The sequence below is a fragment of the Arcicella aquatica genome (assembly GCF_034928825.1).
Taxonomy (GTDB): domain Bacteria; phylum Bacteroidota; class Bacteroidia; order Cytophagales; family Spirosomataceae; genus Arcicella; species Arcicella aquatica.
This window is the reverse complement of record NZ_JAYFUL010000016.1, coordinates 1-57,671: the sequence shown is the minus strand read 5'-3', so window position 1 is coordinate 57,671 and position 57,671 is coordinate 1. Positions and strand designations below refer to the sequence as shown.

Below are 57,671 nucleotides of genomic sequence, written 5' to 3'. Positions count from 1 at the left end.
TAAAATAAAATTATGTTAAATTGGGCAATGACTATAATGAGAACATCCAACCGATGGTTGATGTGTTAAAGACTGTAAAAATGAAGAAATGTTACTTTTTATTAATTTTTGTTTTTGTTGCTCACTGGATTCACGGGCAACAGAAAGAATATAAATTTATTAATTTCAGTAGCAGAAATGGGCTTACCTCCAATTCCATTAATGCCATTATAAAAGACAAGAATGGCTTTATGTGGTTTGGGACTGAAGACGGACTCAATAGGTTTGATGGTCAAAATTTTACTGAATATCGCCATAAAGAAAACGATAGTACAAGTATCGGAAGTGGACCAATAACAGCCATGACACAGGATAAAGCTGGTAACATTTGGGTGGCTACTAATCTGACTTTGTCTATTTATAATCTGAATTTGAATTCATTTACTAATTACGATTTTAGTACTCTAGGCTGGATTATATCATTATGTGCTGACCATTCGGGCAAAATTTGGGTTGGAACTTATTCTGGCTTATTTGTGCTAGATCCTGTCTCGAAAAAAACTAATGTTTTCAAAGCAAACCCTTCAAACCCAACAAAATTAAATTCAAATATGATTCGCTCACTATTTGAAGATAGTCATAACAACATTTGGGTTGGTACCGACGAAGGTTTACATGTTTATGACAGAAAGAGCGAACGATTTACAAGGTTTTTACACAACCCAAATAATCCAGCAAGTATTTCATGGAACAATATAAAGAGTATCACGGCTGACAAGTATGGTAAACTTTGGATTGGGACCGAAGAAGGGGGAATAAATGTAATGGACACAAAAAAGGGTACGTTTCGCAATTACAAACATGATTCAAACAACCCTAATTCTCTTTCCAATAATCATATAATTAAGGTAGTATTTGATAAAGACGGGCAGCTTTGGGTAGGTACAGAAATAGGCATCGACATATTTAATCCGCAAACAGAGAAGGCAATCAGTGTCAAAAGTTCGCTTGTAGAACAAGATGGATTTACGCCTAGTACTTCTGGACGATCAATTAGGGATATTTACATTGATAATAATGGTGTATATTGGATAGGTGTTCATCAAGGTGGCGTAAATAAATATGATACGAACCTGACTTTCTTTAACTATAAAAAATTCAATCCATTTGATCCTAACGGATTGACGGGCAGTTCAATAATGGCCTTTTCCGAAAGTACTTCTGGAGATATATTTATTGGAACCGAAGGAGCAGGGCTGAATGTATTTAACAGAAAAACGGGGCTAATAAGGCGTTATGATTTAAAAGATAAAAATGCAAATAGAGCATCTATTATCGCTTTACAATCTGTTGGTAATACGCTTTGGGTAGGAACCTATCAAGTTGGCTTATATACCATTAATATGGCAACGGGTGCTTCTAGGTATTTTCACCTTCCAAAAAGCAACACGGATGATGTAAACATACCTATCAACTGCATAAAAGCAGACAGAAATGGGAAAATTTGGCTAGGTACAAATGGCAATGGGGTTTATTTATACGACCCACAGCGGGATGTAATGGAATCATCTGATAAAGTTTTTCAATTAGCATCTGCTCAGAAATTCCCTTTGAATGGTTTCATCACCACTATTGAGCAAGATAAAATGGGGAATATCTGGATTGGCTCAAACGGTTCAGGAATAGCTGTTTATTATCCAAATGAGAAACGGTTTCAGGTATTAAACCACGATAGGAATGGTCTTCCGATAGACAAAGTCCAAAGTATTTACTGTGACCGTTCTGGCAAAATATGGGTTGGAGCTTGGGGGGGGGGGCTTTGTTTATATAAGCCTCAAACAAAAACATTTGAACGCTTTGATGAAAGAAACTCTTTGTCAAATGATGTTGTTTACAAAATTTTGGAAGATGAAAAAGGTAAAATATGGATAAGTACTAATAAGGGTATCAGTTCATTTGACCCAGACAAGAAGGTATTTAGGAATTTCACACATTATAATGGCGTTCAGCAGAGCAACTTTAATATTGGGGCTGGTTTGAAAACTTCAGACGGACAATTGTTTTTTGGTGGATTGGCAGGTTTTAACTACTTCAATCCTGCTAATATTTTCCAGAAAAAGAATATTCCTACGCTGGTAATTACTAGCTTGAAGATTAATAACAAACAGATAAATCCTGGTGAAAATGCCGAAATAACGGAGCACATCTCGACAGCAAAAGAAATGGTGTTGAGTTATAAACAGAATTTTTCTTTAGATTTTATAGCCCTCAATTACACAGCTCCACATGAAAATAGGTATTCTTATAAATTAGAAGGATTCGACAAAGAATGGAACCAAGTAGGAACAGCGAGTACGGCTGTTTATACTAACCTTGACCCAGGGAAATATATCTTCAGACTAAAAGCATACAGTGAGGATGGCTCATGGCAGACCCCTGAAAAAGTTATTGATATTATTGTAAAGCCTCCGTTTTGGCGGACGTATTATGCTTATTTTTTCTATTGTATCCTGGTTTCAGGAGCCATTTGGGCTATCAGAAAACGTTCTATTGAAAAATTCAAAAATAAGTTTGCCAGAGAACAGGAACGTTTGGAGGTAAAACATATGATTGAAAAGGAACGACACGAAGCAGAGAAAAAAATAGAGTTAGAGCAAATCAAGATTAAATTCCTGACAAACCTGAGCCATGAGTTAAAAACACCTTTGACACTTGTCTTGAATCCGATAGAGAACTTGATGTTTCAAGAGAAAAGTACAGAAAAGCTGGAAATGCTTAATTTGATAGGTCGCAATGCCAAAAGACTTTTGAATTTAGTAAACCAATTGCTTGATTTTAGAAAAATAGAAGCCAATGAATTGACGCTGCATGCAACAGATGGCGATTTGATTACATTTGCACAGGAAATTGTAGATTCGTTCAAATATATAGCCGTAAGGAAAAATATATCTCTACATTTTGTAAGTTCATATAGTAACTACCATACTAGTTTTGATAAGGATAAATTAGAACGAGTGCTAATCAACTTGTTTTCTAATGCTATAAAATTCACCAATGAAGGCGGAAGTGTTAGCCTTCAAATTGCAGGCGATGGCGAAACAGGTATTAGGTTGATTCTACGTGATACTGGCATCGGATTACCTAAAGAAATGACCGACAAGATTTTTGAAAGATTTTTCCAAGTAAATAACAACGCTGACATCTTAAATCAGGGAAGTGGAATCGGTCTTTCAATTGCTCAAGAGTTTATTAAACTTCACGGTGGAACCATTAAAGTAGAAAGTGAGGAAGACATAGGTAGTGCTTTTACTATATCTCTACCACTTTTGCCAATTACTTTTCAGCAATCTACCTCTCCAATCGTTTCAAATGAAACATCTGATTTGATTGGTGGGTTTGCTAAAAATGAGCCTCCTAAAATTGATATGCCTGTTGTATTGATTGTGGATGATGATGACGACTTAAGAGCTTATCTGGTTGAAAGTCTGAAAACAAAATATAAAATAATAGAAGCCGCCGATGGTATAAAGGGTTGGCAAAAGGCCTTGTCATGCCATCCTCAGGTAATAGTCAGCGATGTAAACATGCCAAGAATGGATGGTGTAGAGATGGTACGCAAAATTAAAAGTGATAATCGTACCAAGCATATTCCTGTTATTATGTTGACTGTTTTATCTGATGAAATAGACCAAATGAAAGGATTGGAATCAGGGGCAAGTGATTATTTGTCAAAGCCATTCAATTTTCATTTGCTCAACATTAAAATAGAAAACTTGCTTAGTTTGAATAGTTTATTGAAAAATACATACAGTAAGCATATTCAATTGGAGACTCCAGAAGCTGAGTTTATCTCAGAAGACGAAAAGTTTTTGTTGAAGTTTTCACGTTATGTGGAAGAACATATCGAAAACCCCAATTTATCCGTAGAAGAATTGAGCAAAGCCATGTTTGTTAGTCGAGGAACACTTTACAGCAAAGTTTTAAGCCTCACTGGTGAGACTCCTGTGGAATATGTAAGGTCTCAAAAATTGAAGAAAGCAATTACGCTTTTGCAAAAGAACGATATAAAAATATCACAAATAGCGTACTCTGTGGGCTTTTCAAATCCAAATTATTTTGCTAGAGCTTTTAAAGCAAAATACAACATATCGCCATCTGAATACGTGATGCTCAATAAAAATGTTGCATTAGTTGATTCAGAATAATTAGTTAACATGAGTCATCCCGAATTTTTCTTAAAATAGGGAGTTTGACAAAATAGCCTCATAGAGGCGATATATCGGTAGCCGCATTTGCGGTAAAATGTAAACAAAATTCTCCTCCAAGCCCCATCTGGGCGAAATATTTCGCCCAGATGGGGCTTGGAGGAGTTAATACGATGCTTCTTCTACCGCAACGACGGCCGCCGATATAGTGTTCCTAACGGAACTATAATCTGTATTCATAAATCAAGAAAGCGGTCAAAATTAGTTTTTTGACCGCTTTCTTGTGATTTTAAAATTCGGGATGACTCATGTTTTCTCTGTTTAAATTTCCTCAAAATCTTATATAAACAGCCAATATTTTTGTTTTATAATTATTAAGTTAAATAAAACTTACCATGCTCTCTGTGATACTATTCCTATATAGATAAATTTAAGATTCTAATTATCATTTATGTCATTACTAATGGTTTTATGTGATGATTTTACAGGGAATATGTCTATAAAGTATCCTATTTGAAGAAAATCTCGACCTGTTTCATCATCAATCTTATAATCAAATTGGTGTAAATAGCCGATTTGTAGTGTTGAGGCTTTTGTAGGTTTGTAATTGATAGAAAATAACATCCTATTTCTTTCAAAATAAGGTTCATTATCGGTAAAAAAGATTTCATTACTTAAATTAATCTGTAGAGGGCTGTATTCATCCCTTTGCTTGCCTAGAGGATATGACAATCCGATCCTATATCGAAATCGATTTCGATAACCATTACTTGTAAATCTTAATTCAGTTCTATATCGTTGCTCAATCTTAATTTTATTAATGGATTGATATAGAATAACCTGTGGCCAAATTCTAAATTCATCATTATTTTTAGGTAAAACAAAATCTCCCCCTTCTTTATAGGTTTGATAACTCCCTGTTCCAATGGTTAATACAACATTTTTAGAGAACTTATAATTAGCTCCTCCTTTGTACTCATAGTAGTGAAAATTAGTGAAAAATTTTAATGAACGAATTTGTCCTTCGCCCCAAACACTCCATTTTTCATTGAGATTGTATTTTATATTCAATATACTCCAAGTACCTAAATCAAATGTTTGAGCCAGAGAATTATTTATCAATAAACAAAATATAAGCAATACTAAATATAATGTCCTCATCTATTTATCTTTTAATCATAATTGTTAACTAATGGGTGCAATTATGCTACATTTCTTTCTCAAATGTTCTATATTGATATCAATATGTTGCCTGTGATACTTTACTAATTTCAGTAATATATGATAAAGTGCATTTTTTTCAGCTATACTCAAAATAGACGTAAATTCTATTGAAACCATCTCCATTAGAGAAAAGGTTTTAAAAAGTTTTTTTTTGCCTGTATCTGTTAAATTGATTTGTTTACTTCGTTTATCCGATTGGTTTGACTCTTCAGAAATAAGATTTGCTTTAACAAGTCTTTTTATTATTTCAAGCCCTGTTGACTTCTCATAAACCATTAAATCTATTAACTCAGACTTAGTACAGCTTTTCAAACTTAACAACCTCGCCAAAAAAGAAAACTCCTCAACACTAAGATTTGTAGCGTACCCTAATACTAGTTTAGAATACATCTTGGCATAGCGATGTAATAAACTATTAAGCATTTCAATATTATTTTCAGCGTCGGTTTTATCGTGTAATTTATCAAAAGAAATACTATCACTATTATTATCAATGATAAGCCAAATTAGAAAGGCGTCTAAACTTTTACTCGTTTCTTCGTTATCGTAGTACTTTTCAACTTTTGTTATTAATAACTTTAAAAGTTCAAATTTTTCCATTTTTCTGTGGTATTTAATATAATACTTGATAATTTATGAGTAGTAAGACGCCCTTCAATGATGAAGCTGTTTAAACTTTCCCTTTCGGGTTAAACTAAGCCTTTTAGCATAGCTTGTTCCAACATTTACTCAACGTAGCGATGCTATGCTTCGCAAATTTTGAAAAAATCAATTCAATAATACAATACTTTCACCTCAGAAACTGAAAGTTTAAACAGCTTCGATATATATTTAGAAATACTGAACAATTGCTAGATAAATGGGCATTCCGAAAGTGATATTGAATGGAAAAGTTATTGCCAAAGCCATCGGTAAAAATAAACCTGGATTGGCATTTGGTACTGCTATTTTCATGGCAGCGGGTACGGCAATATAAGATGCACTTGCCGCCAAAATAGCGAAGATGAATCTATTTCCTACTTCGTGCGTAATATACCCACTGGCAATAGCTACCCAACAACCATTAAAAAGAGGTATCAGCACAGCAAACAGTATCGTAAACCAACCCGATTGATAAAAATTATTGATTTTCTTACCGCTAATAATCCCCATATCTAAAAGAAAAATCGCTAAAAACCCTTTGAATATATCCGTGGTAAAAGGCTTGATTCCTTGTGCTTGTTGCTCACTTGCCAACAAACCGATAACTAAACTTCCAATAATCAAGAGTACACTCCCATTGGTTAAAGAGTGTTTTATCACTGTTTTTAAACTTTGTGGTGTATCACTTTTACTGCCGAAAATACGTATCAAAACCACACCGACAATAATAGCAGGTGCTTCCATCACTGACATTACAGCAACCATATAGCCATTCATTGTGAGCTTTTGCATTTCCAAAAACGATACCGCCGTTACAAAAGTTACAGCACTTACCGAGCCGTAGGCCGCACAAATTGCTCCTGCGTTTTCGATACTTAGCTTCTTTTTCAAGATAAAGAAACTATAAAATGGAATAATACATGCCAATAAAACACCAAAAAGTAAAGCCCAAATAATCTCAAGATTAAAAGGGCTATGAGCCAACTCTTGTCCACCCTTAAAACCAATAGAAAACAAGAGATATAGCGAAATGAATTTAGAAGAATTTGGCGGAATTTCTAAATCACTCTTGAGTTGTACGGCAATGATGCCCAACACAAAAAAAAGCAGTGCTGGATTTGTTAAATTTTCGATTAGTAATTGTAAGTTCATATTGTAAGGATTTAAGAATTATGCTTTTATATATTTATTTGAATCTTGCTCTTTCTAAGCGGTCGTTGATACTTCGTCCAATGCCAATATTGGGTAGTTTTTCAATAATAATTGCATCCAATTTTTGTTTATCTAATCGGTGCATTGCTGCATAGAGATTTGCTCCTGCTACTTGTAAATCTCCGTTTCCTGATAATATTTCAGAATAGTATCTTTCAGAATTTTCAAGTTGATCTTTGAATAAAATCAGCCCTACTTTTTTTCTCGAAAAGGATTTTATCATACTCTGAACATCGTCGGTAACAAAAGTGGGTGTTTTTGGAGCGTAGTGTTTCAAGAGCATTCCCGGAGCATCAGGTTGGTCTTTGGCACTGGTTTTAATCGCAATTTTACCGATTACTTCTTCTATTTCTTCTATCGAAATCGCTCCATGTCTGAACAAAACCGCTTGGTTATCTACAAATCCTATAATGGTTGACTCTAAACCTTTTTCTGATGCCCCACCATCCAATACTACTGGTATTTGTTCACTAAAATACTCAGCTACGTGTTCTGCGGTTGTTGGGCTAATCGAACCAAATGGATTGGCACTTGGTGCAGCAAGCGGATAATCTAGCAGGTTTAAAAGCGATTGAGCTATTGGATGCTTAGGAATCCTAATGGCAACAGTTTCTTTGCCTGCGGTAATGATATTGGGAATGGTCGGATGCTTCTTTAACAATAAAGTAAGTGGCCCAGGCCAAAAATGATTACTCAATTTGATGGCTTGTTCTGGTATTTCTACAGCTACTTTTTCAAGGTACTCGACCGACTTTATATGTACAATCAATGGATTGTAGAAAGGTCTTTGTTTTACTTCAAAAATCTTTTTTACTGCTTGTTCACTGTAAATATTTCCTGCCAATCCATAAACTGTTTCGGTTGGCATACCTATTACTTCGTTATTATTTAAAAAAAAGGCTGCTCTGTTTATATCTTTTGTTACTTCAATCATACATTTTATGGATTACAAAAATCACAATACATAGGATCCTCTGTTGGTTCATTTTCTCGGTATATTTGTTCTGTGTTATACGAGCATTTTTGACAACTAAGTATCACCGTTTTTATCGAACGTGTGGGCATTGAACAACTCCTACAAGGAAGCCCCGAATGAAAACTTGTAATTCCGAAACCGGGTGTCTGACAAAGCGGGCAAAGACTTTTGGCCTTTTCTGCCAGTTTTTGCGTCGTTTTCCCAATCATTTTCATTCTTGTCGGATTATACATTGCCCTCATGTCTGTTGCTGCATAAACCCATCCATACTTGCTATGGATGGTATAAAACACATTCTTTAGGGTTTGCCAATCTATAATTCCCTTGGTCATTTCGGTAAAATTGTCTTTGGAAGGTCGAAGAATAAGACCATGACTGGGGAACTGTACTTTCTGAGCGAAGTCGATTAATTCTTGTTCTGAACGAATGCTTGCATCATCAAAGTTTGTTTCTGTAAAAATCTCATTTACAGTTATTTCTATTTGATTTTGATAGTCTTTCAGTAACAACATTTCTTCATTTGCTTTCACAAAAAATAAATATGGATGTGAACCAAAAGAGCCTTCACTTGCCAAAATCAAATCAAACTTGTCCTTTTCTCTTGCCAATTCGCATTTCATTCTTGCCGTTTCTAAAGGACTGTTCGTCCTTTCTACTTCACCCGTAAAAGTTCCCAATACGTCTGTATCTATATTCTCCGACACAATACATTTTACTCCTAATGCTTCCTCTAAAATGGGTGATATTACTTGCTCTTTACGATGTTTCGTTGCAATTAGTAATGTCCGTCCTTTAAACATTTTATAATGAATTAAATCACAATCTTGGCATCTATATTCACAGTTTCGCCTTGTGTTTGCACATACTTGCGAATTTCGGCTAAATTATGCTGAAGCTCTTTGATTCTTGCTTCACGTCTTTTGATGTCCTCTTCGCTACTTTCAGAAGAAATTTTACCTTCATGATCTTTGATTTTAACGTGAATCATCTTTGTGATGAGTTCGAGGGCTTCTTTGGCACTGAAGCGACCAAGAATAAGTTGTATTTCCATTCCTTTGTATTTTATTGTCCTTGACCTAAAGAGAAAGCTGCTTTTCCATCAAATTCATACAAGTTTTCTGTCTTGATTGTATCGATAGATAATTCATGAGCATCATACAATAATTGTATAATATCCTGTTTTTGAATATGGTGACTCATGGTTGGTTTGAATCGACAACGCCAATGGTCTGTACAGAATGTTTCTTTGAAACCGTCTGGCCAAACCTTAATGCCACGGTTGGTAATCATCGAAAGTTTTACATCTTCATTGTCTAATAATTGTATTTTCTCTGCTAATTCGTTGGGGTCTGTACCTGCCCAATGTACAAATATATCTACCCCAACCAGTTCTTTTTTAGCAGGAGATTTCCGTTGATACTTCGGTAAATTCAGGGCTGTTCCCTTTGAATAATTAACAGGTTTAAAGGTTTGAGGCTGTTTGCCCAAATTAGCAATCACAGCCTCAGCAAATTCTTTTGTACCTACTTTCTGAGTACTGATTCCTTCTTTATAAATATCGTAAGTATGAATACCCTCTTCGATAGTTCTTAGCCAAGCATTTTGTACTTTTTCTGCTACGGCTGTTTCGCCGATATGATTCAACATCATAATTGCTCCTTGTAACAATCCCGAAGGGTTCGCAAGGTTTTGTCCTGCTCTTCTTGGAGCCGAGCCATGAATGGCTTCAAACATGGCACATTCTTCGCCAATGTTGGCAGAACCTGCCAGCCCAACCGAACCTGCAATTTGTGCGGCTACGTCCGAGAGTACATCGCCGTACAAATTCGGCATTACAATTACGTCAAAAGCTTCTGGTGTGTCAGCCATTTTTGCCGCACCGATGTCGATAATCCAATGTTCATTTTCGATAGTCGGATATTCTTTGGCTATTTCATCAAACACTTGGTGGAACAAACCATCTGTTTGTTTCATAATATTATCTTTGGTGAAACAAGTCACTTTTTTACGACCATACTGTTTGGCGTATTCAAAAGCATAGCGAACTATTTTCTCACAGCCCGGACGGCTAATTAATTTCAAACATTGTACTACCTCATCGGTTTGTTGATGCTCAATACCAGCGTACAAATCTTCCTCGTTTTCTCGGATAATCACTATATCCATTGCAGGATGCTTCGTTTTTACAAAAGGATGTAAACTTGTACAAGGGCGAACATTTGAGTAAAGCCCTAAAAATTTACGAGTAGTTACATTAAGGCTTTTGTAGCCGCCTCCTTGTGGAGTAGTAATGGGAGCTTTCAAGAATACTTTGTTTCTTCGCACTACATCCCAAGATTCCTTAGCGATACCAGCCGTATTTCCTGCCAAATACACTTTTTCACCTACTTCTATTTCATCTATTTCAATAGCTGCTCCTGCTGCTATGATGATTGCCAAGGTGGCATCCATGATTTCTGGCCCTATGCCATCGCCTTTTGCTACTGTGATTCGTGTCATGTTGATTTGCTTTATTTTTTTGACACTGCAAAATTCTGAAAAGCCAATCATATATTTTTATTTATATTTGTAATGATAATCATTAAATATATTTATGAATACACCTTGCATCAATTACAGGTATTCCTAAAAGTTACCCAAACTAAGCGTATCACAAAGGCTACGGAGGAGCTACATTTAACGCAACCTGTAGCTCAGAAATTTTCAAGATTAGTTTGATATTCCCTTGACAGAAGTAGTTGGCAGAAAGCTATTTATTACAGATTTTGGGAAAGAAATCGCTATTGCTGACGAACGAATTTTGGATGAAGTAAATGCCCACATTACAAAATGATTTTTCAGAATCACAAGTTTTCAGTTGTTCTTACGAGAAAGCATCGAAATGGATAGGAGAGTTCATTATTGATAGTATCTCCATAAAAGGGAAGATTTAAACTAAATTTTAATTAGGAGTAGATGGATAAATTACCACATATCTCTCACTTGAAAAAAATAAAAATATTTATTAATACTAAACAAAAGTTTAATATATTTGCACAATCAATTTCATCACGTTAATAATAATTAATATGATAGGCATTTTTTTAGTTTCATAAAAGTTCAGATATTATGTTAAACCAATTGACAAAAATAATCTTACAAACATTCTTATTTATTGTTTTTTCTCAAACGATTTTTTCTCAAAGTAAAATTGAACACGTTATATTGATAGGTGTAGATGGCTTAGGAGCTTACTCATTTAAAAAAACTCGTGTGCCCAATTTAAGAAAGTTGATGAGCGAAGGTAGCTGGACAATGCAAGCACGCTCTGTTTTACCTTCGTCGAGCGCTCCTAATTGGGCTTCAATGGTAATGGGTGTTGGGCCAGAATTACATGGCTATACTACTTGGGGTAGCGAAAAACCTGATTTACCTGCACGAGTATTAGATGAATACGGGATGTTTCCGAATGTGTACAGTTTATTGCGAAAAGCCAAACCATCAAGCCAAATTGGCGTAATATATGAATGGGATGGAATTGGATTTTTGTTTCCAAAACAAGCAGTTGATAAAGACCAAAATTGTGAAGGAGATAGTGCTACTACATTGTCAGCAGTAGGTTATATCAAAGAGAAAAAACCTAATTTTTTGTTTATCCATTTTGGCGAAGTTGACCACGTGGGACATTCTATAGGTCACGATACGCCCGAATATTACCAATCGGTAGAAAAAACGGATACTTATTTAGGAAAAATTATTCAGAGTATCAAAGATGCAGGTATTGCAGAGAAAACGGTAATAATCTTTACAGCCGACCACGGAGGAATCAACAAAAATCATGGGTCTATTTCGATGCAGGAAATGCAAATACCATGGATTATTGCCGGCCCTGGTATAAAAACGAATCATGAAGTGACCGAAAGCGTAATGACATTCGATACTGCAGCAACCATTGCCAAACTTTTTAAATTAAAGCAACCGCAAGTATGGATTGGCAAACCTGTCATGGATGCCTTTAAATAAATATCCCTAAGCATATTACTTATATTAAACCAAGTTCTTTTCTATCGTGATTTTCGATAGAAAACTAAAAACTATATTAATTCAATAATTATGAGTGCAATTAAACTGGTAGTGTTTGATATGGCTGGCACAACTGTCCAAGACCAACACGAGGTAGAAATTTGTTTTATAAAAGCAGCCTCTCAAACAGGGCTAATAGTAAGTCCTGAAAGAGTATTAGCCTTGCAAGGCTATTCCAAAAGATATGTATTTGAACTTCTTTGGTCGGAACAGTTAACCGATAATATAGAGATACAGAGAAAAGTAGATGAATCATACCAGACATTCTGCGAAATCCTTGAAAATCATTATCTCGATAACCCCGTTTATCCAACAGAAGGATGTTTAGAAATTTTTTCTTTTCTTCGAGAGAAAAAAATCAATATTGCCCTAACAACAGGTTTTTATCGAAAAGTAGCCGATATTATTCTGGGAAAATTAGGTTGGTTAGATGGGTTAAATGAGCAATATATCGCCAATGGGAATAGTCTTATTGATGCCTCTATTACGCCAGAGGTAGTAAAAAATGGTCGCCCAGAACCAGATATGATTCAATATGCGATGCAAATATTTGGCATTACTGACCCCAAGCAGGTTATTAATATTGGTGATACTCCTTCCGATTTATTGTCAGGGCAGAAAGCTGGTGTCAAATATTCATTGGGAGTAACCAATGGTACGCACTCCGAAACACAGTTAAGGCCTTATCAAAATGACGGTTTATTGCCCAATATTGCGTCGATTAAAAAATATTTGAACTAAATCCTCTCAACTTATTTAACTATACATCATGACTAAATATGATTTAATTGTTGTTGGAGCCGGTAATCTTGGTACATTTCATGCTTTTCATGCATTGAAAGCAGGTAAAAAAGTTTTGATGCTCGAAAAAGATACGACTCCCGTAGAAGCTACCGTTCGGAATTTCGGACAAGTAGTTCCTTCGGGTCAAGCCCTTGATACTTGGTTTGAATATGGTCGTACTTCTTTAGAAATTTACGGTAATATTCAACAACAAACAGATATTTCGGCACGACCAAATGGTTCGTATTACCTAGCCTCTGACGATGACGAATTACAATTGTTGGAAGAAGCTAAACAGCTTTTTCAGGAAAGAGATTACCAAGCTAATTTATTAAATTCGAAAAGTTGTATCGAAAAAATTCCATCCTTAAAAAATTCCTATTGTAAAGGAGGTTTGTTTTTTCCTCAAGAATTTTCGGTCGAACCTCGTTTGATGGTAAACCGAGTTCGTAATTTATTGATTCAAGAATATGGATTGGTATATCTCAACAACACAACCGTAATTGATTGTAGCATAAATCAAGGCATTTGTGAGGTTGTTAGTGCCAAAGGAGAAAAGTTTTTTGCGGAAAAGGTAGCCATTTGTAATGGACGAGATTTTAAAGCATTATTCCCAGAACTCTTTGAAAATAGTGATTTGAGTATCTGTAAGCTAAATATGATGTCAACTGTTCCGATGCCCCAAATAGAGCTTCGGGGAAATATTCTTTCGGGATTAAGTATTCGTCGATACGACAGTTTTAAATCTTGTGAGTCCTACCCAACAATTCATTTCCCCGAATTTTTGAAGGAATACCAAAAATGGGGTATTCATATTCTCTTCAAACAGGCTATTGACGGCAGTATTATTATTGGTGATTCGCATGAATATGCTTCTATACAACAAGCTGCTGATTTAGATTTTAGTATTGATATCACTATCAATGACTTAATTTTAAAAGAAGCACAACGAATGATAGATTTACCAACGTGGCAAATACAACAATACTGGGCAGGTTATTATTCCCAAACAAAAGATGGTGGAATTTATGAACATGATATAGAACAAAAAATCTTTATTGCTACAGGTATTGGAGGAAAAGGAATGACGACTTCACCAGGATTTACACAAAAAAGAGTTAAAGAAATATTTAGTTAATTTTTAAAAACGAAGTAAACGATAAGCGAAGTAATGGGTTTTAAAGTCTGGCGTTTTTGTATAAAGACAACTCCTCTTCGCTTTCAATGTACACTTTTCAGTTCTACACTTTTTATATTATACTCTTCTTAATTAGTAGTCATATCGAGGCTGAGGCTTCATAACAATATCACAAATTTACACATCTTAGTTATTTCATTTAGATGACAGTACAAAATTGTTTTTAATTTAACATTAAAATAAACAAAAGTTTAGTATTAATAAACTTTTGAATTACTATATTTGTATCATATTCAATTTTTTATTTACTAATTAGAAATGCGTTTAGGTAAAATTCTAGTGTTTAACGGAGCTAATGAAAAAATGGAGCTTATCGAAAGAGAGCTTCCTCCAATAGGACCTGAGGAGATTCTTGTAAAGAATCTGTATACAACTATTTGTGGGAGCGATCTTCATACCTTTTGTGGACTAAGGCATGAAAAGACACCAAGTGTACTTGGTCATGAAATTGTTGGTGAAGTCATAGAAATAGGGACGGAGCATTCTAATCATGATTATATAGGGAGTCAATTACAAAAAGGAGATAGAGTTACTTGGAGTATTTTTTCGTCAGACCCAAAATCAATAGAGGCACTTAGAGGAATGCCACAGAAATCTTCGGGATTGTTCAAGTATGGTCATGCCCAAGTTACTGATAATGATGCATTTCATGGAGGATTGGCTGATTATTGTATATTAAAGAAAAACACTGCTGTTTTAAAAATTCCTTCGAACATACCTTTGAGCGTAGCTGCGACAATCAATTGCTCTGTGGCAACTGTTGCTGGGGCTTTGCGACTTGCTGGTGATTTAAAATCTAAGCGTGTACTAATTACAGGATTAGGTTTACTTGGCATAGTGTGTGTAGCCATGTGTAAGGATGCAGGAGCAGCTAACATATTTACTGCAGATATAAATGCAGAAAGATTGAAACAATCCTTAGATTTTGGAGCTGATGAAACATACATGTTGCAACAGGGAAATCTTGAAGGAAATTCAGCATTACTCAATAAACATTCAAATAAGATAGATGTTGTGTTTGATATGAGTGGAGCAGCAGAAGCTATGGAGGCTGGTCTTATAGCACTAGGCGTAGGAGGAATAGCAATATGGATTGGTGCCGTTTTCCATTCACGCAACTTGAAGATTAATGCAGAACAAATTGTAAGAAAACTAATTACTATTAAGGGTTTGCATAACTATAATTATGAAGACCTTGTTTATGCAGTTGATTTTATGGAGCGTAATTACACACATTTCCCTTTTGAAAAAATAATTGGTAAAGAGTTTTCCCTAGCTCAAGGACAACAAGCATTTGAATATGCTGTTGATCATAAACCTCTGAGAGTAGGCATTCGTTTAAATAACTAAAAAAACAAAAATATGCCCAATTTATTTCGCAAACAGCAATGGAAAATGTTGATATTAACAATGATTTGCTATTTGTTTTTTTATACTGGTCGACACAACTTTGGTTGGGCTGCGCATGGAATGGCGGAATATTTTAAAGTTCCTTTTACAACAATTGGATGGATTAGTTTTTCGATGTTGTTGGGTTACGCTGTTGGACAGTTTGTAAGTGGTAATCTTGCAGATCGTTATAGTGCAAGAATTATGATGCCACTTGGTGCATATTTATCGATTGCTGCTAATGTGGCCATTAGTTTTGTAAATACAATAGAATTGGTATTTGTATTATGGGCATTAAATGGTTTTTTTCAATCAATGGCTTGGGCGCCAGGAGGAAAACTAATTTCTAATTGGTGGAATAATGAAGAAAAAGGAAAAGCATTTAGCTTTTATACAATGGCAGCAGGAGTTTCGTCTGTAGTTACTTATCTTATTTCTATTTTTATTTTACAAGAAGAGCATGAATGGAGAATACTTTTCCGCTTGCCAGTATTACTTTTATTTGTAACAGCTACCATATTTTTAATTTTTGCTAGAGACAAACCATCAGAGCTAGGTTTCCTTGATTTAGACGAAAACTCACAACAACATGCACAGCAAGATAAATGGCTTGACCGTTATAAAGACATTTTTAGAAATAAGGGCTTTTTAATTGTTACGCTTTCATTTGCTTTTGAGAGTATGGCAAGGTATGGTTTTATTTTTTGGGTGCCTGTACACTATTTAGGAAATAATTGGAAACAGAATCAGCATTCGTTATGGATGACCTTTTTGTTACCTGTCGGAATGTCTATTGGAGCACTTTCATTTGGTGTACTTTCAGACACTATATTCAAAGGTGACAGAATTGCATCTATTCGTTTTGGAATGCTGATGAGTATGATTATAGCATTAGTTATTTATGTCGCTCCAGTAAATAACTTAATGCTACAAGGATTAATGATGTTGTTTGCAGGATTTTTTGTCTATGGCCCTCAGAGTAACTATTGGACTTTATGCCCAGAGATGTTGGGAAATGAACGAACAGGTACTGGAATCGGATTGATGAATATGACTGGCTATCTATTTGCGGCTCTTGGAGAGCCCATTCTTGGAAAACTGATTGACATTACTGGTAATACAGCGCATATTTTTTTACTAATAGCTTTGATGTGTTTACTTTCCTCTTTACTTATTTCTTTAAAATTACACAAACGTATATAGAAAGGGTTAGCTACTTTGCGCAAAGAAATAAATTACAAAAAGCTGACAAGTAGTATCTGAAATATTCCTTGGTAGATGAGGTAATCTTCCATCGAAAAACATTGAATCTCCTTCTTCAAGCAAAAGAGATTGATCATTTATCTTATATTCTGTTTGACCTTTTATCACATAAATAAACTCATAAGCATCCGTAGTGACTTCTTCACGGTAAGAGTCACTGCTCAGATCTAAAAGAACAAAATCTATTGTACTAGAAGGAAGATTACGCATCATAATACGCTTGTAACTAAAACCCTTAGCATCTTCTTTTTCAAATGTAGTATATTCTGATTTACGGTTAACCAAAATTGTTGGCTCAAGAAGACTAAGCCCTTGAAAAAACTCGCTTACTTCAATTTCTAATGATTGAATGATACCAAACATTACCGAGAGTGAGGGAATAGTTCGGCCGTTTTCTATTTGAGAAACTAAGCCTTTACTGACCCCCGACTTGTCGGCCAGTTCCTGTAATGTCATTCTTTTATCAAGCCTTTGTTGTTTTATTCGGCGGCCAACCTCTAATATAAATAATGCTTCCATAGGTACAATATTACCGATTTTTGGTCATTTATCTCAAAATTTAAGTTAAAAATCTTTTATAAGGATACTTACAGTTTTGTTGATTTCCCAATATTTATACTGAATTATATTTTTATTATATATAACATAAATTATTTTATAAAAAGTTTATTTATATTAAACAAAAGTTTATTAAATTTGTACTGATAATTTTAGCAGGCATATTTAGTTTTCTTAAATTAGCTTGTTAAGTTTATCCGCCCTGCAGGTGCAAAGTCTGTCTTATTACTCAATTTATCTCCTTTAACTTTTAAAATATCGGTCTGAGTTATGAACACTTTTACCCGGATTAATAATCGTCGCCCTACAAAATGGCGATTGATTACGCTGTCCCGCTTATTCGCAGTGACGCTTTTTATCCTATGTTATTGCCCGATTGTGGCTATTGGCTCTCCTTTTCGGAACAACATTTCATCTGCTATTTTTAAAGATAAAAATCTTCGAGGGAGAGTCACGGATGAAAATGATAAACCATTAGCAGGAGCAAATATCAAAGTAGATGGAAGCACGGTAGGAACAGTTTCCGATGCTGATGGATACTTTACTTTATCTGTTCAAGAAAACACAAAGCTGATAGTATCTTACATCGGCTACAAATCACAAATCATTGAAATTGGAAAACAGTCGAATATTACAATAAGATTGTTGTCGGAAGATAAAAATATCGATGAAGTTATCGTAGTCGGTTTCGGTGCTCAAAAGAAAATCAATCTAACCGGTTCTGTAGATGCCGTCAGTTCAAAACAACTTGAGGGTCGTCCTATCAATAACGTAGCCTCTGGTTTACAAGGTCTTATCCCCAATTTGAATATCTCAAACCCAAGTGGTCGTCCAAGTGCAGCCCCAAGTTTTAATATTAGAGGTATTACAAGTATCAATGGAGGAGATCCTCTTGTATTGGTTGATAACGTTCCTTTTACAGTAGCTGAAGTTTCAAGAATTAACTTCAATGATATTGAGAGTGTTACAGTTTTGAAAGACGCTTCTTCGGCAGCTATTTATGGTGCAAGAGCTGCATTTGGTGTTGTGCTAATTACAACCAAGACCCCACAAGGCAATAAAATGAATGTTACCGTAAATTCAAATGTAGGATTCAGAACAATTGGAAAAATGCCAGACTTGGTTACTGACCCTTATCAGGTAATGAGCATAAAACATCAAGCTGGAATACCGCTTTACAATTTATATCCAGACGCAGTAAGAGTATATGCAAAACAGCGTTCTGGTGATCTCTCCCTACCAGCGGCAATTATTGACCCAACCACGCCATCCAATTGGGCTTATTATGGTAATACTAACTGGATTCAAGAAGCCTATCAACCAACAGCACCAACTTATAATTCAAATGTTTCTATTTCAAAAAGAGCAGAGAATTTAAGCTATTATTTTTCAGCTGATTATTATCAACAAGACGGACTTTTGAAGTATGGAAATGATATTTATAAAAGATATAATATCCGTGGGAAAGTAGATTTGAATGTAACAAAGTGGCTCTCTTTTAGTAATAATACTCAGATTACTTTTACTAATTATGATTCTCCTGTGTTTATTGATGGCAATTTCTTCTGGAATGTAAATAGAACAAACTCTTTGGATATTCCTCGTAATCCAGATGGTTCTTGGACGAGCTCAGGAGCGGGATTATTAGGGAGATTACAAGATGGTGGACGTTCGGCAGCATCAATCACTGAATTACAAAGTAGTTTTGGGGCTAAAGCAACGGTAATAAAAGGTGTTTTCGATATCAAAGGAGAGGCTACCTTCAGACGTGGAGCCAGCTTAACCAGAGCTTTTGATGTACCTATTCCTTACAAAACAGGTCCCAATAACCCCATTTTGAATACAGGTTCAACCACAAGCTGGGCTCAGAACATCAATGGTAATACTGATTATACAGTATTCAACTTTTATGGTGATTTGCATAAGTTATTTGGCAAACATTCTATCCAAGCATTGGCTGGTTTCAACCAAGAGTATAGAAAAAGTATCTCTTCTAGTATTAGCAGAAACAACATTATATCTACAACGCTGCCATCAATCGGTTTAAGTACGGGAACGATGAGCTCTTCAGAATCAATCGCTGATTGGGCTGTAAGAGGCATATTTTACCGCTTAGGTTATAGTTATAATGATAAATATCTTTTAGAATTAAACGGTCGATATGACGGAACATCCCGTTTCCCAGAAGGTAAAAGATGGGGCTTCTTCCCGTCTGTATCTGCTGGATGGGTTGTTTCTGACGAAGAATTTATTCGTAATATCAATTCCAACAATTTTATTAGTTTGTTGAAACTAAGAGGTTCTTATGGAATACTTGGTAACCAAGCTTCTGTTGGTGAATATGATTATATACCAAGTATGTCTTCTTCGCAAGTTTCTCAGATTTTAGGTACATCTCGCCCTCAGACAGTAAATGCTCCTGGAGCGGTTTCTGGTAATTTTTCTTGGGAAAAAATTGCGACTGTCAACTTTGGTATGGATTTAGCTTTTATGAGTAACCGCCTACAAGTCAACTTCGATAAGTTTACTCGTTATACCAATGATATGCTTATTCCGGGAAAGGCGTTGCCTGCAGTTTTTGGAACAAGTGTACCTAAAGAGAATGCAGGTGATTTAAAAACAACAGGTTGGGAGTTCCGCCTTGGTTGGAGAGACCAATTTAACCTAGGAAAATCACCTTTTCAGTATAATTTGGCGTTTAACTTGGCTGATAGCCGTAGTTATATCACACGTTTTGATAATCCAAGTAAATTGTTGAATCAATATTATGAAGGACAAGAAATTGGCGAGATATGGGGAGCTGATATAATTGGCTATTTCCAAAATCAAGAACAACTCAAAAATAGCCCTGACCAGAAAGCGATGGGAGCAGCTGAGCAATCGTATCAATTCTTTGTGGGAGACCCAATTTTTGCTGACAGAAATGGTGATGGCATTGTAAACAAAGGACAAAAAACCGTAAATGACCCAGGTGATATGTATAAAATCGGTAATAGTCGCCCAAGATATACTTTTGGGATGGATATGAGTGCTTCTTGGAAAGGCTTTGATTTACGTGTGTTTATGCAAGGTGTTGCTAAGCGTGATTGGTATCCAGATGCTTCAAATGTTTATTTCTGGGGAGTATTTGCCCAACCTTGGACTAACGTTACCGTACAAAACTTAGACCACTGGACTCCTGAAAACCCTGACGCATATTTCCCTGCTATTCGTGCTTATACAGCAGAGAACTCTGGAGAACAGTTGTCATTACCCAACAAAAAATATATGCAAAATGCCGCTTATATGAGAGTCAAAAATATCACCCTTGGCTATACGCTACCAGCTTCATTATTGAAAAAAGCTAAGATTGATAAAGTTAGGTTGTTTGTAAGCACAGAAAATATTTTCGAAATAACTTATACCAAAGTGAAATTAGACCCTGAAACATTAGGTAGTGGTAGTAGCGCTAACGCAGTGTATCCTTTTCAGCGTACTTATGCTTTTGGATTAAATCTAAACTTTTAATTTCAGCTCTTTAGATTATGAAAAATATTAAAATTTCTTTACTCATATTATTGTCTTTGTGTGTATCATGTAAAGACGATTTCCTTGACCGTAAACCACAAACGGCTATTACAGAGGATACTTTCTTTGCCAATGTGTCTGACTTAGAGACATATACAAATGGGTTTTATGGCTCGATTGGCCCACGTTGGGAGGATATTTATTCAGATAATCTTTCAGTTTATACAGGAGGGAGTGATACTGAAAACTTAATTCGTGGATCACTAACACCTGCTTCGGTAGGAGGCTGGAACGCTTGGGGTACTGTACGTCGGATTAATTTTTTCCTTACTCGCGCAGGAAAGGCTTCTGGCGATCCGTCACTCATAAAACATTACATCGGCGTTGGTAGATTCTTTAGAGCAATGGTTTACTATGATATGGTAAAAAGATATGGCGATGTGCCTTGGTACTCAGCAGTGCTTGCTTCAAATGATGAACAGATGCTTTATAAAGCCAAAGACCCCCGTACTGTTGTGGTAGATTCAATCATGAACGATTTAGAATATGCTTCTGCTAATATTTTACCCTCAAGAACCAACAATACCATGGTGACAAAATGGGCAGCCCTGACATTATTGGCCCGTACTTCTTTACACGAGGGAACTTTCCGTTTGTATCATGATGAATTAAATTTGAAAAGTACTTCAACAAGATTCCTTACTCGTGCAGCGAGTGCAGCCCAAGAGGTGATGGAACGTGGTGGTTTTTCACTGACTAGCACGGGAAATGGTGCGGTAGATTTTAGAAACCTTTTCTCAAGTAACAACTTATCTGCCAATAAGGAGGTTATTATGCTCAATAAGAACAGCAAAGAAGACGGAATTACCAATAATACGCACGTTGTATTAGACTGGCAATGGGCTTTAAGCCAAGACTTAGCGAATGATTTCTTAAACAGTGATGGAACGACATTTACTTCAAAAAGTAATTATGATAAATTGGGTTTTGTAGAGTCTTTTGCTAATCGTGATCCTAGATTATCTGAAACAATTATGCCTCCAGGTTTTACCACAGTTCCAGGTACAAACCCTTATTTACCGAAGCCAAGTTTCGGTGGATATTTGCAAGTAAAATTCTATCCACGTGATCCATCTTTGCGTGGTGGATATGGACTAAACTATACTGACCTTCCTATTTACCGTTTAGCTGAACCATTATTAGTTTATGCAGAAGCAAAAGCAGAACTAGGGCAATTAACACAAACAGATTTGGACAAAACAGTCAATCTACTTCGTAAAAGAGTTGGAATGCCCGACTTGAATTTGAGCAATGCCAATGCTAATCCCGACTCATATTTATCCAATAAATATCCCAATGTAAGTGGAAGTAACAAAGGGGTTATTTTAGAAATCAGACGTGAAAGAAGAGTTGAATTAGCTTGCGAAGGCTTCCGTTTTGATGATATATATCGTTGGAAAGTAGGAAAGTTATTGGTTAAGGCTTCTAATGGAATGTATGTATCTAAATTAGGAGGAATAGATGTAACTGGCGATGGAAAAGAAGATATTGCTATTTTGGAAGCTCCAGGCAAAGAAGAACCTTTGGCAACTTTACCAGCAGATATTAAAAGTAAAATTGTAAAATATTACCTTTCTGATGGAAGTTTTTATTTGAGCAATGGTACTTCTGGAAATATCGTTTTCACGAAAGACAAAAATCAACCTCGTGATTTTAACGAAAGTAAATATTACTATTTCCCGATACCACAACAGCAAATTATTTTAAACAAAAACCTAACTCAACCAACAGGTTGGTAATTTTATGAAGAGAAGAGACTTTCTTGTCAGTAGCTCTTTGGCAGCCACCGCTATAGGAGCTTCTACCAAAGAGGCACAGGCAAATCAAGATTTGCGTAGCAAAATCAAACCAATATTGACTATTGGTCATATTACAGACGTTCATCTCCGTCGTAGAGATAATGCCCCTGAACGTTTCCAGAAATGTTTGAAGGAAGTAATGACACATAAAGTAGATTTTTTCCTCAATAGCGGCGATTCCATTTTTGCGGCAGATTATAGCGACGTTACTCGTGAAAAAATGCTTGACCAGTGGAGTGCATGGGACGAAAGTATCAAAGTAATAGATAAATACGAGTTGCATAGCTGTGTTGGCAATCATGACCCTTGGTGGCATGCTCCGTCTAAAGAAGATGAAATGTACGGAGTCAATTATGCCGCCAAACGCTTAGGAATGCCACATCGCTATTACAGCTTTTCAAAGAAAAACTGGCATTTCTTTATTTTAGACGGGAATAATAAAGGTGTTTCTTTAGACCCAGAGCAAATGGCATGGCTTGAAAAAGGCTTAGAAGATGTTCCTACTGGGCATTTTGCTTTACTGATGTCGCATTTCCCTATTCTTTCTGTAACAGGAGCATGGGTAGGTGGCACGCATAGCGACAATGTAATTTTGAGAAAGCTTTTCTATAAACATAAAGAAAAAGTAAAGGTTTGTTTATCAGGACATCAGCATTTACTTGATAGCAATGTTTTTAATGGCGTTCAATATTTCTGTAATGGAGCGATGAGTGGATTTTGGTGGGAAAAAGGCGATGAAAATTCTGCTAAACCTTACTATTACCAAGAAACAGCCCCAGGCTATGCAATTCTGAAGCTATATGAAGATGGTACTTTAGAGAACCATTATCACGAGCATCATTATTAAAAACCATGGGAATTGGAGTGATTTTTCCAATGCCTCAACAATTGGGCGAATTAGATAAACACTAATTCGCCCATTAAATCAATCCTTATGTTGAATTTATTCAATAGAAAGCTTTTTCAAGTATTACTACTATTGTTTTTGTACCAATTGAGCTTTGCTCAGAAAAAAGTAGAACACGTAATTCTGATAGGCGTTGATGGCTTGGGAGCTTATGCTTTCAAAAGTGTCAATGCACCTAATTTACGAAAACTCATGCAAGAAGGCTCTTGGACGATGCAAGCGCGCTCAGTATTGCCATCGTCAAGTGCTCCCAATTGGGCTTCAATGGTCATGGGTGCTGGACCAGAGTTACACGGCTATACCACATGGGGAAGTAAAAAGCCCGATTTGCCCGCCAGAATATTAGACGAATACGGCATGTTCCCTACGGTGTATAGTTTGTTACGAAAAGCAAAACCAGCAAGCGAAATAGGTGTAGTTTACGAATGGAGCGGAATAGGGTATTTGTTTCCGAAACAAGCCGTAAATAAAGACCAGAATTGTGATGGCGATGTGGCTACTACCAATGCAGCCGTAAGTTACATCAAAGAGAAGAAACCCAATTTTCTGTTTATTCATTTGCATGATGTTGATAGCGTTGGACACAACGTTGGACACGCTACGCCCGAGTATTACCAGTCTGTAGAGAGAACGGATACCCATATAGGTACGATTCTGAAAAGTATTCAAGATGCTGGTATTGCCGACAAAACTGTAATAATTTTTACGGCCGACCACGGTGGAATCAATAAAGGACACGGTGCTATTTCAATGCAAGAAATGCAAATTCCTTGGATTATTACAGGTGCTGGAATTCGTGCCAATCATGAAATCACCGAAAGTGTAATGACTTTTGATACCGCCGCAACGATTGCTATGCTTTTTAAACTAAAAACACCACAAGTTTGGATTGGTCGACCAGTCAAAACGGCGTTTAAATAGGTTTTGAGTAAAGTAATTATGTCAAAAGTCTAAGATGGCTACTCTGTTTTTAAGTTTGTTGAGATTCAATAAGGGAGAATCTTATTAAAACTGAAAACAGAATAGCCGTTTTTTAAATTTTCATAGAACAACATTAGTTATAATCATTTGCCGACTGACATGAAAAATGTAGATAAGGGAAATGATTTTTTATCATGTCCAATAATCTATTATAATCAATCAAAATAAAAAGAAAGGATTTACTTCTTTCTAAGATTAGCTTATTTTATTACTAACAATCACCATATTTTATATAAGGATGATTGTCGAAACAAAACATTTATGAATCATTTAAAAGTATCAACTCCAGGTAGGATTTGTCTGTTTGGAGAACATCAGGACTATTTAGGTTTGCCAGTAATTGCAGCAGGAATTTCAAAGCGAGTAAGTATTACAGGCACACGAAGAAGGGATAACGTTGTTTATATATCAATGCCCGATATAGACAAAGAAGAGTTTTTTGAAATAAAACCTGAGCTGCCATATATACTTGAGCGTGATTATTTTAGAAGTGTAATGAATGTATTACAACGCTTGGGCTATCAATTTTCGACAGGTTTTGACATCGTTGTTCGTGGCGATATTCCAATTAATTCTGGCACTTCAAGTTCATCTGCATTGATGGTTACTTGGGTGAATTTTTTAATTAGAATGGCCGAAAACCCTATTACTCCAACAGCCACATTAATGGCGAAATTAGCATATCAAGCGGAAGTATTGGAGTTTTCAGAACCAGGAGGCATGATGGATCAATATTCCACAGCATTAGGGGATATTATTTATCTTGAAAGTAAACCCAAGATTCGGATAAAAACTTATGCCCCACAATTGGGAACATTCGTATTAGGAGATTCTCAAGAACCAAAAGATACTATCAATATACTTAAACACGTAAAATATGGTATGTTGGGAATCATCAATAAAATCAAAAGTATTGAACCAAATTTTGATTTATCAAAAGCAACACAATTCAGTGCTAATAAGTTTAAGGATTTACTTTCTTCAGAGGAAATGTTATTGCTGAAAGGAAATCTTTCGGATAGAGATATTTTATTAGAAGCTAAAGAAATACTGGAGAAAAATCAAGTTAATGATATTCGTTTTGGTGAATTGCTAACATTACATCAGGCTAATTTACGAGATGCAAAAAAGATTTCAACAGCAAAAATTAATCGAATGATTGATGCTTCTTTGAAAGCAGGAGCATTGGGGGCTAAAATCAATGGATCAGGAGGTGGTGGCTGTATGTTTGCATACGCTCCGAACAATCCAGAAGCCGTAGCAGAAGCCATCGAAAAAGAAGGAGGAAAAGCCTATATTATAGAAATAGGTGAGGGAACTCGTGTTGAAAAATAAAGTAACCCTAAGTCGTAAGTTTCTGTTAAACAATATTTTAAGATTATAAATAATTATCCAATAATGAAAAAGAGAATATTAATACTGGCAGGGGGCGTGGCTTCTCGCATGAAAAAAGTTGCTGAAAATGTTGAAGTAGCACAAGAATTAATAGAGCAAGCTGATACTTTAACCAAAGGAATGATAGGGCTTGGAAGAGCTGGAAAATCATTGATTGATTATCAGCTTTTTAATGCCCATTTAGCAGGATTTGAGGAGATTTTATTACTGCTACACCCGAATGATGATTTTACCCAAGCATATTACGAAAACCAAATGCTTAATGACGATACTTGGGGACTAAAGATTTCTTTTGCAAGACAATACATCGACTCTGACAGAGAAAAACCTGCTGGAACAGCCGATGCGGTATATCAAGCATTAAGCCAACATACAGACTGGCAAAAAGGACAAATATTGATATTGAACAGTGATAATTTGTATTCTCAAAAAGCAATGGAAGCACTCTGGAGTTGTCCTGCCAATAATGCTCTCATTAGTTACAATAGAGATTTTCTTGAATTTCCTCCCGAAAGAATTAAAGCATTTGCAGTTATCCGAACAAGTGAAGGAAACTATTTAGAGTCAATTATCGAAAAACCAAGTGAAGGAATCATTGAACATCTTTTAAAAGAGACAGGGAGAGTAGGGGTAAGTATGAATGCTTTTATGGTAACCACAGAACAGATATTACCATTCCTGAAAGAAACACCTTTTCATCCAATACGTAATGAAAAAGAATTACCTACTTCTATAAGTATGATGGTTTTTCAACATCCAAATGCTGTTTGTTGTATTCCGATGGACGAAAATGTACCAGACTTAACCAGTAAACATGATTTAGCTACAGTTCAGGAATATTTAAGAAAAAATTACCAATTCTAATGACACTTATTAAATCTATTTCAGGAATTAGAGGAACAATTGGCGGAAAAGTAGGGGAGGGGCTTACTCCTAATGATATTGTTCAATTTGTAGCTTCTTTTGGTTTTTGGTTGAAGCAAAAAAACAATCAAAGCCGTAAAATTATAATTGGTCGAGATGCTCGTTTTTCTGGAGACATCATTAGCCAAATAGTAAGCGGAACGCTTCGGTCGATGGGTTTAGATGTGGTAGATGTTGGACTTTCGACAACACCAACTGTTGAAATGGCAGTAGTGGCAGAAAATGCTATTGGTGGAATTATTCTTACGGCTAGTCATAATCCAATGGAATGGAATGCGCTAAAGCTATTGAACGAAAAGGGTGAATTTATTTCATCAAAATCAATCAGTGAAGTATTATCAATAGCCAATTCAAATGCTTTTGAATATACAGAAATAAATAGTTTAGGCTCATATTTCATCAAAGATAATGCTTTACACGAGCATATTGATGCTATTCTTTCTTTGCCTTTAGTTGACGTTGAAACGATTCGTAGTCAAAACTATAAAGTGCTGGTAGATGCTGTGAATTCATCAGGAGGAATCGCAGTAAGTCATTTATTAGAACAGCTAGGCATAGAAAGTATTGAACTAATAAATGGTGAACCAACAGGAATTTTTGCACATAACCCTGAACCACTCACTGAAAACTTAGGAGAATTGCAAGCAAAAATGCAGGCAGGAGGTTTTGATATTGGAATCGCTGTAGACCCTGATGTTGATAGACTGGTGTTGATGTGCGAAAATGGAGAACCTTTTAACGAAGAATATACACTAGTTGCTGTAGCGGATTACATATTAAGTAAAGAAAAAGGTAATACGGTTTCAAATTTGTCATCTACTATGGCACTTAAAGATATTTCTAAAAAGTACGGAGTAACCTATACGTCATCGGCAGTTGGCGAAGTAAATGTTGTAGAACAAATGAAAGCGACAAATGCCATTATTGGTGGAGAAGGTAATGGAGGAATCATTTACCCAGCTTTACATTATGGACGTGATGCTTTAGTGGGAATAGCCTTGCTGCTAAGTCATTTATCAACAAGTAATATTACTTTGTCGGCTTTAAAGAAAAGCTATCCAGCTTATGAAATGTTTAAGTACAAAATAAACGTATCAGAAGAAATTAGTTTAGAAACTATTTTAGAAAGGATTAAAGATAAGTATCAGCATTTTAATTTAATTACGATTGATGGTATCAAGATAGAAATGCCAGAAGCTTGGGTGCATTTACGGAAATCGAACACAGAAGCCATCATTCGTATTTATGCTGAAGCTAGAACGTATGAAGAAGCCAAAACAATAGCACTTGAAGTGTGTGATTTACTGGCATAAATAATAATTATGAAAATATTAGTAACAGGAGGAGCAGGATTCATAGGCTCGCATACCATTATAGAATTATCAAATGCTGGTTTTGAATCAGTTATTATTGATAATTTTAGTAATTCTGACATTTCGGTAATTAAAAGATTAGAACAAATCTTGGGATTCCCAGTGAAATATTATCAAGAGGACTGTAACAATCCAGAGATACTTGAACAGATAATTATTAATGAAAAAATTGAAGGTGTTATACACTTTGCCGCTTTAAAGGCTGTCGGGGAGTCAGTAGAAAAACCTTTAGACTATTATAGAAATAATGTTACTTCTACCCTTACTTTATTAGATGTAATGCTCAAGACTGGCGTAACAAATTTCGTTTTTTCATCTTCATGTACTGTTTATGGTCAGCCAGAAAATATTCCAGTAACAGAACTTACGCCACGGCAACAAGCGACGTCTCCTTATGGTAATACAAAAGTAATCTGTGAAGATATTATTAGAGATACAGTTGCTTCAAAAGTAGCATTGAAAGCCATTGCATTACGTTATTTTAATCCTGTTGGCGCTCACCCTTCTGGTCTTATTGGTGAATTGCCATGTGGAGTACCGAGTAATTTAGTACCATTTGTTACACAAACAGCTGTTGGTATTCGTAAAAAGTTGACTATTTATGGTAATGATTACGATACGCCAGATGGGACTTGTATCAGAGATTTCATTCATGTTGTAGATTTAGCCAAAGCCCACGTAGCAGCATTAGCATCCTTGAAAGAAAAGGAGAGTACTTCATCTTACGATGTATATAATATTGGTACTGGTAAAGGAAACACTGTTTTAGAACTCATCAATTTGTTTGAAAAGGTGAGTGGACAACAACTAAACTATGTAATTGGAGAAAGACGTGCTGGTGATATTGAAAAGATTTTTGGGAATGTAGATAAAGCTTCAACGCTCTTAAAATGGAAAAGCCAAAAAACGCTAGAAGAAAGTATAATAGATGCATGGAGATGGCAGTTAAAATTATCCAGCAATGCTATCGTTTAGTAAAATTTAGTTTGCTGGAGAAGATTCATATTTACTAGTATTTATCCAATATTTCTAAGTAGTAAAGTTATAAGTAAGGAGTGATGTTACTGAGTATATCTTAGTCTCTTACTCCTTATTTTTTGTCTATTAGTAACGCACCTCTTCGGGTAGAAATCCGTCAATGCTACTGACTATGGTGTACTTGGCAGTGACTATGCTGTATCTTTCAAATAGTTAAAATATAAGATTCAAAATCATCAAGACCCTAAAGAACCCTACAGTACATCATTGATTATTTACTTTTATTTTGTACGTTTGTACGAACATATAAAACATGAACTTTCAGATAGACCATAATAGTAGATTACCCTTGCATGTACAGGTAGAGGATTTGATTAGAAATTTACTGACGCTACCCGAATATGCCAATGGTGCATTGTTGCCCAAAGAAGTAGAACTGGCCAATCAGTTGGGGGTATCTCGCAGTACCATCAGACAAGCTGCTAATAAGTTGGAGCATGAAGGTTTATTAAAACGTAAAAAAGGTGTCGGCACTACTGCAGCCCCTCAAAAAGTACTTGAAACGTCGCTCGACCACTGGTATAGTTTTACCCAAGAAATGAAAGAGCGAGGAATTGTAGTAAACAACCTATTTGTCAAAGCTGAGTTTGTGCCTGCCAATCCTAAAATTGCCTTATTTTTTAATATTAATGAAGGTCGAGAAGTACTTAAATTATCAAAGTTGAAAGGAACTGATAACGACCCTATTGTATATTTTGAAAGCTACTTTCACCCACGCATTGGCTTAACTAAGGAAGAAGATTTTGAAATACCTCTCTACAGTATGCTCGAAGCTAAGTATGGTGTAAAAGTGGTTCGTTCTAGCGAAAATATCAAAGCGATTTTGGCTTCTGAAATAGCTTCGATGCTACAGATTTCAAAAAACGAGCCTGTTTTATACCGTGAAAGATACGTGTATGATCCCGGAAACCGCCCTATTGAGTTCAACGTGGGCTATTATCGTTCGGATAAATTCACGTATTCAATTGATATTAAAAAGTCTTCTTAATTTTTTTATATTTTAATATGTACGAACATTTGAACAAAAAATATATTTTGTCAGCTGATATTGGAGGCTCGCATATTTCGGCAGCATTGATTGATGCTTCGTCAAGAGTTTTGCTTGATACCAGTTTGCAAAGGGTTTCAATACAGCAAAATACTGATGCTGATACAATTATAGCCACTTGGACAAATACGCTCAAGACAGCAATAGCTGATATTCCCAAAGAAAATATGCTGGGAATAACGTTGGCCATACCAGGTCCATTTGATTACGAAACGGGGGTTTGTTGGATGCAAGGCGTAAATAAATATGAAGCCTTGTACGGACTTAACATTGCTAATATCCTTCGTGAACAATTAGCCTTGTCACCTAATTGTCCTATTCTTTTTGAAAATGACGCTACTTGTTTTGGTATTGGTGAAAGTCTATCAACTGAAACGAAAGTTTATGAAAAAGTTTTGGCTATTACTTTGGGGACTGGTCTGGGAAGTACTTTTATCGAAGACCAAGCCGTAGTAAAGTATGGCGAAAATATCCCTCAAAATGGCTATTTGTATAATGTCCCTTTTGCCGATGGCATTGCAGAAGATTACCTGTCAGCTCAATGGTTAATAAAGCGTTATACTCAACTTACTGGGAATGAATTTTCGGCGGTTTTGCCCATCGCAGCACTTGCTCTAAACGAAGATAGTGCCGCCAAACAGGTTTTTGAAGAATATGGTGAAAACCTAAAAGAAGCCCTAATGCCTTGGATAGGCAAGTTTGGGGCAAAATGTGTAGTCATCGGTGGTAATATCTGTAAATCTGCTTCGCTCTTTATTACTCCACTACAACAAGCATTAGCAACATCTAAAATACCCCTTAAAATATCTGAATTCATGGAATTATCAGCAATTATGGGTGCGGCCTCTTTGATAGACTCTCCGCCAAAACCTTGGAGAAAAAGTTCGCAAGCCCTTTTACCCCAAACTATAGGTCAACTCCAAATACCCGAAGATACTTACAATATGTATCCATTTCATACGCTGGGCGATGGTAAAATTTTTCAAGGATACCAAACGCTTGCTCAATGGATTATGACCCAAAAAAGTATCTGTATTGATGGCTACGTTGGTAATGACTGGCTTTATATTCAGCAGATTCTAGCTTCTTATTTTCAAGAAGCTGGCATTGGTGTTGAGTGGATTAAAATGGCTGATTTCATGAAAAATGAGGAAGTCATCACACAAATAGTAAATCCGTTTCTGGGCGAAAAAGACGCAGTTTGGGGCAAAAAAACGAACTTGTCTATGTCTGACTTTTTTGAGGTGGAACAATACAAATCTCAGGTTTTCGAGACTCAGAATGCGGATTTAACCATTGTAATTGGTACAGGCTCTGCGCTGTTTGGCAAGGGTAAAATAGTGTATTTCGACCTTCCAAAAAACGAAATACAGTATCGCATGCGAGCGGGACATATTACCAATTTGGGTAATACAAAACCCGAAAGCCCTGTACAGATGTACAAACGCTTTTACTTTGTAGATTGGGTAGTTTGTAATTCACACAGACAATCTATCGCAGCAAGAATTGAAATTGTGGCAGATGGACAATGGCGATATGATACCAATTGGATATTTTTTCAAGAATTGCAAAAGGGTTTGAAACAATTAACTCAACAACCCATTAGGGTAAGACCTTGGTTTGAAGCTGGTGCTTGGGGCGGGCAGTGGATGAAAGAACATTTTGAACAAATCAATACGCAGGAAGTCAATTACGCATGGTCTTTTGAATTGATTGTACCCGAAAATGGTCTTGTATTTGAAAGCGACCAAAAGCTATTGGAAGTATCATTTGATTGGCTTATGGAACAGCAATCTGAAGGTATTTTAGGAAAAGATGCGGCTCGCTTTGGAACAGCATTTCCAATACGTTTTGATTTTCTGGATACCTTCCAAGGAGGAAATTTATCTATCCAATGTCACCCATCTCTGAGATATATCCAAGAACACTTTGGTGAAACGATAACGCAAGATGAAACCTATTATATTTTAGATGCAGCACCCAATGCAAAAGTATTTTTAGGATTTCAAGAAGATATTCAAGCAAATGAATTTAAAGATGTCCTTGAAAATAGCGTCAAAAATAATATTCCCGTAGATATTGAAAAGTATGTAAGGGCATTTGAAGCTAAAAAACATGATTTGTTTTTGATACCTAATGGAACAGTTCATAGTGCAGGAGCAAATAATATGGTGCTGGAAATCAGTGCGACACCCTACATTTTTACTTTCAAAATGTACGATTGGTTACGCCTCGATTTAGCAGGTCAGCCTCGCCCTATCAATATTGAGCATGCTTTTAATAACTTGGATTTTTCCAGAAAAGGCGAGCGTGTTGAACAAGAATTAATTACTAAAGAAACCATTATTTCTCAATGTGACGATGGACAAATCGTGCGTTTATCTACACACGAGCAACATTTTTATGCCATCAATAGGTTAGAATTTATCCGTCAAATTAGTCTTCCAACCAATCAACAATGTCATATTATGATGTTGGTAGAAGGCGAAGCAATTCTGTTAGAAACCGATACAGGATATTCGGCGAAATACCATTATGCCGAAACCATTATTGTTCCTGCTGGTGTAAAGCATTTTAAAATTATCAATTTGGGAAGTACCGAAGTAAAAGTAATTCAGGCTTTTATCAAATAATAACCTCTAAAACCCTCAAAAACTATGGAAATTTCTTCGACTCATCATCATCGTTACTATGTTTTTTTGATATGCTTTATTGCAGCCATTGGCGGTTTTTTATTTGGTTTCGACACAGCGGTTATTTCAGGAGCACTTCCTTTTGTGGTCAAACGCTTTGATTTCGATGCGATTATGGAAGGTTGGTTTGTAAGTTCGGCTATTTTTGGCTGTATCATTGGTGTAATTATTTCGGGAAAATTAAGCGATAAAATTGGGCGTAAAAAGGTAATGGTCATCTCGGCAGGACTATTTTTTCTTTCTGCTGTTGGGTCTATGTTTGCCATGAATATTTCCGAACTCATTAGCTTTCGTTTGGTTGGTGGCATCGGTATTGGCGTAGCCTCTATGATTTGTCCTTTGTATATTTCCGAAACAGCTCCCGCAAGCTTCCGAGGGACAATGGTTGCGTTGTATCAACTGGCGATTACCATAGGTATCTTGGCTGCATATTTTTCTAATGCTTATTTACTAAAAATTGCCCAAACGAGCCATTTTGTAGGTTGGCTACAATTTGTATTAGTGGACGATTCTTGGCGAGCGATGATTGGCATTGGTTTATTGCCAAGTTTATTATTTTGGGCAGGTTTGGTATTTGTACCTGAGTCACCACGGTGGCTGATTCAAAAAAACAAAACAGAATCGGCAAGACATATTTTACAAAAAATAGATTTTGACAATGCCCAAAACGAAGTAAATCAAATACAACAATCGGTCACAAAGCACGAAGGTGTTTTAAAGGAACTCTTTTCGTCAAGCTATCAACGGCCCCTATTAATTGGATTGGCATTGCCATTTTTGAGTCAAGTTTCGGGTATCAACGCCGTGATATACTATGGTCCTTCTATTCTTGACAAAGCGGGTTTTACCCTTGGCGACGCATTCGGCGGACAAGTAAGTATTGGTATTGTCAACGTACTTTTTACTTTCATTGCCATATTTAAGGTTGATAAATGGGGACGTAAACCCTTGCTGATTTGGGGTGTTTTGTTGGCATTCTTAGCCCTTTTGTTCATCGGCATACTTTTCTCTTTGAATTATACACAAGGCTACTGGATTTTGGGAGCTATTCTGGTCTTTATTGGCAGTTTTGCTTTTTCATTTGGTCCTGTGTGTTTTATCATTATCAGCGAAATTTTCCCCAATAACATTCGTGCAGAGGCGGTTTCATTAGCCACATTATCCTTATGGATAGGAAATTTTTTTGTGGGACAGCTCACGCCAATAATGTTAAAAAGTGAAACATTAGGTCCATCAGTTACTTTTTGGATTTTTGCAGGAATGTGTTTGCCTGCCTTATGGCTAAGTATCAAGCGTATTCCAGAAACCAAAGGCAAGACTTTAGAAGAAATAGAAAAATACTGGCAAACGACTAAATTTCAGTAATAATTATGAAAAAAATAGGCATTTTACTTATAGCTCTTTTATATCTTAATTCGTCATTGGCACAAACTTCTCCTATTGACGAAGTAGAACCTCGTATTGGTACGGCACATTGTCGCTGGTTTCACTTTGCTCCCGGAGCTTTACCTTTTGGAATGGCCAAACCAGGTCCTTCAACCAATGGACATTTGGGTAACAAAGACGGCTGGGAAGCTACAGGCTACGATTATCGTGATAATTCTATTGAAGGATTTCCCAATTTTCATGAGTTTCAGTTAGGCGGAATTGTTTTTATGCCTACCACAGGTAAACTTGTTACTACACCAGCCACAGCATCAAATAGTTTAGCAGGTTATCGGTCGACTTTTGAGCGTAGCACCGAAATCGCAAAACCGGGCTATTACAGTGTTTTATTAAAAGATTACAAGGTAAAAGCTGAGGTAACCGCTACCAAGCGAGTTGCTTTTCATCGTTATACATTTCCTGCGACTGATGCCGCCAATATTTTGTTTGATATAGGCAACCAGCAAGGCGAAAGTGGGCGTGTGAAAGAAGCCAAAGTATATATGACGGAGGATGGGCGTATTGAAGGATACGTAGTTACTTTGCCCGAATATATCCAAAAATATCAACATGGTGCCGATGCCAGAATGTACTTTTCGGCAGTATTGAATAAAAAGCCTACAACTGTCGGGGTATTTAGAGGAAATGAGATTTTTCCGAATAAAACTTCAATTGAAGGTATTGGTTCTGGATTATACTTGCGATTTTCAACCAATGACCAAGAAGCTATCACGATTAAAGCTGGTTTATCCTATACTTCAATTGAAAATGCTCGCTTGAATCTCCGTGAAGAAGCCCAAAACCTTGACTTTGATCAAGCTCATCAGCAAGCTACCTTAGTTTGGAATGACTATTTAGGTAGAATTAACATTGAAGGAGGTTTGGTCAAAGACCGACAAAAATTCTATACAGGTCTTTATCATGCTCTTTTGGGAAGGGGTTTAGCAAGCGATGTCAATGGAGCTTATCCTAAAAATGATGGTAGTATCGGACAAATTGCCTTGGATGCTCAAGGCAAGCCCCAACATCAGCATTATAATACAGATGCCATTTGGGGAGCTTTCTGGAACTTGACTCAATTGTGGGCATTAGCGTACCCTGAATATTATTCCGATTATATCAAAAGTCAACTTTTGGTTTATTCAGATGCAGGTTGGCTTGGCGATGGTATTGCTTCCAGTAAATACGTGTCGGGAGTAGGTACAAATTTCGTTGGGCTAATCATTGCAGGAGCTTATATGTATGGTATCCGAGACTTTGACATAGAAAAAGGATATGCCGCAAGTCTCAAAAATGAGCTGGCGTATCAAAATAGACCTTTGGGTGCAGGAAAAGACGATGTAGAACGATTTGTAAAATATGGCTATGTTGATCATATCGACGTAGATTCGCTCAATCGTGAACCCAGTTTTTCGGGTTCTCATACGCTTGAGTATTCTTTTAGTACTTATGCCGTGGCACAATGGGCAAAGGCATTGGGTAAAAAGCAAGATTACCAACAGCTCATTGGTTTGTCGAAAGGATGGGAAAAGATATTTGACCCAAAAACTAAATTGGTACGTCCTAAACTGAAAAATGGAAAGTTTATTGATAATTTCAATCCCGGTCAGCCTTGGCGTGGGTTTCAGGAAGGAAATGCTTGGCAATATACTTTTTATGTGCCTCATCAACCAGATGCTTTAGTGTCTAAAATAGGGAAAACCTTATTTGCCAGTAGATTAGATAGTATTTTTAGTATTTCTCAAAAATCAATTTTCGGAGGTGGACAAACCATTGATGCCTTTGCAGGTTTGCAAGGACTTTATAATCATGGTAATCAGCCTTGTTTGCATATTCCTTGGTTATTTAATTATACTCATAAACCTGAACTTACTCAAAAATGGGTACGAGCCATTTGTAACGAGTTTTATGGTAACGAGGGAATTCATGGCTACGGATATGGTCAGGACGAAGACCAAGGGCAGTTGGGTGCGTGGTACGTGTTGGGTGCAATGGGATTATTTGATGTACAAGGTGGTGCATCCGAAAAACCTACAATGCAGCTTTCTACTCCAATTTTTGACAAAATCACGATTCGACTCAACCAACAGTATTATCAAGGCAAAACCTTCAGTATTGTAACGAAAAACAATCAGCCAGATAAAATTTATATCAAACAGGTAAAGTACAATGGAAAACTTTTAAAACATCCTTCTTTACTGTTTGAAGAAATTACCAAAGGCGGGGTACTTGAATATTCTGTTTTTTAACTTAGAAGCTGTTTAAACTTTTCCTTTCGAGTTAAACTAAGTCTTTTAGAATAGCTTGTTCCAAAATTTACTCAACGTAGCGATGCTATGCTTCGAAAATTTTGAAAAAATCAATTCAAAAATACAATACTTTCACCTCAGAAAGGAAAAGCTTAAACAGCTTCTTATCCAATTTTCAAATTTTTATAATATATTTTATGCAAAAGCTCCTTTTTATAGTAGTCTTACAGTTTTGTATGCTGTCAGTTTCTGCTCAACAAACCAAAGTATCATCTACTTTACTGACTCAAATCAAGCAGAATAAATATTTCCCTGAAGTAAAGTCCAAGGCTTTGGCTGTTATGAAAACAGGATTTAATGCTGGCGATGGTTATCGTGAGGTATGGATTCGAGATTACAATACTTTTATCGAACTCGCAGCAGCGGTTTATGACAAAGAAGTATTGAAAGAAAACCTTTTAGTTTTCTTTAGAATGCAAGGCGACGATGGTAATATTATCGACGGTTTTACTCCTGCCGAAAAAATTACCAAAGGCGAAACAGATTTTTCGTATTCAAAATTAGAGCCTCGCTATGCAGGTCATAAAAATTCTGTTGAAACAGACCAAGAAACCTCGCTGGTACAAGCCGTTTATAAGTACATTCAATTAACAGGGGATAAGTCTATTTTACAAGAAAAAATTGGCAACAAAACCGTTTTACAGCGATTGGAATGGTCGATGGATTTTCTTTTGAAAAAAAGATTTAATAAAAAATACGGTCTAATTATCGGAGCAACTACCGCCGATTGGGGTGATGTACAGCCCGAAGCTGGATGGGGTGTAGATTTGGACAACAATACACATTATGCCATTGATATTTATGACAATGCCATGTTTGTAATCGCACTCAACAACATCATTCAGTTGAATCCTACTAAGGCTGCTCAGTGGAAAAAAATAAAAGATGGTATTGCTCAAAATTGCAGAAAGCACCTTTGGGATAGTAAAACACAAAAATTCATTCCGCATATTTATTTGAATGGCTCGCCCTTCCCTGCTGATTTTAACGAAAATAACATTTACTATTTCGGAGGAACAGCCATTGCAATAGAAGCAGGTTTATTAAGTAAGGCCGAAATCAAAACATCATTGAATGAAATGATTAGTCGAGTAAAGCAGGCTGGAGCTCCTTCTATTGGACTTACATTGTATCCACCATACCCTGCGGGATTTTTCATCAACAAAATTATGAATCCTGAATATAGTTATCAAAATGGCGGCGATTGGACATGGTTTGGCGGACGAATGATTCAGCAGTTAATCAAATATGGTTTTGTCCAAGAAGCTTATGAACAAGTACAACCCATGTTGAAACGAGTAATTGATAACAAAGGATTTTATGAATGGTATTCGGTTGATAATAAACCTCGTGGTTCGGGTACGTTCCGAGGTGAAGCAGGTGTATTGTATGTCGCCATCGAACAGTTTGAGAAGATAAAGTAAGATATCGCAATATCCATAAAAAGTATGCAAATCCAAGAAAGATAAGTAATTATAAACTTGTTCAATTTGGATTTGCCTTTTTTTGGTTTATTTGATTTCTACAGTCTCATCGTTTTTATTCTATCACCAACCAAGTATAGCCCTCGGCTGGGATTTTCACTTTTACCAGTATGCTATAATCACGATTGAGCGTATAGGTTTTGGCAACACCTTCTTTTTCTCGAACACGAGCCTGTTTGCTTAGTCCTGTGTAATATAAAGGCAAAGTAATGGTTCTTTCGATGGTTTCGGTAGTGGGGTTATAGAGCATAGCCAAGCCCTTTTGAGCTAAATTTGGCGCTACGTGTATAAGTCCATCCCAATCCCGTCCATCAGCACGACGCAACTGAATCATATCGGCATTCAAAACATCCCGATATTTTTTGTACCAATTAATACTTTTTTGAACTACCGCTTTTGTAATATCGGTATCATACAATTGCGGCCCACGATAGCAAGCTTGAACACCTGCACCATAATAAATCATCATTAATTGCTCATAATCAGGCAAATGCTGGCTAAGTGGTTCGAGAATCGCATCAGCACCACCGCCTTGATATTGGGTAAGGGGTACAAAGCCCCAGCTCATCGAACCCGTTTTTTCTTGTGTTCCATCATGGATATTCTGACGATTTAGGATTCTTTGCTGTGAACGACTCAACGAGAAATTTACTTCACGATAACCCAATGCAATTTTGTGTGTGCCATCCAAAAAGTACCAATCAGGAGCATTGATATAAACACCACGTTCGTTAAGCCAATGATACAATTCCTTTTGGATATTCATTTGTTTCCATTGCGAATCTGCCAAACCTTCATGCCCAGGATGTGTTGTAGAAGCACAAACATCGCCAGGATATGGCCCATCATTTTCCCAAATATCAAAATGAGTTTCTTCAAAAAAACGCTTGATTTTGTCTCGATATGCCAAACCCCATTTACTCCCAAAACAAGGTGCATTTCCGAAAAAAGCGTGTCCCGTTTTGCCCGTTACTGGGTCAACTACATCGTTTTCATCATCAATTCTTCTGCTACTAAATAACGAGTATCCTCCTATTTGTATGCCCTTGCTATGAGCCTTTTCTGCAATTTTTTTCCATCTGTTCAGATTTTCTTCGCTCATATCTTCCATGTTGAGGTGACTACCAAAACTCAAAATCAAAGCTTCATAACCCGTTGCGGCACATTGGTCAATACATTTTAATACTTGTTCGTCATTTTTACTGACCAAGTGCATAAATATAGGATTCTGGGTAGTCCAAGGAGCAATTGTTCGATACATTTTCCGAATCATCAAACCCCTTCTTTGCCTGTCATAAGAATCCATCAGGAGTTCATGCGTGCGAACAGATTTCAAAGAACTACCTTGCATTATTTTGATATTGGCGACTTTTTCGGGGTATATTTCTACCAGACAAGGCGTATCGTAATTATAATTTACCTGAGAAGTATAAGTGCTATCTGCCAACCAATGAGTGGTTTGGTCGCTAATATCATAACGCATGGCATTATTGAAGGCGTAGTTTGTTTCCAAATAAATACCATGTTGTACTTTCATTTCTGAAACCTTCCCCACAACAGCACTTTCCTCTTCCACAAGCCCCAATATTTCATTTACTAAACCATCTACGGTAATTGTTGACGCACTATTATTGATTACTTCTATCCATTTTACTAGCAACGGAATACCGTCGTAGAGTTCATAATTCACTTGGATTTTGATGCCCGTTAAATTTTTATCTTGAGCAATAAAATTCAAAATAAGTCGCTTGCCTGTTGGTTGCTGGCGGTTGGCTGTCCAAGTCGAAGCCTTCCAATTGATAAAAGGTTCGATAGGCTTTATTTCGGCGGATTGATAGACGAAGTCGGTACTTCCTTTTTTGAAGTTTTTAAGCCATTCGGGTTTAAGATACGCATTTTCAGTTTGTCCATTCAATCCGCCAATATGATAGCTTTTGTGGTTTATTTTAACCCTACCTTCTGGCTTAATAGAACGAATAAGTTGTTGCTGACTAGAATGATTGAAATAGTCGTAACAGCCTATATTTTCACCAATAAAAAAACTCCGTCTTAAAAGACCATTGTCTAAAACTACCTGACTGTCAGTTATTTTAATAGAAGATTTTTCTAAGATTGGTTTGACCAACCAATCTTTTTGTGGACTAATATTTTGGGAAATACCCCAATGACTTAGAGCAATAGCAAAGACTAAATGGACGACTATACGAACCTTTTTCATATTTTGAAAATTGAGATTTATGCTATAATTTCTGATACAAGACTATTGTATAACTAGCCTTCTTTACTATAGTAATTATAGCATTTTTAATACTCATCTCAATATTTTCAATAACTTTTTTGCAATCAATCGATACCCTTCATCAGATGGATGTAGGCCGTCGTAGGTCATTGCCATCGCTTCAACAGGATAAGGGTTTTGGTCTTGTTCAGAACTGAAAGGAATATCTGTAAAAGCTGGATATGGATAGTCTTTATATTCGCCTGTTTGGAAATCTTTGACACGCTTAAAATGTACGAGTTTTTTATGACTTAGTTTTTTATCATGGTATAAATCAAGTATTTGGTATTTTTCTTTTCTAGAAATCACTTTTAAAGCTTCCGCAAATTGCTCCAGCATTTGTCCATTTTTTGCTTTATATGAGCCGTAAGCATTATTTTTAAAGTTGCCAAAATATACAAAATCTACTCGTTGCATTGGGGTAATTAATATTATCTGAGCCTCGGGATTGAGTGCTTTGAGATAATCTAAAATGATACGGAATGAACCGTAAAAGGTATTATAGCCAGTATTATTGTCAAAATCCTCAATTGTTCCAATGGGCTTTCCATGCCACCAGTCATTTGTACCCAAAAAAATCGTATAAATATCTGCTTTTACGATTCCTAATGAGGCTATTTTTTCAGCAATTTGGCAGGCAGTCCAACCGTTATGCCCTTGGTTGACAAAACTCAGGTCGGGACGTTGTTGCGTTACTAGCGTCATATAGCCCGTAGTAATACGATTACCTGCATGTTCAGGGTGGTCGTTTAAATAAGTAATGGAGTCTCCTATAGCAACCCATTGCTTTTTTTCTGGAGTAAAAGCAAAAAGCATTACCAAGGCCAACATCAACAATGTAAATCTTAAATTCATGGTTTATTGTCGTGAAAATGTAACTGTAGCTGATAGATTTATTTTTTCAGCTACAGGTTTTTAAATAAAGAAGCTGTTTAATAATATCTAGCAAAGGACATGTACATAATTTATATGTTTGACCTTTATGAAAAGTATTATCTTCTTTTTAGGGATATTTTTCTATCAGATATTTGGGGCGTAATAGGATAGTCAAATTTTGTTGTTAGACCTAGCTCGGTTGGTGATGGTCCTACAAACTCGGTTTTCTTTCCATAAATACTTAGCGTATTATCTGATGAAATTTCTACATAAGCCCAAATAGGATCTTTGTATGGTACAGTATATTTTATCATCGGATGACTTTTGTCCACCTCAGAGCCATAGCGTGAATATTTGTACTGATCACCTAGCCATTGATATGACATACTATTAATTTGTATATAATGGATGTCATTAATTTTATTATAATAATCTAAGTGATGATGTCCCGAAAAAACTGCTTGTACTTTGGTAAAACCTGCCTTTGTATTGGCTTGTTCTAATACCAATCGGCACTGTGTCCCGTTATAAATTCCTCCATTATCGTTATCAAGTCCTTGATGACAAAAGAGTATTGTTGGCAAATTGGTATTGTTTAAATCGTTTTCTAACCATTTCAATTGTTCCTCGCCGATATAACGAGCATAACCAGCAGGACGATTAGGGGACGAATCTTTTTCGTTTCCATCTAAAACAACAAAATGAAATCCTTTACAGTCGTAGGAATAGTAGCGAGCCTTCGCATTCCAGTATTGAACTACTTGTTCCTGTGTAAATCCACCGTCGGTATCATGATTACCTAACACATGGTATTTATCGCCTTGATATTTATTCCAAATTGCCAAAAAATCCTGATTATAATCGTATGGACGACAGAAGTCTCCCAATTGAATAATAAAATCAAGATTTTTACCTGAAGCTTCGTCGATAAAAGCCTTTAATCGAGTGTCGGCATCGTGCATTACGTCTTTATGGACATCAGTACAAATTCCAAATTTTACATAATTCTTTTTCAGCAATGCTGCATCTCTTGCTAATAATTGACAGGGTAGCGTAGCAGAAACGCTTCCTAAACTCAGTATTTTGATAAAATTTCTTCTATTCTCCATTGTTTAATAACTAAACATTACTTTAAAACAAGTGACCTATATTTTACTCCATTCTTTTCATTAAAAATCATTTGTAAGAGTGTGTGTCAATTATTTTCAAACGTATAATTTTCTAGTCAAAATAATTGCACTGTAGATGAAAAATACATTTATTTGATGAAATCGCTTTTTTGAAATATCTAGGAGAATGAGAAAGATTGAAACCCAACAACAGACCTCATATTTCTGGCTTATCGAATCAAGATTAACAATCACAAAGACAAGTTTTTGTGCTATCATCTTAAAATAGATTGAATACGACTCCCTAATTAGTTCTATTGTTTTTTGTTAAAACATATTAAATTAAGGTCTAATTTAGGGAGTCATCATTCAATACAATTCAACCATTTCATTTGATTTTACCCAAACAATTCTAATTTTTCACCAAACCCATTACTATGAGTAAATCTTAATAGATTTTGGAGCAAATATATATACAAGTTTAATAAAATTAAAATAATGTTTAATATATATTAACAATTATTCCAAATTTAACTAATTGTCTTTAATAATAGTTACTTTGTTGAATACAATAGCTTTATACATACATTCTGCATATCTTTTTTTTGTTGATAATTGAAGTAAGAGATATTGAGATATGTTTAAAAAACATAATTATTACATTTGAATTAGTAACAATATGGTTTTCTATGTCATATATCATTCTGAGAAAATAATGGATTTCTAGGAATTGAGCTTAATAAGCGATTGGGACATTATTGTCGTTGGTGTAAGGAAGGTATTTGGAAAAAATGTTGGATAGAACTTTCGAAAAAATATAAGTCTTCTTTCGACCTTTCAATGGTGAACTTAGATGGAAGTCAGTTTGAGGTAATCACAATGATTTATTTAACATTAAGCAGACTTTTGAAGAACTCACTACGATGCTGGAGGATGCTACTATTTCAGTTGATGAACTATTTATGAATGCCGACACAGGGCGGTTCGCCGAGCGATTTGACACAGCGATTTCAAGTTGGATGGGATTTAACTTTATCGCTTTTATTATCTTGGCAATTAAGAAAATTAAGATGACGTCTGTATATCTTTGTATTAGTAAATATAAAAATACGAAATATCGTATTTTTATATTTTGACAAAAAACAGTAACTACCTGTATTACAGCATTTTAAAAAAATGGCACATCTTTTGGTTGAATACAAATAAATAAAGATAAAAACTATTTATATGATGAATCAACCTAATGTTAAGTACCGAAATGGTAGTTCGTTTTTCCCTTGTTATATCGATAAGCTATAGTTAAAATAAGTAATTTTCTTTCTTGTTCTAGTTCAATGGAAAGCAAAAATTGAAGTACTAGTTTTGAATCATCAAACGAGATAAATCAAAATTATGAACGAACAAAATAAGTAATTTTCTTTCTTGTTCTAGTTCAATGGAAAGTAAAAATTGAAGTACTAATTTTGAATCGTTAAGTTAATAATCACAAATTTTTTAATCCTTTAAAATCGGATATAACATTACTTCTTCAAACAAGAGGGCTGCTGTTTACGTCCAATTTTTTCAAAAAATCAATTTTCAAAACACATACAAATAATTTTAAACTAAACAAAAATCATGAAAAAGACTATTCTTTCTCTCGCATTCGCTGTAGCATCATTTATTGGATTCGCTCAAAAACCTTCTCCAATGTTGCTTAACCCAACCAACCACGCTTTAGTATTAATCGACCATGAATCACAAATGGGATTTGCGACAAAAAGCATTGAAATGACTGATTTACGTAACAATACAGCCATCGTAGCAGGTGCTTCTAAAATCTTTAAAGTACCAACAGTTGTAACTACAGTCGCTGAAAAATCATTTAGCGGCCCAGTTTTTCCAGAAGTTTCAGAATTTTATCCAGCAGCTACTTCTAATTATATCGACCGCACAACCATGAATACTTGGGAAGATGTAAACGCACACAAAGCGATTGTAGATAAAGGCAAGAAAAAAATCGTTTTAGCAGGCTTGTGGACTAGCGTTTGTATTGTAGGTCCAGCGTTGTCTGCCATCAGTGAAGGATATGACGTATATGTAATAACGGACGCAAGTGGAGACGTTTCAAAAGAAGCTCATGAACAAGCCGTAACTCGTATGGTTCAAGCAGGAGCACACCCAATTACTGCTATCCAATACTTATTAGAATTGCAACGTGACTGGGCTCGTAGCGAAACTTACGTACCAGTAACTAACCTTGTGAAAAAATACGGTGGTGCTTACGGTATCGGTATCCAATACGCTCACGAAATGTTGAAACACTAAGATTACCCAAAGACTTTAGGCTATCGAATAGTCTAAAGTCTTTCTTCCAAAATTCTTTCCTCAATACCCTTTCTTCTTACGAATATGAAAACTTTATCCTCCCTCGCATTTTTATTTTTTGCATTGATTGGCAATGTCGTCGCTCAACAAAAAGCAGATATGATTATCATCAACGGAAAAGTAAATACACTCGACGACACACATCAAAAAGCTGAAGCTGTGGCAATACTTGGCAATAAAATCTTGGCTGTAGGTACCAATAAAGAGATTTTGAAATTGAAAAATGCCAAAACAAAATTGGTAGATGCTCAACAAAAAACCATTGTGCCAGGTTTGTTCGATAGCCATTTGCACGTGATTCGTGGGGGTCGTTTTTACAATACAGAATTGCGTTGGGATGGTGTAAAAAGTCTTAAAAGTGCCTTGGAAATGTTGAAAGAACAAGCCCAAAGAACACCAGAGGGACAATGGGTAAGAGTAGTCGGTGGCTGGAATGAATACCAATTTGAAGAAAAACGCCTTCCCACTATCCAAGAAATCAACGATGCCACTGGCAATACGCCTACTTTTATTTTGTACTTATATGGCAAAGCATGGCTGAATCAGGCAGGTATCAAAAAACTCAATATTACTGGCGAAACTGCGAATCCTATCGCAGGATTAATCGAAAAAGATACTAACGGAAATCCAACGGGCTTGTTGGTAGCCGAACCTAATGCCTTTATTTTATATTCTACATTAGCAAAACTTCCAGAATTAAACAACGAAGAAAAAATCAATTCTACGCTACAATATATGACCGAACTCAACCGCTTGGGAGTAACGGCTGTGATGGATGCAGGAGGTGGATTTCAGAATTTTCCTGATGATTATAACATTACTGACTCGCTCAACAAAGCAGGCAAAATTACTGTCAGACTTCCCTATTATCTTTTTGCTCAGAAAAAAGGTACAGAGCTAAAAGATTATACTCGCTGGACAGGTACGGTTGATCTTGAGCATCAGCATGGAAATAGTATCAACGAAATAGATTATCATGTAGAAGGTGGTGGCGAAAACTTGGTGGCAGATGCTGCAGATTTTGAAAACTTCCTTTTCCCTCGCCCAGAATTGCCAAATTCGATGGAAAGTTCTTTGAAACCCGTTTTACAATTATTGGTGAAAAATCGATGGCCGTTCCGTTTACACGCCACTTACAACGAAAGTATTTCAAGAGATTTAGCGGTGATTGAAGAAGTAAACAAAGCAACGCCATTGAATGGTTTAGTTTGGTTTTTTGACCATGCTGAAACCATCAGTGAAGAAAATATGCAACGTATCAAGGCTTTAGGCGGTGGTATTGCTGTACAACACCGCATGGCTTATCAGGGAGAAAGTTTTATTCGTCGCTATGGAAAAAATGCCGCTTTGGCAAGCCCGCCCGTAAAAAGAATGCTTGAGTTGGGTATTCCAGTGGGTTTGGGTACAGATGGTACTCGTGTGGCTTCGTACAATCCGTGGGGTTCGCTGTATTGGATTACTTCAGGAAAAACCATTGGCGGAACACAAGTAATGGCAAAAGAAAATACTTTGGATAGAAACACTGCATTGAAATTGATTACTGCGGGTGGTTATAGTCTTATCAAAGAACAAAATAAAGGTAAAATTCAAGCTGGATATTTTGCCGATTTGATTGTTTTAAGCGACGATTATTTTGAAGTAACCGAAGAGAAAATTAAAGATATTACTTCCGAATTGACCATTGTTGACGGTAAAGTAGTATTTGGTACAGGTACTTTCCAAAGCGTAGCTCCGCAAGCTTTACCAGTAATTCCAAGTTGGAGTCCAGTGAAATATTATGGTGGTTTTCAAACCAAATAAATATGAAAAAGCTGTTGTGGCTAATGGGTATTTTAAGTTGGAATACCTTAGCATTTGCCCAAAACAATCCAGTTTTCAAAATGTTGAGATTCGATGAGAATTGGACTTCGCTTAAAAGAGATACAAGTAACAATTGGTATAATCATTTGAAATATAGCTCAATAGGGAATTCAAACAAAAGCTATATTTCAGTTGGTGGCGAAATGAGGTATCAGTACTTCGCCATCAAAAACGAAGATTGGGGCGATACGCCAGTCGATAACGATGGTTATGTGCTGACACGCTATTTGGCTCATATCGACTATCACATTAACCCGACTTTCAGAGCGTTTTTTCAGTTGCAAAGTAGCCTTGCCAATAGCCGGATTAATCCAAGTCCCGTAGAAGAAAACACCTTGGATATTCACCAAGCTTTTGCAGATGCTTTTTTATGGCAACAAAAAGACAAATCTCTTTTGTTTCGGATTGGTCGCCAAGAAATGACTTATGGCTCACAAAGACTAATAGCTGTACGAGAAGCCCCCAATAACCGTTTGGCTTTTGATGGACTGAAATTAATTTTCCAACAAAGAAATCTCAAATCTGATGTCTTTTATACGCATCCAATTGCCAATAAAACAGGCATTTTTGACGATACTTTTAATAAGAATACTCAGCTTTGGGGCTTTTATTCGGTCATTAATCATGCTCCTTTTTTGAATAATATCGACTTATATTATTTAGGAATTCGCAAAAAACAAGCTGCTTACGACGCTGGCAAAGGTGAAGAAATCAGGCATTCGATAGGCACTAGAATCTGGAAAAATAAAGGCGATTGGCAGTATGATTTTGAAGGTGTTTTTCAGTTTGGCACATTTGGACAGCAACAAATTTCAGCTTGGACACTCTCGTCAAATACAACTTATCTGTTTAGCCAATTGGCATTGAAACCTAAATTGGGCTTGAAAACAGAAGCCATTTCGGGCGATAAAAATTTGAGTGATAATCGTTTACAAACCTTTAATCCGCTTTATCCCAAAGGAGCATATTTTGGATTAGCCGCTTTGATTGGTCCTGCCAATTTATTCGATATTCACCCATCTATTGATTTGGAATTGAACGAACGATTAGAGTTTGGTATCGACTACGATATTTTCTGGCGACTCAGCCGGAAAGATGGAATTTATGCCCCTAATATGTCGCTGATTTATTCAGGAAAAAATACCAACGACCAGTTTATAGGAACACAATTATCGGCAGAATTTAATTACCAGCTCAATCCATTTCTATTCTTTAGGCTCGAAGGCACTTGGTTTGAAACAGGCGACTATCTGAATGAAGTAAGTACTGGAAAAGATATTTTTTTTACAGCTTTTACCACACAATTGAAATTTTAAAACAAACAAAATAATTCAACCCTCATAAAAATCATCAAACCATGGAAGATAGCATTTTAGGCATTCACCACATTACGGCCATTGCTGGCGATGCCAAACGTAATTTTGATTTTTATACCCAAGTATTAGGGCTAAGATTTATCAAGAAAACCGTCAATTTCGACGACCCTTATACCTATCATTTTTATTTCGGAGATGAGTTTGGTAATGCAGGCACTATCCTTACTTTTTTTCCTTGGGGCAAAAGTGTTGGAAGAGGCTTGAGAGGGGCAGGCATTGCTACTGAAATAGGCTATTCTGTACCAAAAGGTAGCCTTGATTTTTGGAAGGAGCGTTTTGAAAAACACGGAGTAATTTACAATAAACCAACCGTAAAATTTGGAGAAAAGTACCTAACATTCATCGACCCTGACGGCTTAAAACTTCAATTAATTGAAACCGAAAAGCCTGATAATCGCATCGCTTGGGAAACCGACGAAATCAAGCAAGCTGTAGCCCTGAAAGGTTTTCATAGTGTAACACTTACGCTGAATGAACAAGCCCCCACAGCCCAAATATTAACAGAAATATTTGGCTATGAACTCATTCAAAAAGATGGAGTAAGCTACCGTTATGCAACAAACGCCATTGATACCGCTGCAATTATTGATATTGTAGAGTACCCTGAAGAACCTCGTGGTTGGGTAGCGGGTGGGATTGTACATCATGTGGCATTCAGAGTAAAAAATGATGAAGTATTGATGCAATTCAGAGAGAAAATCAAAAATATGGGCTTGGATATTACGCATCAAATTGATAGAAATTATTTCCACTCTTTGTATTTCAGAGAACCTGGCGGAATACTATTTGAAATTGCCACCGAAAATCCAGGTTTTACAGTAGATGAGCCTTTGGCAGAATTGGGTAAAAATCTAAAATTACCTATTCAATATGAATCAGATCGTAAGGAAATCGAGCGACAACTAGCAGTACTTGATTAACAAACAATGGAATAAATCTAACCAAAAATACAAGCAATCATGACTAAGTTTTTATGGATTTTTCTTGTAGTCTTAGCAGGCTCTTTACTGCCAATCCAAGCGGGACTCAATACCAAAATGGGTAAAGCCATTGAAAGCCCTGTATGGGCATCGCTTATTTCATTTGCCGTTGGCACGATTGTTATGTTAATCTATGCAGGTGTTACTAAACAAGGTTTTAGTATCTCCGAATTACGAAACGTTCCAGCACATACTTGGCTTGCAGGTGCATTAGGTGCATTTTATGTAACTACCATTGTTTTGGCATTTCCTCGTTTAGGACCAGCACTTACTTTTGGATTAGTGGTTGCAGGACAACTATTTATCTCACTAATACTTGATCATTTTAATATCCTAGTACAAGCTCAACATAACATCAACATTTTTAGAATTATCGGAATGCTTTTAATAATTGCTGGTGTTGTGATTATCCGTTCGTTTTAAACAGTTTCAAAATCATACGTGTAATACCAGAATATTACTTGTTAACAATTTTTATAACACAATTTATTATTTACAATTAAACCTTCAAAAACATGAGCAAGATTACAGTAAAAGACGGAACCGAAATCTATTACAAAGACTGGGGAACAGGGCAACCACTTTTTTTCCATCATGGCTGGCCATTATCAAGTGATGATTGGGATGCACAAATGATGTTTTTCGTCAATCAAGGATTTAGAGTAATTGCCCACGACCGCCGTGGACATGGTAGATCTACTCAAACTGCTATTGGACATGATATGGATACTTATGCGGCTGATGTGGCAGAACTTACAGAAGCACTTGATTTAAGAAATGCCGTACATATTGGGCACTCTACTGGAGGGGGTGAAGTAATTCGTTATGTAGCAAAACATGGAAAAGGAAGAGTAGCAAAAGCTATTTTGATTAGTGCGGTAACACCTATTATGGTTCAAACAGAAAGTAATCCAGAAGGTATTCCGATGTCGGTATTTGAAGAGATTCGTGAAGGTACTGCCACCAAACGCCCACAATATTTTCAGGATTTTACGATTCCTTTTTTTGGTTATAACCGTGAAGGAGCGAAGGTTTCACAAGGAATTAGAGATAACTGGTGGCGTCAGGGAATGATGGGCGGAATAATTGCTCATTATAATTGCGTTAAGGTATTTTCGGAAACAGATTTTACCGAAGATCTTAAAGCTGTAGATTTACCAGTACTTGTTTTACATGGTGAAGACGATCAAATTGTTCCATTTGAGCTTACCGCAGTAAAAGCCGTGAAGTTATTAAAAAATGGTACATTGATTTCATATCCTGGTTTTCCTCATGGAATGCCAACAACAGAAGCAGCTACCATCAATGCAGATATTTTAGCATTTGTTAAAGCGTAAACGGTATAATAGACTTTAATCAATAGACATTTCTTGCATAAACGTCTATTGATTAAAGTTACATTGCTAGTTAATCAAATTATAACCAAGAAACTTATCAGACAATGAATAAAGGAATAGGAATCACAGAAAGTTCTAGCGCAGAGATTGCACTAGAACTTTCAAAAATTTTGGCCGATGAATTTGTACTTTATACTAAAACCAGAAATGCCCACTGGAATGTAGAAGGAGCAGATTTTTATGCCATTCATAAGTTTTTTGAAAACCAATACGAGCAATTAGACGAAGCCATGGATGATGTGGCCGAAAGAATCCGTGCGATTGGACATTATGCACCCGCAACCCTCAAAATATACTTACAACTTACGCATCTCAGTGAAGAGTCTCGTGAGGATAACGACAGTGCGGGCTATATCAAAGAGCTTTTGGCCGACCATCAAACGTTGATTATTCATCTACGAGAAAATATCAACAAGTTTGCTACAGAATACCACGATTTGGGAACAAGCGACTTTATTACAGGCTTGATGGAAACACACGAAAAAATGGCTTGGATGTTACGAGCACATTTAAAATAAGTACTGAAGCTGTTTAAACTTTCCTTTTCGGGTTAAACTAAGTCTTTTAGCATAGCTTGTTCCAAAATTTACTCAACGTAGCGATGCTATGCTTCGAAAATTTTGAAAAAATCAATCCAAAAATACAATACTTTCACCTAAGAAACGGACAGTTTAAACAGCTTCACTATGAAAGAACCAAAATCCTATATTGGTTTATTAACCTTTTTATTGGCAAGTGTTGCAGGATACTGCGATACAGTAACGTTTGTGTCGGGAAAATCCATTTTTTCGGCACACGTTACAGGTAATTTCATTGTTTTTGCAGCACAAGCAATTTCCGAGAATCATACTTCTTCATGGCTTCAACTTACAACTTTTCCAGTGTTTGTTACGGCTGTGATGGCAGGCGGTTGGCTAAGTGGCCAAGTCTTCAATCGGTATATACTATTGCTTGTTGAAAGTGTCTTATTGCTCTTGGCTGCTTTCGCTACTTGTATTTTACCAACGTGGTACAACCTAAACAGTGTTAATGGTATCTATCTTATTGTAATGATAGTGGTATTTGCTTTGGGATTACAAAATGCTTTTGGTAAATTGTATAGCCAAGAAACACATGGTCCAACGACCATGATGACAGGAAATGTAACACAAGTAGCATTAGATTTGTGGAATCTATTTCGTAGTGGATTTACCATAGAGGCAAGCTTGAAAGAAAGTATTCAAAAACAATTCTTTACCATAGGAGGTTTTTTGTTGGGATGCCTTCTTGGAGCACTGTTAGCCAATCTTATTGCATTAAAAGCCCTTTTCCTACCCAGTTTAGCTCTATTGATATGTAGTGCTTTTTTACTCAGTACTACCAAAAACAATATATAAGAAATATGGAAAAAAATGTACCCTTGCTATATAAGCAAACTTTGCTAGTAGCTTTTGTAAGCTATATTGTATTGTGTATTTGCAGCCCCCAAAATAGCTTTGGTAAACAGAAAGAAGAAATTCAGACTATTCGGGAGGGGTTAAAAAATGTGCCAGAGAATAGTACCCAAAAAGTTAACTTTTTGATTGAATACGGACGTTATTGTTTAGAGAAAACAGGTGAGCTAAAAGTCGATTTAGATAGTGCCTTTGCTTTTCAGCAACAAGCTTTGGCTTTGGGTAAGCAACTTTCGTATATCAGTGGTGTTGCCGATGCTATGATTCTTGAAGGGAAAATCTACTCGGAAATGGGTCTTCAAAACAAAGCTATTGTTCAGCTTAAACGGGCTTTTCTTTATGCTCAAAAGCACAAGCTATATGCCCAGCAAGGTGACTTTTTTATCAATTTCACCCAGTTTCACAACAATGAACTCAGTGGAATAGCCACCAAAATTGGCTATTATATCAAGGCTATTCAATTATATCATAAAGCCAATGCTCAAGAAGACGAAGCTACTTCTCGGAAAATGTTGGGCGACTATTACAGCATTCAGGGTAAATCAAATGAAGCCATTGAACAGCTAAATTTGTCCTTGAAAATTTATCAACAAATTCATTTTAAAGACTTGCAAGGCGTATATAATATTATGTCAGGGGTATATATGCAGATGGGTAATTACGAATTATCTATCAAGTATGGCCTAATGGCAGCAAGAGTAGCCGAATCGCTTGGTGACGAAAGCTTACAGCTAAGTTCGATATATAATAAATTAGGACTCAATTTCTATTACCTCCAACAATACAAAAAGTCTCTGGAGTACTGGCAAAAGGCTGCGGCTATTGCTGAAAAATACAATGATGCTGATTATCAGAGAACTATACTTTCCAATATTGTAACGTCATACTTGAAATTGAAACAATATAAAGCCGCTTTATCTCAATTAGCCTTTATAGAAAAGAAATATCCACCTAATGATTTTTATACAAAAGGAAGAATTCCATACCTGTATATAATGATTTACTTAAATTTGAAACAGTACGAGAAAGCAAAACCTTATTATCAAAAAGTACTGATACTCAATCGTTCAGAACCTAAAGAAAATATCCACCAAATGTATATCAATCATGCCGTGATACGCTATCTTTTAGAAACAAAACAGCCACTAAAAGCTTATTCTTTTTTGATTGACCAAGAAAAACTCTCACAAGGTATTAGAAACAATAAAATGCTTTATGAAAATTACCTTTTTTGGTTCAAGGCGGATTCGGCTACTGGTAATCTTCCCGAAGCTATCAAACATTATAAATTATACAAGTCATATTCAGATTCCGTACTTAATGCAGATAAAACTAAACAAATTTCCAACTTACAAATCCAATTTGATACAGAACAAAAAGACAAGAATATTCTATTATTAACCCAAAAAAGTGAACTACAAAACGCCACAATCCGCAACGATAGAATCATCAAAATCATTTCTATTAGTGGGACTTTTGTATTAATTATACTACTTTTATTGGGTTACAATCGTTATCAACTCAAGAAAAAAACGAATATACAACTAGAGCAACAACAACTAGCAATCAACCAACAAAACGAGCTACTGAAAAGGTTATTGACTGAAAAAGAGTGGCTAATTCGGGAAATTCATCACCGTGTAAAAAACAACTTACAAATTGTTATTAGCTTATTAAATACACAATCCGCACATTTACACAATCAAGATGCCCTTGAAGCCATTCAGAATAGTCAGCATCGTATGCACGCTATTTCATTGATTCATCAAAAACTATATCAAACAGAAAACCTAGCGACAATCGATATGGAGTGGTATATTAGGGAATTGGTGTCTTATATTAGAGAAAGTTTTGATATAGATAAAAGACTAAGCTTTGATTTAATGACAGATTCTATCGTTTTAGACGTTAGTCAAGCCGTACCAGTCGGGTTAATTCTAAATGAAGCCATCAGCAATGCGGTGAAATATGCTTTTCCAAAGGGAAAGGGGGAAGTAAAAATAATACTGAAAAGAGAGTCTAAAACATCATGTAAATTAAGTATTTCAGATAATGGTTTAGGTTTACCAACAGGTTTTGATGTTGAGGAAAGTGATTCATTGGGAATGAGTTTAATGAAAGGATTAAGTGAGCAATTAGAAGGAACTTTTGAAGTCAAAAATCAAAAAGGTTTAACCCTTACTGTTATTTTTCCAATCAAATCTGAATTAGAACATTCAGGTATTAATATATAATATTCTTAGCTAATGTTAAAGAAAGATAAAATCCTGATTATTGAAGATGAATTTATTGTTGCTTATGATTTGAAAATGATGCTCACAAAAAGTGGTTATTTGGTTGCGGGTATCGCTTCAACCGTAGAACGTGCCCGTCAGTTAATAGAACAAAAAAAGCCTGATTGGGTTTTGTTGGATATTATTCTAAAAGGTGATGAAACTGGGATTGATTTAGCACATGAGCTTTTACAAAAAAAGATTCCTTTTTTATTTATTTCTGCCAATACAAATCATACTATCCTTGAAGCCGCCAAAGCCACACAACCTTATGGTTTTTTGGTAAAACCATTCCGAGAAAGAGATTTATTTGTCATGTTAGATATTGCCAGATACCGTTATGGTATTGAAATGGGGCATATTCATCAAAATGCAAATGAACCTGAAACGTCAAATATAAGCATTGACGGTATCATTGGTAAAAGTCTTGCTTTATTGAATTCATTAGAGAAAATAAAAATTGTAGCACCAACCAATACTTCCGTCATTATTTTAGGAGAAAGTGGAACGGGAAAAGAACGAGTTGCTCAAGCAATTCATCAATTTTCTGCTAGAAAAGATAACCCTTTAGTAACCATTAATTGTGCGGCATTACCTATAAATCTGATTGAATCTGAACTCTTCGGCCACGAGAAAGGAGCTTTTACTGGAGCCAATCAAAAACGTATCGGAAAATTTGAACAAGCTAATGGCGGGACAATTTTTCTGGACGAAATAGGCGAATTGCCTTTAGAGTCACAAGTAAAGTTACTTCGTGTTTTACAAGAAAAGGAAATAGAAAGAATTGGAAGCGACACCACCATGAAAGTAGATGTACGTATTATTGCTGCGACCAACCGGAATCTGGAAGAAGAAGTTTCGGAAGGGCGTTTCCGATTGGATTTATATTATCGTCTGAATGTGTTTCCTATACAGTTGCCTACATTACGAGAACGCAGAGAAGATATACCATTATTAGTAAATTATTTTCTTCATAAATTCTCAAATAGTACAGGGAAGAAAAATACGAGAATTAGTGAATCTGCCTTGCAAAAACTTCAAGAATATGATTGGCCTGGTAATATCCGTGAATTGGAACATTTAATAGAACGAAATGTCCTTTTGGCATCTAATCAGGAAATAATGGATATACATTTGCCAAATATCAGTAAAAAACAAGTTGTAAGAGTTCCTGAACAATTTATAAATACGATGGAAGAAGTGGAGTGTGAACACATTTTAAAAGTGCTTAATGCTTGTCAAGGTAGAATAACAGGAGTAGGAGGGGCTGCTGAAATACTAGGTATGTCTACACAAACATTGTATGCTAAAATCAAGAAATTAGGTATTAAAACAGGGTATAAGTAAGCGTTTTTAATTGTGTGCGATGTGTTTAAAATGCTGATTTACTACCGCTAATTTATTGTTACAAAATGTTCTTTTTTAATGCCTAGTTTTTTCATTTTAGAAATAAGGGTAGTTGGTGGAAGATTGAGCCTAACAGCTGCACCGTTTTGTCCAAAGATTCTACCATTACATAATTTCAATACTTTTAAAATATAATCATGTTCTACGGTGGCTAAAGTCTTTATTTCAAATTCAACATTATTTTGCAGTGGAATTTCTGCAAAATTTATTTGTTTGATTATGTCGCCAGTAGTGAGTAAAATACTTCTTTCAATAAGGTGTTCAAGCTCACGAATATTCCCAATCCAAGGATGTAAAAGTAATTTTTCGAGGACTTTATTTGAAATACCTTTAATCTTTTTACCAACTTTAGGAGCATATTTTTCAATAAAATGAGCTACGAGTAAAGGAATATCTTCTTTGCGTTCTCGCAATGGAGGAAGTGTAATCGGAAAAACATTCAGACGATAATATAAATCCAATCGGAAACGCCCTTCCGAAACTTCTTCTTCCAGATTCCGGTTGGTCGCAGCAATGATGCGTACATCCACTTTTATCGTGCGTTGTCCCCCAATCCGCTCAATTTCTTTTTCTTGTAAGACTCTTAATAGTTTTACTTGAAGTTCAATGGGTAATTCTCCAATTTCGTCTAAAAAGAGCGTACTCTCATGGGCTAATTCAAACTTCCCTATTCGTTTTTGATTGGCTCCAGTAAAAGCCCCTTTCTCATGTCCAAATAGCTCGCTTTCAAGTAATGAAGCTGGTATTGCAGCACAATTTACTTTAATTAATTCTCTGTTTGTTCGAAGAGAAGTATCATGAATTGCTTTTGCAACCAGCTCTTTACCAGTACCTGATTCTCCCAATAATAACACAGTAGCATCTGAAAGAGCCACTAAATTAATTAATTTATAAACTTCTTTAATTGTTGGAGAAACTCCTATTAAATTTGAGAAAGGTGATACTTGATTGATTTTATTACTTGATTGAATTTGTGTTAAATGATGTTCCTTGTTGATTATGAAGTAAACTCTTGGAATAATAATATGACTAATAATACTCAATAACTGGCGATGATATTCAGAAAAAACAGCTTGTTTTTTAGAATGAAGAGATAAATATCCTTTCATTCCAAATTCTTGTTGAAGCCCCAATATCATACTTTCAACAATGCCAGCTTCTTTCATTAATTCATTGTCTTTTAATAAGATAGGATTTTCACTAGAAAGTATTTTATCATCTAAAAATAAAAGATACTCATTTGTAAGGCTTTCTTGTAAATTTCCTAAAAAAACAAAATCGTTTTCTTGAGTATCTTGGAAGAATGATAAAACGTAAAAAAAATCACCAAATTTTTGATGAACAAACGCTTCAATAACACCTTCAAACTCAGAGATACTTTTCGCGTTGTTGATATTATTACATAAATGATGTAAGCTAGACAAAGTACTTGTTTCATATCCTAACTCTCCAAGAGATAATTTATTTTTATTATTCTCAATATTTACTTTAGGAGAAGAAGAGTGCTGTTTTCCCATGTTTGAGTGCTATAGATAAGATAATATTCAAATATAAATCTATTTGCTTTTAACTGGAAATGAATGATTCAATTACTGCAAAAATAAAGACGCTATATGATTCGTATGCGTCTAAAATAGCTTGACAGTTTCTAAAAAGCCTTTTCAGGTTGTTTTTTCACCACATTAGAAAACCTTATTTTTTTATAAGGATACCATCTTAATTTTTCAACACGCCCAGAATTGTGACATTGGGTGGGCGTTTCGTAGTCAAGCGAGGCATGAGGACGGTAATTATTGTAGGTCTCAATCACCTGCGGAATCGCCTTTAAAGCTGCCTCTTCCGATACAAAACCATTGCCTAAATTGAACTCTTCTTTTAGGG

General features: G+C 35.9%; 42 protein-coding genes and 1 pseudogene. 30 read left to right on the top strand and 13 right to left on the bottom strand.

Annotated features, from left to right (window positions below; translation table 11 throughout):
- Positions 1-80 precede the first annotated feature (80 nt).
- The gene (locus VB264_RS11395) at positions 81-4,184 is read left to right on the top strand and encodes a hybrid sensor histidine kinase/response regulator transcription factor (RefSeq protein WP_323249453.1); all 4,104 of its coding nucleotides are present in this window, start codon (positions 81-83) and stop codon (positions 4,182-4,184) included.
- Between the two features lie 438 nt (positions 4,185-4,622).
- On the opposite strand, the gene VB264_RS11390 is transcribed toward VB264_RS11395, so the two are convergent.
- From VB264_RS11390 to VB264_RS11360, 7 genes are all read right to left on the bottom strand, one after another.
- The gene (locus tag VB264_RS11390) at positions 4,623-5,306 is read right to left on the bottom strand and encodes a DUF2490 domain-containing protein (protein WP_323249452.1); all 684 of its coding nucleotides are present in this window, start codon (positions 5,304-5,306) and stop codon (positions 4,623-4,625) included.
- A 63-nt stretch (positions 5,307-5,369) separates the two neighbouring features.
- Complete coding sequence (locus tag VB264_RS11385; protein WP_323249451.1) at positions 5,370-6,008, bottom strand: MarR family winged helix-turn-helix transcriptional regulator; 639 nt, start codon at positions 6,006-6,008, stop codon at positions 5,370-5,372.
- 231 nt (positions 6,009-6,239) lie between these two features.
- Complete coding sequence (locus VB264_RS11380; RefSeq protein WP_323249449.1) at positions 6,240-7,202, bottom strand: sodium-dependent bicarbonate transport family permease; 963 nt, start codon at positions 7,200-7,202, stop codon at positions 6,240-6,242.
- A gap of 34 nt (positions 7,203-7,236) precedes the next feature.
- Positions 7,237-8,196 (bottom strand): L-threonylcarbamoyladenylate synthase, encoded by a 960-nt coding sequence (locus tag VB264_RS11375; protein ID WP_323249448.1) that lies wholly within the window; start codon positions 8,194-8,196, stop codon positions 7,237-7,239.
- Between the two features lie 5 nt (positions 8,197-8,201).
- Entirely contained in the window at positions 8,202-9,038 is an 837-nt protein-coding gene (locus VB264_RS11370) for a DUF6671 family protein (RefSeq protein WP_323249447.1), read from the bottom strand.
- Between the two features lie 11 nt (positions 9,039-9,049).
- The gene (locus tag VB264_RS11365; RefSeq protein ID WP_323249445.1) at positions 9,050-9,289 is read right to left on the bottom strand and encodes a hypothetical protein; all 240 of its coding nucleotides are present in this window, start codon (positions 9,287-9,289) and stop codon (positions 9,050-9,052) included.
- 11 nt (positions 9,290-9,300) lie between these two features.
- The gene (locus tag VB264_RS11360; protein WP_323249443.1) at positions 9,301-10,737 is read right to left on the bottom strand and encodes an NADP-dependent isocitrate dehydrogenase; all 1,437 of its coding nucleotides are present in this window, start codon (positions 10,735-10,737) and stop codon (positions 9,301-9,303) included.
- A gap of 72 nt (positions 10,738-10,809) precedes the next feature.
- Here VB264_RS11360 and VB264_RS11355 point away from each other — a divergent pair.
- The 6 genes and pseudogenes from VB264_RS11355 to VB264_RS11330 form a co-directional block, all read left to right on the top strand.
- Positions 10,810-11,056, top strand: a pseudogene (locus VB264_RS11355) (helix-turn-helix domain-containing protein); the annotation flags it as partial.
- Between the two features lie 290 nt (positions 11,057-11,346).
- Positions 11,347-12,240 carry an alkaline phosphatase gene (locus tag VB264_RS11350; RefSeq protein WP_323249441.1) on the top strand — a complete coding sequence of 298 codons (894 nt, stop codon included), beginning with the start codon at positions 11,347-11,349 and terminating at the stop codon, positions 12,238-12,240.
- 90 nt (positions 12,241-12,330) lie between these two features.
- Entirely contained in the window at positions 12,331-13,041 is a 711-nt protein-coding gene (locus VB264_RS11345) for an HAD family hydrolase (RefSeq protein WP_323249438.1), read from the top strand.
- Positions 13,042-13,069: 28 nt separating this feature from the next.
- Positions 13,070-14,221 carry a TIGR03364 family FAD-dependent oxidoreductase gene (locus tag VB264_RS11340; RefSeq protein ID WP_323249437.1) on the top strand — a complete coding sequence of 384 codons (1,152 nt, stop codon included), beginning with the start codon at positions 13,070-13,072 and terminating at the stop codon, positions 14,219-14,221.
- A gap of 318 nt (positions 14,222-14,539) precedes the next feature.
- Entirely contained in the window at positions 14,540-15,631 is a 1,092-nt protein-coding gene (locus VB264_RS11335; RefSeq protein WP_323249435.1) for a zinc-binding dehydrogenase, read from the top strand.
- A gap of 12 nt (positions 15,632-15,643) precedes the next feature.
- Positions 15,644-16,873 carry an MFS transporter gene (locus tag VB264_RS11330; RefSeq protein ID WP_323249433.1) on the top strand — a complete coding sequence of 410 codons (1,230 nt, stop codon included), beginning with the start codon at positions 15,644-15,646 and terminating at the stop codon, positions 16,871-16,873.
- A gap of 6 nt (positions 16,874-16,879) precedes the next feature.
- Here the strand turns inward: VB264_RS11330 and VB264_RS11325 are convergent, their stop codons facing one another.
- Entirely contained in the window at positions 16,880-17,452 is a 573-nt protein-coding gene (locus tag VB264_RS11325; protein WP_323249431.1) for a helix-turn-helix domain-containing protein, read from the bottom strand.
- A gap of 309 nt (positions 17,453-17,761) precedes the next feature.
- Between VB264_RS11325 and VB264_RS11320 the strand changes: the two genes are divergently transcribed.
- The 13 genes from VB264_RS11320 (at position 17,762) to VB264_RS11260 (ending at position 38,374) form a co-directional block, all read left to right on the top strand.
- Positions 17,762-20,998, top strand: coding sequence for a SusC/RagA family TonB-linked outer membrane protein (locus tag VB264_RS11320; RefSeq protein ID WP_323249429.1), 3,237 nt, complete (start codon positions 17,762-17,764; stop codon positions 20,996-20,998).
- Between the two features lie 17 nt (positions 20,999-21,015).
- Positions 21,016-22,797 carry a RagB/SusD family nutrient uptake outer membrane protein gene (locus VB264_RS11315; protein WP_323249427.1) on the top strand — a complete coding sequence of 594 codons (1,782 nt, stop codon included), beginning with the start codon at positions 21,016-21,018 and terminating at the stop codon, positions 22,795-22,797.
- 4 nt (positions 22,798-22,801) lie between these two features.
- On the top strand, positions 22,802-23,704 hold the full coding sequence (locus VB264_RS11310; RefSeq protein ID WP_323249424.1) for a metallophosphoesterase family protein: 903 nt from the start codon (positions 22,802-22,804) through the stop codon (positions 23,702-23,704).
- 87 nt (positions 23,705-23,791) lie between these two features.
- Positions 23,792-24,685 carry an alkaline phosphatase gene (locus VB264_RS11305; protein ID WP_323249422.1) on the top strand — a complete coding sequence of 298 codons (894 nt, stop codon included), beginning with the start codon at positions 23,792-23,794 and terminating at the stop codon, positions 24,683-24,685.
- Positions 24,686-25,006: 321 nt separating this feature from the next.
- The gene (locus VB264_RS11300; RefSeq protein ID WP_323249420.1) at positions 25,007-26,080 is read left to right on the top strand and encodes a GHMP family kinase ATP-binding protein; all 1,074 of its coding nucleotides are present in this window, start codon (positions 25,007-25,009) and stop codon (positions 26,078-26,080) included.
- Between the two features lie 63 nt (positions 26,081-26,143).
- A complete protein-coding gene (locus tag VB264_RS11295; protein ID WP_323249418.1) occupies positions 26,144-27,004 on the top strand; it encodes a sugar phosphate nucleotidyltransferase in 861 nt (286 codons plus the stop codon).
- Positions 27,004-28,377, top strand: coding sequence for a phosphoglucosamine mutase (gene glmM, locus VB264_RS11290; protein WP_323249415.1), 1,374 nt, complete (start codon positions 27,004-27,006; stop codon positions 28,375-28,377). The genes VB264_RS11295 and glmM overlap by 1 nt, the downstream gene beginning before the upstream one ends.
- 9 nt (positions 28,378-28,386) lie before the next feature.
- Positions 28,387-29,412 carry a UDP-glucose 4-epimerase GalE gene (gene galE / locus VB264_RS11285; protein ID WP_323249413.1) on the top strand — a complete coding sequence of 342 codons (1,026 nt, stop codon included), beginning with the start codon at positions 28,387-28,389 and terminating at the stop codon, positions 29,410-29,412.
- A gap of 316 nt (positions 29,413-29,728) precedes the next feature.
- Positions 29,729-30,463: a GntR family transcriptional regulator gene (locus VB264_RS11280; protein ID WP_323249411.1), complete on the top strand. Its 735-nt coding sequence runs from the start codon at positions 29,729-29,731 to the stop codon at positions 30,461-30,463.
- A gap of 17 nt (positions 30,464-30,480) precedes the next feature.
- Entirely contained in the window at positions 30,481-33,156 is a 2,676-nt protein-coding gene (locus VB264_RS11275; protein ID WP_323249409.1) for an ROK family protein, read from the top strand.
- A 24-nt stretch (positions 33,157-33,180) separates the two neighbouring features.
- The gene (locus VB264_RS11270) at positions 33,181-34,581 is read left to right on the top strand and encodes a sugar porter family MFS transporter (protein WP_323249406.1); all 1,401 of its coding nucleotides are present in this window, start codon (positions 33,181-33,183) and stop codon (positions 34,579-34,581) included.
- 5 nt (positions 34,582-34,586) lie between these two features.
- Positions 34,587-36,890: a GH92 family glycosyl hydrolase gene (locus VB264_RS11265; protein ID WP_323249404.1), complete on the top strand. Its 2,304-nt coding sequence runs from the start codon at positions 34,587-34,589 to the stop codon at positions 36,888-36,890.
- Between the two features lie 197 nt (positions 36,891-37,087).
- Entirely contained in the window at positions 37,088-38,374 is a 1,287-nt protein-coding gene (locus VB264_RS11260; protein ID WP_323249402.1) for a GH36-type glycosyl hydrolase domain-containing protein, read from the top strand.
- Between the two features lie 115 nt (positions 38,375-38,489).
- Here the strand turns inward: VB264_RS11260 and VB264_RS11255 are convergent, their stop codons facing one another.
- From VB264_RS11255 to VB264_RS11245, 3 genes are all read right to left on the bottom strand, one after another.
- Positions 38,490-40,652 (bottom strand): alpha-galactosidase, encoded by a 2,163-nt coding sequence (locus VB264_RS11255; RefSeq protein WP_323249400.1) that lies wholly within the window; start codon positions 40,650-40,652, stop codon positions 38,490-38,492.
- 93 nt (positions 40,653-40,745) lie between these two features.
- Positions 40,746-41,567, bottom strand: a complete 822-nt coding sequence (locus tag VB264_RS11250; protein ID WP_323249398.1) for an SGNH/GDSL hydrolase family protein — start codon at positions 41,565-41,567, stop codon at positions 40,746-40,748.
- Positions 41,568-41,704: 137 nt separating this feature from the next.
- Positions 41,705-42,697 (bottom strand): metallophosphoesterase family protein, encoded by a 993-nt coding sequence (locus tag VB264_RS11245; protein WP_323249396.1) that lies wholly within the window; start codon positions 42,695-42,697, stop codon positions 41,705-41,707.
- A gap of 1,617 nt (positions 42,698-44,314) precedes the next feature.
- On the opposite strand from VB264_RS11245, the gene VB264_RS11240 reads away from it, so the two are divergent.
- The 10 genes from VB264_RS11240 to VB264_RS11195 all read left to right on the top strand — a co-directional run bounded on the left by VB264_RS11240 (position 44,315) and on the right by VB264_RS11195 (position 55,730).
- Positions 44,315-45,004 carry a hydrolase gene (locus VB264_RS11240; protein ID WP_323249394.1) on the top strand — a complete coding sequence of 230 codons (690 nt, stop codon included), beginning with the start codon at positions 44,315-44,317 and terminating at the stop codon, positions 45,002-45,004.
- A gap of 84 nt (positions 45,005-45,088) precedes the next feature.
- The gene (locus VB264_RS11235; RefSeq protein ID WP_323249392.1) at positions 45,089-46,864 is read left to right on the top strand and encodes an amidohydrolase; all 1,776 of its coding nucleotides are present in this window, start codon (positions 45,089-45,091) and stop codon (positions 46,862-46,864) included.
- Between the two features lie 2 nt (positions 46,865-46,866).
- Positions 46,867-48,240, top strand: a complete 1,374-nt coding sequence (locus VB264_RS11230; RefSeq protein ID WP_323249390.1) for an alginate export family protein — start codon at positions 46,867-46,869, stop codon at positions 48,238-48,240.
- Positions 48,241-48,281: 41 nt separating this feature from the next.
- On the top strand, positions 48,282-49,220 hold the full coding sequence (locus tag VB264_RS11225) for a ring-cleaving dioxygenase (protein ID WP_323249388.1): 939 nt from the start codon (positions 48,282-48,284) through the stop codon (positions 49,218-49,220).
- Between the two features lie 39 nt (positions 49,221-49,259).
- Positions 49,260-49,703: a DMT family transporter gene (locus VB264_RS11220; protein WP_323249386.1), complete on the top strand. Its 444-nt coding sequence runs from the start codon at positions 49,260-49,262 to the stop codon at positions 49,701-49,703.
- A gap of 92 nt (positions 49,704-49,795) precedes the next feature.
- Positions 49,796-50,617 carry an alpha/beta fold hydrolase gene (locus VB264_RS11215; RefSeq protein WP_323249384.1) on the top strand — a complete coding sequence of 274 codons (822 nt, stop codon included), beginning with the start codon at positions 49,796-49,798 and terminating at the stop codon, positions 50,615-50,617.
- A 104-nt stretch (positions 50,618-50,721) separates the two neighbouring features.
- Positions 50,722-51,195 carry a Dps family protein gene (locus tag VB264_RS11210; RefSeq protein WP_323249382.1) on the top strand — a complete coding sequence of 158 codons (474 nt, stop codon included), beginning with the start codon at positions 50,722-50,724 and terminating at the stop codon, positions 51,193-51,195.
- A 168-nt stretch (positions 51,196-51,363) separates the two neighbouring features.
- Positions 51,364-52,053: a YoaK family protein gene (locus tag VB264_RS11205; protein WP_323249380.1), complete on the top strand. Its 690-nt coding sequence runs from the start codon at positions 51,364-51,366 to the stop codon at positions 52,051-52,053.
- Positions 52,054-52,058: 5 nt separating this feature from the next.
- Positions 52,059-54,344: a tetratricopeptide repeat-containing sensor histidine kinase gene (locus tag VB264_RS11200; RefSeq protein ID WP_323249377.1), complete on the top strand. Its 2,286-nt coding sequence runs from the start codon at positions 52,059-52,061 to the stop codon at positions 54,342-54,344.
- A gap of 12 nt (positions 54,345-54,356) precedes the next feature.
- Positions 54,357-55,730, top strand: coding sequence for a sigma-54-dependent transcriptional regulator (locus VB264_RS11195; RefSeq protein ID WP_323249375.1), 1,374 nt, complete (start codon positions 54,357-54,359; stop codon positions 55,728-55,730).
- 47 nt (positions 55,731-55,777) lie between these two features.
- Here the strand turns inward: VB264_RS11195 and VB264_RS11190 are convergent, their stop codons facing one another.
- Positions 55,778-57,307, bottom strand: a complete 1,530-nt coding sequence (locus tag VB264_RS11190) for a sigma-54 interaction domain-containing protein (RefSeq protein WP_323249374.1) — start codon at positions 57,305-57,307, stop codon at positions 55,778-55,780.
- 131 nt (positions 57,308-57,438) lie between these two features.
- Positions 57,439-57,671: integrase core domain-containing protein (locus VB264_RS11185; RefSeq protein ID WP_323249372.1), on the bottom strand; the 233-nt coding region annotated here is incomplete at its 5' end.

Coding starts and splice junctions, on each gene's coding strand:
- VB264_RS11380 (WP_323249449.1), bottom strand. CDS start 7,202: ATGAACTTACAATTACTAATCGAAAATTTAACAAATCCAGCACTGCTT.
- VB264_RS11210 (WP_323249382.1), top strand. CDS start 50,722: ATGAATAAAGGAATAGGAATCACAGAAAGTTCTAGCGCAGAGATTGCA.
- VB264_RS11345 (WP_323249438.1), top strand. CDS start 12,331: ATGAGTGCAATTAAACTGGTAGTGTTTGATATGGCTGGCACAACTGTC.
- VB264_RS11305 (WP_323249422.1), top strand. CDS start 23,792: ATGTTGAATTTATTCAATAGAAAGCTTTTTCAAGTATTACTACTATTG.
- VB264_RS11220 (WP_323249386.1), top strand. CDS start 49,260: ATGACTAAGTTTTTATGGATTTTTCTTGTAGTCTTAGCAGGCTCTTTA.
- VB264_RS11365 (WP_323249445.1), bottom strand. CDS start 9,289: ATGGAAATACAACTTATTCTTGGTCGCTTCAGTGCCAAAGAAGCCCTC.
- VB264_RS11265 (WP_323249404.1), top strand. CDS start 34,587: ATGAAAAAAATAGGCATTTTACTTATAGCTCTTTTATATCTTAATTCG.
- VB264_RS11350 (WP_323249441.1), top strand. CDS start 11,347: ATGTTAAACCAATTGACAAAAATAATCTTACAAACATTCTTATTTATT.
- VB264_RS11320 (WP_323249429.1), top strand. CDS start 17,762: ATGAACACTTTTACCCGGATTAATAATCGTCGCCCTACAAAATGGCGA.
- VB264_RS11375 (WP_323249448.1), bottom strand. CDS start 8,196: ATGATTGAAGTAACAAAAGATATAAACAGAGCAGCCTTTTTTTTAAAT.
- VB264_RS11300 (WP_323249420.1), top strand. CDS start 25,007: ATGAATCATTTAAAAGTATCAACTCCAGGTAGGATTTGTCTGTTTGGA.
- VB264_RS11340 (WP_323249437.1), top strand. CDS start 13,070: ATGACTAAATATGATTTAATTGTTGTTGGAGCCGGTAATCTTGGTACA.
- VB264_RS11335 (WP_323249435.1), top strand. CDS start 14,540: ATGCGTTTAGGTAAAATTCTAGTGTTTAACGGAGCTAATGAAAAAATG.
- VB264_RS11275 (WP_323249409.1), top strand. CDS start 30,481: ATGTACGAACATTTGAACAAAAAATATATTTTGTCAGCTGATATTGGA.
- VB264_RS11215 (WP_323249384.1), top strand. CDS start 49,796: ATGAGCAAGATTACAGTAAAAGACGGAACCGAAATCTATTACAAAGAC.
- glmM (WP_323249415.1), top strand. CDS start 27,004: ATGACACTTATTAAATCTATTTCAGGAATTAGAGGAACAATTGGCGGA.
- VB264_RS11395 (WP_323249453.1), top strand. CDS start 81: ATGAAGAAATGTTACTTTTTATTAATTTTTGTTTTTGTTGCTCACTGG.
- VB264_RS11260 (WP_323249402.1), top strand. CDS start 37,088: ATGCAAAAGCTCCTTTTTATAGTAGTCTTACAGTTTTGTATGCTGTCA.
- VB264_RS11270 (WP_323249406.1), top strand. CDS start 33,181: ATGGAAATTTCTTCGACTCATCATCATCGTTACTATGTTTTTTTGATA.
- VB264_RS11245 (WP_323249396.1), bottom strand. CDS start 42,697: ATGGAGAATAGAAGAAATTTTATCAAAATACTGAGTTTAGGAAGCGTT.
- VB264_RS11235 (WP_323249392.1), top strand. CDS start 45,089: ATGAAAACTTTATCCTCCCTCGCATTTTTATTTTTTGCATTGATTGGC.
- VB264_RS11225 (WP_323249388.1), top strand. CDS start 48,282: ATGGAAGATAGCATTTTAGGCATTCACCACATTACGGCCATTGCTGGC.
- VB264_RS11370 (WP_323249447.1), bottom strand. CDS start 9,038: ATGTTTAAAGGACGGACATTACTAATTGCAACGAAACATCGTAAAGAG.
- galE (WP_323249413.1), top strand. CDS start 28,387: ATGAAAATATTAGTAACAGGAGGAGCAGGATTCATAGGCTCGCATACC.
- VB264_RS11385 (WP_323249451.1), bottom strand. CDS start 6,008: ATGGAAAAATTTGAACTTTTAAAGTTATTAATAACAAAAGTTGAAAAG.
- VB264_RS11280 (WP_323249411.1), top strand. CDS start 29,729: ATGAACTTTCAGATAGACCATAATAGTAGATTACCCTTGCATGTACAG.
- VB264_RS11295 (WP_323249418.1), top strand. CDS start 26,144: ATGAAAAAGAGAATATTAATACTGGCAGGGGGCGTGGCTTCTCGCATG.
- VB264_RS11330 (WP_323249433.1), top strand. CDS start 15,644: ATGCCCAATTTATTTCGCAAACAGCAATGGAAAATGTTGATATTAACA.
- VB264_RS11255 (WP_323249400.1), bottom strand. CDS start 40,652: ATGAAAAAGGTTCGTATAGTCGTCCATTTAGTCTTTGCTATTGCTCTA.
- VB264_RS11200 (WP_323249377.1), top strand. CDS start 52,059: ATGGAAAAAAATGTACCCTTGCTATATAAGCAAACTTTGCTAGTAGCT.
- VB264_RS11195 (WP_323249375.1), top strand. CDS start 54,357: ATGTTAAAGAAAGATAAAATCCTGATTATTGAAGATGAATTTATTGTT.
- VB264_RS11360 (WP_323249443.1), bottom strand. CDS start 10,737: ATGACACGAATCACAGTAGCAAAAGGCGATGGCATAGGGCCAGAAATC.
- VB264_RS11230 (WP_323249390.1), top strand. CDS start 46,867: ATGAAAAAGCTGTTGTGGCTAATGGGTATTTTAAGTTGGAATACCTTA.
- VB264_RS11205 (WP_323249380.1), top strand. CDS start 51,364: ATGAAAGAACCAAAATCCTATATTGGTTTATTAACCTTTTTATTGGCA.
- VB264_RS11310 (WP_323249424.1), top strand. CDS start 22,802: ATGAAGAGAAGAGACTTTCTTGTCAGTAGCTCTTTGGCAGCCACCGCT.
- VB264_RS11325 (WP_323249431.1), bottom strand. CDS start 17,452: ATGGAAGCATTATTTATATTAGAGGTTGGCCGCCGAATAAAACAACAA.
- VB264_RS11250 (WP_323249398.1), bottom strand. CDS start 41,567: ATGAATTTAAGATTTACATTGTTGATGTTGGCCTTGGTAATGCTTTTT.
- VB264_RS11190 (WP_323249374.1), bottom strand. CDS start 57,307: ATGGGAAAACAGCACTCTTCTTCTCCTAAAGTAAATATTGAGAATAAT.
- VB264_RS11240 (WP_323249394.1), top strand. CDS start 44,315: ATGAAAAAGACTATTCTTTCTCTCGCATTCGCTGTAGCATCATTTATT.
- VB264_RS11315 (WP_323249427.1), top strand. CDS start 21,016: ATGAAAAATATTAAAATTTCTTTACTCATATTATTGTCTTTGTGTGTA.